This is a genomic window from Ignavibacteria bacterium (assembly GCA_016873775.1).
GTDB lineage: Bacteria > Bacteroidota > Ignavibacteria > UBA10030 > F1-140-MAGs086 > JAGXRH01.
In genome coordinates this window covers 1-57,671 of record VGWC01000007.1, presented here as the reverse complement: position 1 = coordinate 57,671, position 57,671 = coordinate 1, and the positions used below count along the sequence as shown (strand labels likewise).

General features: G+C 39.1%; 51 protein-coding genes, 3 tRNA genes and 1 other RNA gene (1 of these 55 running past the window's edge). 17 read left to right on the top strand and 38 right to left on the bottom strand.

Annotation, left to right across the window (positions count from 1 at the left end; genetic code table 11):
• The 3 genes from FJ218_02150 to FJ218_02140 form a co-directional block, all read left to right on the top strand.
• Positions 1-525 carry the 3' portion of a hypothetical protein gene (locus FJ218_02150; GenBank protein MBM4165714.1) on the top strand. It extends 804 nt beyond the left edge of the window, so the window shows 525 of its 1,329 coding nt (coding positions 805-1,329); the start codon falls outside the window, past its left edge; its stop codon occupies positions 523-525.
• 14 nt (positions 526-539) lie between these two features.
• Positions 540-2,213 (top strand): DUF814 domain-containing protein, encoded by a 1,674-nt coding sequence (locus tag FJ218_02145; GenBank protein MBM4165713.1) that lies wholly within the window; start codon positions 540-542, stop codon positions 2,211-2,213.
• 72 nt (positions 2,214-2,285) lie between these two features.
• Positions 2,286-4,997 (top strand): choice-of-anchor B family protein, encoded by a 2,712-nt coding sequence (locus tag FJ218_02140; protein MBM4165712.1) that lies wholly within the window; start codon positions 2,286-2,288, stop codon positions 4,995-4,997.
• A 63-nt stretch (positions 4,998-5,060) separates the two neighbouring features.
• Here the strand turns inward: FJ218_02140 and FJ218_02135 are convergent, their stop codons facing one another.
• Complete coding sequence (locus FJ218_02135) at positions 5,061-6,638, bottom strand: DUF4384 domain-containing protein (GenBank protein ID MBM4165711.1); 1,578 nt, start codon at positions 6,636-6,638, stop codon at positions 5,061-5,063.
• A gap of 172 nt (positions 6,639-6,810) precedes the next feature.
• Between FJ218_02135 and FJ218_02130 the strand changes: the two genes are divergently transcribed.
• The 5 genes from FJ218_02130 (at position 6,811) to FJ218_02110 (ending at position 10,279) form a co-directional block, all read left to right on the top strand.
• Positions 6,811-7,548: a hypothetical protein gene (locus FJ218_02130; protein ID MBM4165710.1), complete on the top strand. Its 738-nt coding sequence runs from the start codon at positions 6,811-6,813 to the stop codon at positions 7,546-7,548.
• Positions 7,532-8,737, top strand: a complete 1,206-nt coding sequence (locus FJ218_02125) for a hypothetical protein (GenBank protein ID MBM4165709.1) — start codon at positions 7,532-7,534, stop codon at positions 8,735-8,737. The genes FJ218_02130 and FJ218_02125 overlap by 17 nt, the downstream gene beginning before the upstream one ends.
• Positions 8,738-8,818: 81 nt before the next feature.
• Positions 8,819-8,890 (top strand) — tRNA-Gly (locus FJ218_02120).
• 38 nt (positions 8,891-8,928) lie between these two features.
• Positions 8,929-9,003, top strand: a tRNA-Val gene (locus FJ218_02115).
• Between the two features lie 109 nt (positions 9,004-9,112).
• Positions 9,113-10,279: a pyridoxal phosphate-dependent aminotransferase gene (locus FJ218_02110; protein ID MBM4165708.1), complete on the top strand. Its 1,167-nt coding sequence runs from the start codon at positions 9,113-9,115 to the stop codon at positions 10,277-10,279.
• A gap of 81 nt (positions 10,280-10,360) precedes the next feature.
• On the opposite strand, the gene FJ218_02105 is transcribed toward FJ218_02110, so the two are convergent.
• A complete protein-coding gene (locus FJ218_02105) occupies positions 10,361-12,205 on the bottom strand; it encodes a T9SS type A sorting domain-containing protein (protein MBM4165707.1) in 1,845 nt (614 codons plus the stop codon).
• Positions 12,206-12,403: 198 nt separating this feature from the next.
• The gene (locus FJ218_02100) at positions 12,404-12,628 is read right to left on the bottom strand and encodes a hypothetical protein (GenBank protein ID MBM4165706.1); all 225 of its coding nucleotides are present in this window, start codon (positions 12,626-12,628) and stop codon (positions 12,404-12,406) included.
• Positions 12,629-13,298: 670 nt separating this feature from the next.
• Here FJ218_02100 and FJ218_02095 point away from each other — a divergent pair.
• Positions 13,299-13,856 (top strand): T9SS type A sorting domain-containing protein, encoded by a 558-nt coding sequence (locus tag FJ218_02095; protein ID MBM4165705.1) that lies wholly within the window; start codon positions 13,299-13,301, stop codon positions 13,854-13,856.
• 82 nt (positions 13,857-13,938) lie between these two features.
• Here FJ218_02095 and FJ218_02090 read toward each other — a convergent pair whose 3' ends face one another.
• The 7 genes from FJ218_02090 to FJ218_02060 form a co-directional block, all read right to left on the bottom strand.
• Positions 13,939-14,556 carry a T9SS type A sorting domain-containing protein gene (locus tag FJ218_02090; GenBank protein ID MBM4165704.1) on the bottom strand — a complete coding sequence of 206 codons (618 nt, stop codon included), beginning with the start codon at positions 14,554-14,556 and terminating at the stop codon, positions 13,939-13,941.
• 6 nt (positions 14,557-14,562) lie between these two features.
• Entirely contained in the window at positions 14,563-14,907 is a 345-nt protein-coding gene (locus FJ218_02085) for a transposase (protein MBM4165703.1), read from the bottom strand.
• 197 nt (positions 14,908-15,104) lie between these two features.
• Positions 15,105-15,854, bottom strand: coding sequence for a YebC/PmpR family DNA-binding transcriptional regulator (locus FJ218_02080; protein ID MBM4165702.1), 750 nt, complete (start codon positions 15,852-15,854; stop codon positions 15,105-15,107).
• Between the two features lie 93 nt (positions 15,855-15,947).
• On the bottom strand, positions 15,948-17,636 hold the full coding sequence (gene recJ / locus FJ218_02075) for a single-stranded-DNA-specific exonuclease RecJ (GenBank protein ID MBM4165701.1): 1,689 nt from the start codon (positions 17,634-17,636) through the stop codon (positions 15,948-15,950).
• Between the two features lie 361 nt (positions 17,637-17,997).
• Positions 17,998-18,417: RNase P RNA component class A (gene rnpB / locus FJ218_02070), an RNA gene on the bottom strand.
• A gap of 24 nt (positions 18,418-18,441) precedes the next feature.
• Positions 18,442-19,191 carry a hypothetical protein gene (locus FJ218_02065; protein MBM4165700.1) on the bottom strand — a complete coding sequence of 250 codons (750 nt, stop codon included), beginning with the start codon at positions 19,189-19,191 and terminating at the stop codon, positions 18,442-18,444.
• Between the two features lie 27 nt (positions 19,192-19,218).
• Positions 19,219-20,328, bottom strand: coding sequence for a Nif3-like dinuclear metal center hexameric protein (locus FJ218_02060; GenBank protein ID MBM4165699.1), 1,110 nt, complete (start codon positions 20,326-20,328; stop codon positions 19,219-19,221).
• A gap of 750 nt (positions 20,329-21,078) precedes the next feature.
• Between FJ218_02060 and apbC the strand changes: the two genes are divergently transcribed.
• From apbC to FJ218_02045, 3 genes are read left to right on the top strand one after another with little or no spacing between them, the layout of a single operon-like run.
• Positions 21,079-22,194: an iron-sulfur cluster carrier protein ApbC gene (gene apbC / locus FJ218_02055; protein MBM4165698.1), complete on the top strand. Its 1,116-nt coding sequence runs from the start codon at positions 21,079-21,081 to the stop codon at positions 22,192-22,194.
• Positions 22,195-22,206: 12 nt separating this feature from the next.
• Positions 22,207-22,479: a NifU family protein gene (locus tag FJ218_02050; protein MBM4165697.1), complete on the top strand. Its 273-nt coding sequence runs from the start codon at positions 22,207-22,209 to the stop codon at positions 22,477-22,479.
• Positions 22,480-22,487: 8 nt separating this feature from the next.
• Positions 22,488-22,784 (top strand): hypothetical protein, encoded by a 297-nt coding sequence (locus FJ218_02045; protein MBM4165696.1) that lies wholly within the window; start codon positions 22,488-22,490, stop codon positions 22,782-22,784.
• A 15-nt stretch (positions 22,785-22,799) separates the two neighbouring features.
• Here the strand turns inward: FJ218_02045 and FJ218_02040 are convergent, their stop codons facing one another.
• From FJ218_02040 to FJ218_02000, 9 genes are all read right to left on the bottom strand, one after another.
• A complete protein-coding gene (locus FJ218_02040) occupies positions 22,800-23,789 on the bottom strand; it encodes an LD-carboxypeptidase (GenBank protein ID MBM4165695.1) in 990 nt (329 codons plus the stop codon).
• A 251-nt stretch (positions 23,790-24,040) separates the two neighbouring features.
• Positions 24,041-24,274, bottom strand: coding sequence for a hypothetical protein (locus FJ218_02035; protein ID MBM4165694.1), 234 nt, complete (start codon positions 24,272-24,274; stop codon positions 24,041-24,043).
• A gap of 31 nt (positions 24,275-24,305) precedes the next feature.
• Positions 24,306-24,572, bottom strand: a complete 267-nt coding sequence (locus FJ218_02030; protein MBM4165693.1) for a hypothetical protein — start codon at positions 24,570-24,572, stop codon at positions 24,306-24,308.
• Between the two features lie 272 nt (positions 24,573-24,844).
• Positions 24,845-25,345, bottom strand: coding sequence for a pantetheine-phosphate adenylyltransferase (gene coaD / locus FJ218_02025; GenBank protein MBM4165692.1), 501 nt, complete (start codon positions 25,343-25,345; stop codon positions 24,845-24,847).
• Positions 25,342-25,917: a 16S rRNA (guanine(966)-N(2))-methyltransferase RsmD gene (gene rsmD / locus FJ218_02020; protein ID MBM4165691.1), complete on the bottom strand. Its 576-nt coding sequence runs from the start codon at positions 25,915-25,917 to the stop codon at positions 25,342-25,344. The genes coaD and rsmD overlap by 4 nt, the downstream gene beginning before the upstream one ends.
• Before the next feature lie 126 nt (positions 25,918-26,043).
• Positions 26,044-27,630 (bottom strand): amidophosphoribosyltransferase, encoded by a 1,587-nt coding sequence (locus FJ218_02015; protein MBM4165690.1) that lies wholly within the window; start codon positions 27,628-27,630, stop codon positions 26,044-26,046.
• Positions 27,631-27,642: 12 nt separating this feature from the next.
• Complete coding sequence (locus FJ218_02010) at positions 27,643-28,356, bottom strand: hypothetical protein (GenBank protein ID MBM4165689.1); 714 nt, start codon at positions 28,354-28,356, stop codon at positions 27,643-27,645.
• A 75-nt stretch (positions 28,357-28,431) separates the two neighbouring features.
• Positions 28,432-29,061, bottom strand: a complete 630-nt coding sequence (locus tag FJ218_02005; GenBank protein ID MBM4165688.1) for an orotate phosphoribosyltransferase — start codon at positions 29,059-29,061, stop codon at positions 28,432-28,434.
• A 189-nt stretch (positions 29,062-29,250) separates the two neighbouring features.
• Positions 29,251-29,326, bottom strand: a tRNA-Ala gene (locus FJ218_02000).
• A 101-nt stretch (positions 29,327-29,427) separates the two neighbouring features.
• Between FJ218_02000 and rsmA the strand changes: the two genes are divergently transcribed.
• Genes rsmA through FJ218_01985 form a run of 3 tightly spaced genes read left to right on the top strand, consistent with a single transcriptional unit; the run spans position 29,428 to position 32,598 of the window.
• Positions 29,428-30,258 (top strand): ribosomal RNA small subunit methyltransferase A, encoded by an 831-nt coding sequence (rsmA, locus tag FJ218_01995; GenBank protein MBM4165687.1) that lies wholly within the window; start codon positions 29,428-29,430, stop codon positions 30,256-30,258.
• A gap of 6 nt (positions 30,259-30,264) precedes the next feature.
• Complete coding sequence (mgtE, locus tag FJ218_01990; protein ID MBM4165686.1) at positions 30,265-31,704, top strand: magnesium transporter; 1,440 nt, start codon at positions 30,265-30,267, stop codon at positions 31,702-31,704.
• 12 nt (positions 31,705-31,716) lie between these two features.
• Positions 31,717-32,598: a phosphatase PAP2 family protein gene (locus FJ218_01985; protein MBM4165685.1), complete on the top strand. Its 882-nt coding sequence runs from the start codon at positions 31,717-31,719 to the stop codon at positions 32,596-32,598.
• A 209-nt stretch (positions 32,599-32,807) separates the two neighbouring features.
• On the opposite strand, the gene FJ218_01980 is transcribed toward FJ218_01985, so the two are convergent.
• From FJ218_01980 to FJ218_01890, 19 genes are all read right to left on the bottom strand, one after another.
• Positions 32,808-35,372 (bottom strand): glycosyltransferase family 1 protein, encoded by a 2,565-nt coding sequence (locus tag FJ218_01980; GenBank protein ID MBM4165684.1) that lies wholly within the window; start codon positions 35,370-35,372, stop codon positions 32,808-32,810.
• 102 nt (positions 35,373-35,474) lie between these two features.
• Positions 35,475-37,520, bottom strand: coding sequence for a M1 family metallopeptidase (locus tag FJ218_01975; protein ID MBM4165683.1), 2,046 nt, complete (start codon positions 37,518-37,520; stop codon positions 35,475-35,477).
• Between the two features lie 86 nt (positions 37,521-37,606).
• A complete protein-coding gene (locus FJ218_01970) occupies positions 37,607-38,143 on the bottom strand; it encodes a hypothetical protein (protein ID MBM4165682.1) in 537 nt (178 codons plus the stop codon).
• Positions 38,124-38,663, bottom strand: coding sequence for a DUF2085 domain-containing protein (locus tag FJ218_01965; protein MBM4165681.1), 540 nt, complete (start codon positions 38,661-38,663; stop codon positions 38,124-38,126). Before FJ218_01965 ends, FJ218_01970 begins: the two co-directional genes overlap by 20 nt.
• The gene (locus FJ218_01960; GenBank protein ID MBM4165680.1) at positions 38,663-42,133 is read right to left on the bottom strand and encodes a hypothetical protein; all 3,471 of its coding nucleotides are present in this window, start codon (positions 42,131-42,133) and stop codon (positions 38,663-38,665) included. Before FJ218_01960 ends, FJ218_01965 begins: the two co-directional genes overlap by 1 nt.
• Before the next feature lie 13 nt (positions 42,134-42,146).
• The gene (locus tag FJ218_01955; protein MBM4165679.1) at positions 42,147-43,232 is read right to left on the bottom strand and encodes a T9SS type A sorting domain-containing protein; all 1,086 of its coding nucleotides are present in this window, start codon (positions 43,230-43,232) and stop codon (positions 42,147-42,149) included.
• Positions 43,233-43,304: 72 nt separating this feature from the next.
• A complete protein-coding gene (locus FJ218_01950; GenBank protein MBM4165678.1) occupies positions 43,305-43,496 on the bottom strand; it encodes a type II toxin-antitoxin system HicB family antitoxin in 192 nt (63 codons plus the stop codon).
• Between the two features lie 40 nt (positions 43,497-43,536).
• On the bottom strand, positions 43,537-44,988 hold the full coding sequence (locus FJ218_01945; protein MBM4165677.1) for a phosphoglucomutase/phosphomannomutase family protein: 1,452 nt from the start codon (positions 44,986-44,988) through the stop codon (positions 43,537-43,539).
• A 76-nt stretch (positions 44,989-45,064) separates the two neighbouring features.
• Positions 45,065-45,283 carry a DUF167 domain-containing protein gene (locus FJ218_01940; protein MBM4165676.1) on the bottom strand — a complete coding sequence of 73 codons (219 nt, stop codon included), beginning with the start codon at positions 45,281-45,283 and terminating at the stop codon, positions 45,065-45,067.
• Between the two features lie 77 nt (positions 45,284-45,360).
• On the bottom strand, positions 45,361-46,665 hold the full coding sequence (locus FJ218_01935) for a phosphopyruvate hydratase (protein MBM4165675.1): 1,305 nt from the start codon (positions 46,663-46,665) through the stop codon (positions 45,361-45,363).
• Between the two features lie 197 nt (positions 46,666-46,862).
• Positions 46,863-47,051 (bottom strand): hypothetical protein, encoded by a 189-nt coding sequence (locus tag FJ218_01930; GenBank protein ID MBM4165674.1) that lies wholly within the window; start codon positions 47,049-47,051, stop codon positions 46,863-46,865.
• 178 nt (positions 47,052-47,229) lie between these two features.
• Positions 47,230-47,868, bottom strand: coding sequence for an SCO family protein (locus tag FJ218_01925; GenBank protein MBM4165673.1), 639 nt, complete (start codon positions 47,866-47,868; stop codon positions 47,230-47,232).
• Positions 47,865-48,638, bottom strand: coding sequence for a multidrug ABC transporter permease (locus FJ218_01920; GenBank protein ID MBM4165672.1), 774 nt, complete (start codon positions 48,636-48,638; stop codon positions 47,865-47,867). Before FJ218_01920 ends, FJ218_01925 begins: the two co-directional genes overlap by 4 nt.
• A gap of 79 nt (positions 48,639-48,717) precedes the next feature.
• A complete protein-coding gene (locus tag FJ218_01915) occupies positions 48,718-49,668 on the bottom strand; it encodes an ATP-binding cassette domain-containing protein (GenBank protein ID MBM4165671.1) in 951 nt (316 codons plus the stop codon).
• Between the two features lie 319 nt (positions 49,669-49,987).
• Positions 49,988-51,913 carry a molecular chaperone DnaK gene (gene dnaK, locus FJ218_01910; GenBank protein MBM4165670.1) on the bottom strand — a complete coding sequence of 642 codons (1,926 nt, stop codon included), beginning with the start codon at positions 51,911-51,913 and terminating at the stop codon, positions 49,988-49,990.
• A gap of 369 nt (positions 51,914-52,282) precedes the next feature.
• Complete coding sequence (gene trxB, locus FJ218_01905; GenBank protein MBM4165669.1) at positions 52,283-53,221, bottom strand: thioredoxin-disulfide reductase; 939 nt, start codon at positions 53,219-53,221, stop codon at positions 52,283-52,285.
• 183 nt (positions 53,222-53,404) lie between these two features.
• A complete protein-coding gene (locus tag FJ218_01900) occupies positions 53,405-53,848 on the bottom strand; it encodes a nuclear transport factor 2 family protein (protein ID MBM4165668.1) in 444 nt (147 codons plus the stop codon).
• Positions 53,849-53,912: 64 nt separating this feature from the next.
• A complete protein-coding gene (locus tag FJ218_01895; protein ID MBM4165667.1) occupies positions 53,913-54,608 on the bottom strand; it encodes a nicotinate-nucleotide adenylyltransferase in 696 nt (231 codons plus the stop codon).
• Between the two features lie 5 nt (positions 54,609-54,613).
• Positions 54,614-55,930, bottom strand: a complete 1,317-nt coding sequence (locus FJ218_01890) for an HlyC/CorC family transporter (GenBank protein ID MBM4165666.1) — start codon at positions 55,928-55,930, stop codon at positions 54,614-54,616.
• Between the two features lie 405 nt (positions 55,931-56,335).
• Between FJ218_01890 and FJ218_01885 the strand changes: the two genes are divergently transcribed.
• Entirely contained in the window at positions 56,336-56,518 is a 183-nt protein-coding gene (locus FJ218_01885; GenBank protein ID MBM4165665.1) for a hypothetical protein, read from the top strand.
• Positions 56,519-56,649: 131 nt separating this feature from the next.
• The gene (locus FJ218_01880) at positions 56,650-57,423 is read left to right on the top strand and encodes a hypothetical protein (GenBank protein MBM4165664.1); all 774 of its coding nucleotides are present in this window, start codon (positions 56,650-56,652) and stop codon (positions 57,421-57,423) included.
• The last annotated feature ends 248 nt before the right edge of the window (positions 57,424-57,671 follow it).

Below are 57,671 nucleotides of genomic sequence, written 5' to 3'. Positions count from 1 at the left end.
GAATCAGAATTTCACGGACTTGGCATCTTCGATATTTTTGCAAAGATAGAACGCAGATTTCCCGGCGATAAATTTCTTCCGAATTATTTTGATTCGTTTTATGAAATTGACCGATTTGAACGAATTCATCGTCTTGATACATTGCATTCTCCAGGTCCGGGAATTTTCGGCGATATGATAATCGGGATATTAGGAACGCTGCAAATTCGCGGGGCATATCAACAGTTTGATGATATTCCGAAAAGCGGATTTTTGCATTTTGAAACTTCTTCCGGAGCGATTATTCCCGTTGTTATTGTTGACGCGGGATACGATAAAAAATTCGTGGAAAATTTCGAGGATATTTTTAATCTCGATGAACGTTCACTGTTGTATGCGTCATTTGGGTATAAACCGTACCCGTTTATGACGGTTGCGTTGGTGTACACGTGGACGTTTGCAAGAGACAAGAATGGAATGTATCAGCCGCAGAAGCGTGTCGAATCGCGCATTACGTTTTCGTATCCCATCAATCGCGGTTCGTAAAGGATTGAACTGATTTGTTGAATCATTATTTTACACTATTGCAACTTTCGAAGGAACTTGATGCAGAATGTACCGAATCCACTGTCGAGGAAATTTTTACGCAGCATAAAAACGAACTTGTTATTACGTTTTCTAAAAATACCATTGAGCGTTCACTTGTTGTAAATTGTTCAGCAAAGAACAATCATATCTATTCGAGAGGAAAATTTTTTCGCGCAAAAAAAAACACGGTTGACGTTTTTCCTGAAATACAAGGAGAACAGTTGAAACGATGTTTTCTGCATAAGGAAGATAGAATTTTTGTCATAACACTTTCATCGGGAAAACAACTATGGTGCGCAATGGTTGGCGCGAAAGCCAATGTGTTTCTTCTTGATGAAAACAGTTTTGTGTGCGATGTATTCTTCACAGAAGACGAACAAACAGGAAAACAATTTCTTTTGGAAAACAAACACCATGCACCAAGCATCATTTCTTTGGCAGAGTTTGAACTGCAATTGCAATCATACGATTCCGTTTCACTTTTTACTGTATTAAAAAAAACATTTTCTTCACTCGGTTCGTTGTTGGTGAGAGAACTCTGTTTTCGTTCGCGTCTTTCGGAAGAAATTTTTGTTCGTGATATTACACATGAAGAACGCCATATTCTCTACAACGCTTATATGGACGTTCTCAACGAATGTCAAAATCCACGTTCACGTATTTATTTTCAAAACAACAACATCAAAGATTTTTCCATCATTCCGTTAAATATCTATTCATCGTATGATGAAAAAAAATATCTTACTATCAGCGAAGGAATACACGCATACATTTCTTTGAAACGAATTGAAGCGCGTTTTTTAGAACTCCAACATTCGCTTCATTCTTCATTGAAAAGCAAAGAAGCAAAAATTTCCCGTTCATTGCTTGCGATACAAAAGCAACTTTCTGAAAATTCAAAAGTCAAAGAATATCAGTATCGTGCGGAATTATTGCTTGCAAATCTTTCCCTGCTTCACAGGGGAATGAAAGAGATAACGTTATCGGATTTTGAAAATTCAGGAATAACGATTGTTATTCCACTTGAAGAAAAATTATCACCGGTTGAAAACGCAGAACGATACTTTGAAAAAGTGAAACAAACAAAAAGAGCGTTCGAAGAAATGGGAAAAAGAAAATCTACGTTCGATATGCAAAAGAACGCAGTTGAAAAAATACTTGCTGCAATTACGGAAATACGTACTGTTGATGCGCTGAATGATTTTATGAAAACAAGAGAAAGCGAATTGAAAGATTTAGGAATTTCAAAACCATCGGAAAAGGAAGAGACAAGAATTCCATTTCGTGTTTTCACCGTGAGCGGTGGTTACGAAGTTTGGGCGGGAAAAAACAGCGCTAACAATGATGAACTTACGTTGCATCATTCGCAACCGAACGATCTATGGTTCCATGCGCGCGGCGGGGGAGGAAGTCACGTCGTTTTACGAGTGAAAAATAAAAATGTACAAATACCGAAAGAAACAATTCTTGAAACTGCAAGTATTGCTGCGTATTATAGCAAAATGCGAAAAGCAACCAATGTTCCCGTTGCGTATTGCGAACGAAAATATGTGCGCAAACCGAAAGGAGTAAAAGAAGGAACAGTCTATATCGAACGCGAAAAAGTAATTTTTGTCGAACCAAAATTACCGTACGAAGAAGAATAATCATCTAAACGTATCAACCACAGAAGTTTTTTTATTCAGTCATTTACACTACAAACGAAACACAATAGTTGTATGAAATATCTTCTTTCACTTTTATGCATTGTATTTTTAACAAATACAACGTTCGCGCAATACGAACCGGGAATCAATAACAACATTACATTGCTTTCCCACAAAGACGATTACAACGTCTATTCCAACATTTGGGGATGGACGTCTCCTAATGGAAAAGAGTATGTTCTTCTCGGACATAATCAAGGTACTTCCATCATTGATATCACGAATCCGCAGCAACCAACAGAAGTTGATATGATTCCTGGACCAACTGCAAGCGGAACTATATGGCGTGAAATAAAAACATATTCGCACTATGCTTATGTTGTCAGCGAACACACGCAGCCAAATTCACTCAGTGGATTACAAATTATTGACTTACAATACTTACCCGATTCGGCTCATTTAGTACAGAACTATCGGTGGCCCGGAGTTACCTCTTCCAATGCGCGCGCGCATACGGTTTCCATTGATACGACAACTCCATATTTATACATTCAGGGAGGAACTTCAACTGCAGGAACGATCGGAGAACAAGGCGGCATTCGCATTTTATCTTTAGGAAATCCTGAAAATCCAACTTCCGTTGCAACAATGGCACAGCGATATGCTCACGATACATACATTCGCAACGGATTATTATTTGCAAGTAACATATATCAAAGCGGACACGTTGACATTTGGAAAATTTCTGACCCCGCGCATCCCAGACTCCTTCGCGCAATAACTTATCCCAACGGATTTTCTCACAATGCTTCCGTTTCAATGGATAATAAATACCTCTACACAACAGATGAAATTACCGGAGCAACGATGAAAACTTGGAATATTGAAGTGTTGTACGATACGGATACAACGAACGATGAGTTCACGTTCCTAACTTCCGAATACATTGGCGACGTTACACAAATTGCTCATAACGTTCACGTTAACGGCACGTATGCGTATCTTTCTCATTATGCAGAAGGAGTAAAAGTGCTTGATATTTCCAATCCTGCTGAACCTGTTGAGGTCGGTTACTATGATACCTATCCGCAACCAGGCAATGAATTTGTTGGCGATTGGGGAGTGTATCCGCATTTTCCTTCGGGAAATTTTGTCGTGTCCGATATTCAAAGCGGATTATATGTGTTTTCCTTCGATACGGTTGCGTGGGGAGGAATTCTCGGAACGGTTGTTGACGAAACTTCGGGAGATACGCTTTCCGATGCGAGTGTGCATTTTGTTGAAGCGCATAAAACAACGTATTCGGTTGCCGGGAATTTTTTGTTGAAAACAAATGCTGGAGTTCATACGCTTATTGTTTCCCGACTTGGATATTTTACGGATACCATCGAAGTGCAAATTCCCGAACAGAGTTTTGTTCAAAAAACAATTCCGCTGCGTTCGGAAAATGCTTTTATTTCTGTTAATAGAGACAGCATCGTCGTGTTATTGGATGTGGATTCTCTTGCAACAGAGTTTTTGGATATTGCCAATACAGGAACTGGAAAACTGTATTTCACTATTGATGATGTGAATGGTGTTCCATCTTCCCGAAATACCAAACATACTGTTCTCAACAAGTTCGACAGAAATAATTTTGGAAAACAACTGAAAGAATCGTTGCAACGTTCTTTTTTTTCTCAACACCTACATCAATCAATGCAGAATACAAATGCTGTTCGTACCGATGAACTTGCTGAGGATTCGCTTGGTGATGTAATCGGTTTATCCATTCATCCGGATATTCGAGCAATCTACGGCGAACAAAACGATAATTCTATTTTCATGAGTATGAAATTCTATTACCCGATTGATGCGGATAGTTTAACTATTGCGTATGCGTTTGATACAGACCAAAATCCGGAAACAGGCACAGTTGGCATTGGAATTTATCAGGGAGATATCGGCGCAGAGTATGATGTGTTCGTCGTTATTCCGCCAATAACAAATTTCGGAATTCCCCCCAATTCTGTTATCGTTTTCGATAATATAGGCGGAGGAAATCCGGCAATCTTCCCCGGTGCGGCACAAGTTGAAAGCGACAGTTCTGTTTCGTTTTCTCTCAACCTTAATGTTTTAGGAAATGATGACGGCAATATGAATTTGGTCGGAAGCGCATATTATTGGGCAGATAGTTTGGGAGGAAATCCTCCTTCTTCTTTTGATATTATTCCGAACACGGGACACACCTCATTAGGATTTGACCCGTTTGGCGATGTTCCATGGCTTTCGCACAATATTGTGATTGATTCGATTGACGGACCAGGATTCAAACGTGTTACACTAACGTTCGATGCAACGGATTTGGAAGATGATGAAACATATCGGGGAGTATTAATTGTTCTTTCCAACGACGCAACGAATCCGGAAATACTTATCCCGTTGGTGTTGACAACGAACGATATTGTTAGCGTGAATGATGATAAAAATATTTCGAACAAATTTGGCTTGGAGCAAAACTATCCCAATCCGTTTAATCCGACGACAACGATTCGATTTGAAATTCCCGTAGGGGCAATTCATGAATTGCCCTTACAAACAACGTTGAAAATATATGATATGTTAGGAAGAGAGGTATCGGAGTTATTGAGTAACAAAGTAATGGAAGCAGGAATGCACGAAGTAGAGTTTGATGCACGTGAATTGCCCAGCGGCGTGTATTTCTATCGGATAAGCGTAACTCAACTCGCCGATGCGAGTAAGTTGCGATACACAGAAACGAAGAAACTCGTGCTGATGAAGTAGCACGGAAATTTTGTTTTCGTCAATAATAAAAGCCTTCAATGTATCCAAAACCTTGAAGGTTTTTTATTTCATCGTCATAATTTGAATTCGGGCTTCTGTTTGCATCAATGATGGTTTATTTTTTTTGAAACCGCGAGTTACTCCGATAAATTTTTTCAGGTCATCTTTCAAAATCTGATAGCCATCCATTGTTTCGGTTGCAATTTTTTCAAACGTTTCCGTTCGCGCAATAATTTGCAGAACTTCTACTCCAAACGGCGGCGCACAATAAAATGTATCGGGCATCGTTACTGTAAAATTTACTTTTGATTCGTCAATGTAATAATCGTTTTGCATTAATGCTCGTTGTCCGTTTGCCAAATGATAAATAAACCGAAGATAGCACGGCATATTGACTCGCACGTATAAATTCATTCGTTCGTTTTCCGTAAACAGCAAATTCTCATTTCCTTTGTTTGTCCAAAGTTCAACGGAAAGCCCGCCATCAATGATTTCATTGTTATCAAATATCTTTTGGTCGTTAAATGCGCTCTGAAAATTTTCTGGTTTCAAACGTACCTTTGTCGTATCCAAGATATTTTTTTCAACATCAACTTCTGCGCTGCCGACAATTTTACTATCAGAAATTTTCGTAAGCGAAAGAATTATTTTGATGTTCGATTGTTGTTCCCAATATGTTCCCGATACGATATACTCCGCTCCCGAGGCTTCTGAAAATTCTTTTGCAACGTTTTTTGTTTTCGGCTGATACTGTGCAACTTGTTGAACAACGTTCCATTTTGCAACTTCCACAATTTGGTGTTCGAATATAGTTTTAAAGTAACGGGAAAATGCGCTTCCCATTTTGGTATGTTGAAACGTTGGCGGCGCAACAACGGTTGTAATTTGTTTTTCTTCGTTGTTCATTTTCAGACAATACGCAAGATACCACGCAGCATCGTCGAGAGAAGTTATTGGCTTTTGCACGAGTTTATTGATTTCATTTCGAACATGCGAACTCGTGAGTTCATCGTTGGAAATTTCCTGCTCAATGATAGAAAATTCTGTTCCGCACACATTCAGTACGATTTGCCATTCTTCAATTTCACGAAACAACGGAAAACACAGAAGATATTCTTCGAGCGCTTTCGAGTATTGATGCGCGCTCACGTACGAATTCGCAGAAGTACGATGTTCACTCAATTGTTTTCGCGCATGAGAGATTTTTGAATTATACAATGCAGAGAGTTTTTCTTTCTTTGCAAATGCTAATGCATAGTATGTTTCTTCATTTTCATCGTTGAAGGTGAGAACATCGAGTTCTTGCAGTTCTAACGACGTTGTCGTTTGTGTTGCTGTGCTAAAAAACTGGACCAGTTTATTGTTCGATTCTTCTACAAGTGAAGAAACTTTACTACGGATGGAAACGCGGACTTTTTCCGTAAGAATGCGTTTCGCGTCTTCTTTGACTTTCGTGAACGCATCATTTTGCTCATCTGCATCGGCATATTTTTTTAAAGAAAAGCCGGTGAGATACAAGCGTTCCGGATATGTAACGCTTTTTCCATGCTTCGTAACCCATTCGGGCAATTCATCCGAATGAACAATGTTCGGCGCCCAAAAATACAAGACCAACAATGAAACGAAGTATGGAATTTTCATAAAAAATCTTTCTTGTTCAATAAAGTATAATGGTATAATAAAATGTGGAGAAAGATACATTTTAAAAGTTTCATTTTTTTCTGCAATTCTTTTTTCCATCAATATTTTTTTTTTTAAGTTACGCCCGAATTTTTAATAATACAAAAAAAATTTCTACTAACTTTTTGCTACGATGTACAATTTACAAGGAATCACAGGGTACAAAGAGTGCATATTGCTCACGTTGCTTGTTTCACTGTTTTTATGGAGTTGTAATAACCAAACGGAAACTACAGGTACGTTGCCTCAAAACCCAACAGAGGAAAGTTCAAAATCTGCATCGGCACTATTAAAATCAATGATCGTGCGTGAATACACGTATGTTTTTGGAAGAAGTGTCGGAACGGGAAAAGTTGTCAAATCATTTCAATACGATAAAAAAGGAAATACCCTTCCGGCAATTAAACCGCCAGAATCGCAGCAATACATCAGTTCCGATGTGAGAACAATGGCGGTTGTGTACGACAAAGGAGCGTCGTCTGGAACGCTTTGGAAAATCAAAAACTTTGGGAATAGAAATTATTCGACACAGCAATGGCACGGAGAAAAACCGGAATACATAACAAAAAATAAAAAAGAAATCGAATTCAGCGACCCGAAAGATTCGTTGGGAAACAAATGGATATTCAAATACGATGAACAGGGAAATGTCGTAGAACAAATCGAATATACATCTTCGGGAAAAATTCGCACGAAAATGTTGTATAAATATTTTGCCAATGGCAACAAAATGGAAGAGCAGGAATATACTATGAATGGAGCGCACATTACTCGATTCGACAAACAGGGAAACGAACTCAGTGAAGTATGGTACGATTTATTAGATGAACCAAAAAAGCAATGGGTATATTCGTATGAATATTTTAACTGAAAAATGTTTCTGCAGTAACCCCAAAATTTTCATTCTTTGTTTTCTCTTCATTAGTTTTCTTTTCATAGGATTTTCTTCACAACAGAAAACAAGAACTGCGCGCGGAACGGTACCCGAAACGAAGGATACATTGCATATCCAATCGCTGAATGTTTGGCAATATTCGTTAAAGTTTGGCGTGCAAGAAGAATATGGAAGGAAAATCGAAACATCACGTTTCGATTCATTAGGGAATGTGTTGGAACGCATTACGTACCTCGACAACGATGTTATTTCTTCCATCGAAATGTTCATGTTTGATAGCGCAACAATATTGCTTGAAAAAGTTCACTATACGGCATACTATGATAGCACAGATTCTGCTCAATTATTTCATCACGATAGTTTGAACTTTGTTGAAGAAGAAATACAAAAGGAGCAACCTTTTTTTCCCCGAATTATCACATCGCTTGATACAATTGTGCGCGAAGAACGAGTGCGCGATTTACCGTATGGCGGAGTGTATGCGAGAACAAGATTTTTTTACAACGAAAAAAGATTGAAGGTAGAAGAAAAAACAGAGCGCATAGACTATGATAGCATTTCTGTTTCAACGTTGAATATCGGCGACTCCATTGTTATTGATGACGAAGAAGGCATCAAACAGCGAATAGATTTTGTAAAAACATTTCGGTACAATTCGTCGAATAATAGAATAGCGATAAACGTACTCATTGCGGGGAACGAAGTGTATAATCTCGTTTTTCAATACAACAAATACGGAAAGCAAAGGGAGAAAGTTCAATATGATTTCACCGGCGCCTTACGCAAAAAAATTTCGTACCGGTATTCCGAACGCGGAGTATTAACAGATGATGTTTGGTATGATGCAGATGGAAAAGTGCTTGCAAAGTCTCTCTATAAATACGACGGCAGAGGAAATGAAATTGAATTTGGAAAATACACAACGGAACGAATGTTCAGCGAAGGAATACGACGTGTGTATGACAAAAAGGGAAGAAAAACCGAAGAAATTTTTTTAGAAAAAAATGGGAGAGTAGCGTGGAAAAATTCCTATTCGTATAACAAAGAAGGGTTTGTTGCAGAACAATTGTATTATAAAAAAAATTCGGCGATGCCATTTCTCGTGCGAAAATTTGAATACGAATATTTTCCGGTCAAGAAAGAAATTCCACAGAACAAAAACTAACAATCTGAATTGTTCACGACAAACTCATTTGTTATATTTTGCCCGCGTTTTTCAAGAAATAATGTTCGCACAACAAAACTTGCGGGAGTAATTCAGCGGTAGAATGTCAGCTTCCCAAGCTGGACGTCGCGAGTTCGATCCTCGTCTCCCGCTCGTATAATTTCATAGTGAAAGTGAACGCATATTTTTTGGGACGCTTAGCTCAGCTGGTTCAGAGCGCCGCCCTTACAAGGCGGAGGTCGCAGGTTCGATCCCCGCAGCGTCCACTTTTCTCAAATTAGAATAAACATGTTTTTTTATGACGGTCAATAGTTTTTTCGTTCAATATACTATTGACCGTTTTCTTGTATTTAAAAATTACATTCAAGGATATTTATGCATATAGCAAATCGTGTTTCACAACTTGGTACTGAAGGTGCGTTTGAAGTACTTGCTAAAGCGCGCGCTCTCGAAGCACAAGGAAAAAAAATTGTTCACCTCGAAATTGGTGAACCGGATTTTGATACGCCACAATTTATTAAAAATGCGGCGAAGAAAGCACTCGATGATGGTTTTACGCACTATCTTCCATCTGCCGGATTAGCGGATTTACGTCTTGCTATTGCCGAACACATTTCATCAACTAGAAACATTCCTGTTGACGCTGACGAAGTTGTTATTACTCCGGGAGCAAAACCGATATTTAATTTCGTTATCAACGCAAGTATCAACGAAGGCGACGAAGTTATTTATCCGAATCCTGCGTATCCCATTTACGAATCGCTTATCAATTTTGTCGGAGGAAAATCTGTTCCGTACGTATTGCGCGAAGAAAACGGTTTTCGTTTTGATTTGAAAGAAGTAGAATCGTTAGTTACAAAGAAAACGAAAATGATTATCATCAATACTCCGCAAAATCCAACGGGAGGAATTATGACTGAAGGCGATATTGAAGGCGTAGCCAATCTTGCAAAAAAGCACGACTTGATGGTGATGAGCGACGAAATTTACGACAGAATTATTTATGATGGATTTGTTCACAAAAGTATTGCGACGCTTCCGGGAATGAAAGAACGAACAATTCTTGTGAACGGATTCTCAAAAACATACGCTATGACCGGGTGGAGATTAGGATACGGAGTGATGCCCAAAGAGTATGCAAAACTTATTGCAAAAATGCAAATCAACTGCACATCACACGCAACGGCATTTGCGCAAGTTGCAGGCGCGCTTGCTTTACGAGGTCCGCAAGCTGAAGTTGATGCTATGGTGAAGGAATTTCATCGCCGCCGTGATACGATTGTTGACGGATTAAATTCAATTCCCGGTGTAAGTTGCCATAAACCGCTTGGTGCATTTTACGTTTTTCCGAATATCAAAAAAACAGGAAAAGATTCTAAAACGCTTGCTGATATTTTGATGAATGAAGCGGGAATTGCCTGTTTGCCGGGAACTGCATTTGGAAAAGCAGGAGAAGGTTATTTGCGGTTTTCGTATGCAACGTCGGTTGCTAATATCGAAGAAGCAATTAAACGATTTAATGCGACGGTGGAAAAATTGTAATCGCTTGAGTCTAAAAAAAAACTGTTTCGTCAATGAAACAGTTTTTTTTTGTTTTGTAGATATTTTATTTGAATTGATAAATTATTTCAGCAGTATCATTTTCTTCGTTTCCAAGAATGTTCCGGCGCGTAAGCTATAGAAATACAAGCCGCTTGTTAATCCACTTGCATCAAACTGAACTTCGTGTTCTCCTTCGTCCATCGTTTCATTATTCAAAAGCGTTGCAACTTCTTGACCGAGAACGTTGTAGATTTTCAACGTTGTTTGTAAGGGCAATTCATGAATTGCCCCTACGGGAATTTCAAATCGAATCGTTGTTGTCGGATTGAACGGATTGGGATAATTTTGACTTAATGAAAATTCTTTAGGAATATTTACTTCCCCCGCGGAGATGGTGGAGGTGGTATTATTATTCTTCAATACAGAAACTGTATTTGACCAGTAATTTGCAGTTACAATATCGCCACCACCATCGCCATCTATATCGCTCACATAAACTGAAATTGGACCAACTCCAGTTGTATAATCAATTTTCGTCGCGTACGTTCCATTCCCATTATTCTTCAACACAGAAACTGAATTTGAACCCCAATTTGCAACGGCAATATCGCCATCACCATCGCCATCTATATCGCTCACATAAACTGAATATGGATTACCTCCTGTTGCATAATCAAATTTCGCCGCATACATTCCATTCCCATTATTCTTCAAAACAGAAACTGTATTTGCATTAAAATTTGCTGTTACAATATCGCCATCACCATCGCCATCTATATCGCTCAGAGAAACTGAACGTGGCTCAGTTCCTGTCGCATAATCAACTTTAAACGCAAACGTTCCATCTCCATTATTCTTCAGAACAGAAACTGTATTTGCATCAAGATTTGCCGTTACAATATCGCCATCACCATCGCCATCTATATCGCTCAGAGAAACTGAACGTGGCTCAGTTCCTGTTGTATAATCAACTTTAGGCGCAAACGTTCCATCCCCATTATTCTTCAACACAGAAACCGTATATGAATAGTAATTTGCAGTTACAATATCGCCATCACCATCGCCATCTATATCGCTCACAAAAACTGAAGATGGATAACTTTCTGTTGCATAATCAACTTTCGCCATAAATGTTCCATTCCCATTATTCTTCAATACAGAAACTGTATTTGACCAGTAATTTGCAGTAACAATATCGCCATCACCATCGCCGTCTATATCGCTCAGAGAAACTGAATATGGATTATCTCCTGTTATATAATCAACTTTTGCCGCATACGTGCCATCACCATTATTCTTCAGGACAGAAACTGTATTTGAAATCCCATTTGCAATTACAATATCACCATCACCATCGCCATCTATATCGCTCACAGAAACTGAAGATGGTAAATTTCCTGTTGCATAATCAACGTTAGTCGAAAATGTTCCATCCGAAATATTTACAACAACTGTAAATTGCCACAGCAACGGTGTAATAGCAACATCGTTTGCATTTTTTATTTTGTTGGTTACATTTACCGTAATAATGTCGCCTTTTTTAAAAGGGGTATTGGGAGTAAATGTTACAATGTTGTTGAATATCTTTGTATAGTCATTCCCACGCAAGTGGGAATCCATTTTTCCCACATCGTTGTGGTTTCCCGCGTTCGCGGGAATGACAGTTTTTGAGAACGCAGATGAAAACGAAAAACTTCCGCGGTACCTTCCGCTTGTTTGTCCGTACACCAAAAACGAGGAAGTGTCGTTAAATGTTGTGGTATTCATCGCTTGCGCAAACGTAACCTGTATCGTAGCGTTTGGTTGCACGTTCAACGCATTTTGAGGCGGAGAAACGCTTATCACCTGTGCATTTAAAGCGGCGATTTCTAAAAACAAAAAGGAAAATATCAAACAAATAAATGTTGAGTATCTATTTTTTTTCATATAGTTTGCTTTCGTAATTGTGTAAAACAAGTTGGAAACTTGTTCTACGGTGTTAATAAAAAAACTTGTAAACTTTTTTTAGTTGTCAATTATCATCATATAATCATTTCACTACTATCGTCCCGCTTTTCAAAGCAAGTGAAATATCATACATCGTAAGAAAATCCATTCCGAGTAAAACATTGAGTGTGTAGTGTTTCACATTACTAATACGTTGTCTTCGGGAATTTCTCCAAAGTATTCAATTGCGATAAGAGAAGTAGTATTTCCCGTCAATTTTTTCCTTGGCTCATACAATTCCTCTTTCGTTTTCGCGGAAGCAATTACATTCGCATCAAGTATTTGAAAATCTTCGGTTGTTTTTGTGCATTCAAAGAGAACCCATTTGTTTTTGTATTTCTTTTCTATTTGGGCGTACTTCATATTTACGGAAAAAGTATAGTTCGCGCTGAAAGTGGCATGCGCAGGTGTGGCTCTCTGGTGGAGAGTAAGGTTCAGAGTGTGAGGCAACCGTTGTTCCCCGGTGAATCTCATTCTTCAGTAAGTCACATCGCGTTGCCCGTACGCGTTGTTCTTCATAAAAAAAATTCGTGTTCAATATAAAGTTTCCTTTTAAGTTTGTCAAGGAAAACTAAAAATATATTCCCTTCTCATTACTGTCTGCGGCTCTTCATTTTTCATTGCGCTTCTCTATTTGCATTTTGCAGTTCTGCATTTTTATTTTTCAACAGTGTTTCATTCATTTAGAGTAATAGAACACAGATGACACGGATTGAACTGATATTCACAGATAGATATTGTGAACATTTGCCAAATTCAAACAGATAGGTTAGGTTTTTTGTGTGTATTGCTTTCTACCAACAAGTTTTTTTCAAAGCAAAGTGAGTAACTGCCATTAAGTAACAAAAACACGAAAAATTCCATCTTTTTTCTACAAGTCTTTTTGCTCCTGCAGGTTTTGGTCTCCGTGGTAATAAAGACGAAAAATACTACACATAACAGTTTGGATTTTTACCCCACATAAAATTTCACTAAAGTCGCCGATTTTGCTTGCTTCGGATTTTTTGAGCGATGGGAAGATGCATTTTCTGCAATGAACACGTACGAAAATGCGTTAACGATGGAACTTGATACAGACACGAGAATATCAACTCTCCTTTCAAAACTTTTACTTGAAGTGTGTAGTTTAGAATATTTTGACATTGCAGAACAAACGTACAATTCTATGTTCATGCAATATCCCAATGATGAACGAACGCAAATCGCAGAGCAAATATTACGACTAATAACTGGAACCGAAACGTATGGCGGAACAGGGAAAAAAGCATTGAAGGTTGAAATGCGAACATTTCCGAAGAAAAATATCTCTGCGCAATCATTGCTTCCGAAAGAATTTTCGTTAAAGCAAAATTTTCCCAATCCTTTCAATCCGGTAACATTGATTAAATATGAATTACCTCACGATGAATTTGTTACTCTTAAAATTTACGATTTATTAGGGAGAGAAGTTTTCGTGTTGGTAAATGGATTTGAACAAGCGGGATATAAAATTGTGCGATTCGATGCTTCGCGCATAGCAAGCGGAGTGTATTTTTATAAAATGAAAGCGGGGAATTTTCAAGCGATGAAAAAATTATTACTCGTGAAATGACAAACTTAAAAACAGTAAAAGCGGTTTTCATAAGTTGAAAGCCGCTTTCTTAATTCATACTAAAAATATATAGATGACAATCCTACTTAACCACCACCATCTTCTTGACAAGATGAACGGGTAATCCTTCGTCATCAAGTGGAATAGCAGTGAGACGATAAAAATAAATTCCCGACGACAAACCCGCTGCGTCGAAATCAATGGAATATGTTCCTTCGGGATATTCTTCGTTGTTCATCAGCGTTGCTACTTCTTCACCGAGTAAATTGAACACTGTCATTGTTACTTGCGATTCATTTGCAAGTTTATACTGAATGGTTGTCGTTGGATTAAATGGATTTGGAAAATTTTGCAACAGGAAAAATGCTTGTGGAAAATCATATTCACTCTGCGGTTCGATATCCGGTTTGATCTTCAAACTTGGCTTCAGAAAATTGACAGAAAGTAATGGAACGGTGCCTTTTATTTGCAACGGATTGGTTCTGAGTGTATCAAGTTTTCCGGAAATGGTTTTGAGTTTCCTGCCTGACTTGCGTGCCTTCGCATACTGGTTCGGGTGATGACGAAAGCGTAACGCACGCGTAAGTTTTTTCACCGTGCGTGTGTATGTTTTATGCAACTCAATGCCTTCTTTCTCCGCAATCCCTTTGCATTTCTCAATAATTTTTCTGTGCAATTTACTGTCCGTGGGAAAGGTAATATTTTTCTATTGCACGTTCGTATTCGTTGTTCCTTCATCATCTTGAGCATCGTTACAATTGATGCGAATGCTCTCTTGAAAAATCAATTCGATTCCTTCTTCACCAATGCGTTTGCGAAACTCGAATAACTCTATCGGAACACACGGCGGTTGTTGTGCCACATAGTGTTCCCCGCAGAAAAATTGGTAATAAATATTTTCCACCCATTGTTCCACCACGCTCTCGTCGCTTAAGTTCCGCAAATGTTTTAAGATGAGCAATCCCACCATCCGCCGAATAGGTTTCGCTGGCTCACCCATCGTCTCGCTGTAATGTTTTCTGAACGCAACATCAAAGCGTTGCCATTCCACGCGATGGGATAAAATGTAGAGCGGATGCTGATGATTCAGTTGTTCTTCAAACGTCGTGAGAAGCCTATTTGTGGGTGTGTTTTTCTTTGGATAACATCGTTCTATTTATGAATGGCACACAAGGTTTTGGTGAAGTATGACTATTCTCCCTGCAACTTTAGATTCAATGCTTGTCGCTGTTTTTAAGGGACGACTACTTATCCGTTATACTCCGCCATTGTTTTCTCATCAATGTCAAAATTTGCGGAAATGTTCTGAACGTCTTCATGTTCTTCGAGTGATTCGATAAGACGAAGCACAGCATTTGCATCTTTTCCTTCAACTTTCACGGTATTTTCCGGTATGCGCGCCAGTTCCGCAGATTCCGTTTCGATTCCCTTTTTTGAGAGTGCGTTTTTTACCGTTTCAAAATTTTCAGGCGTGGTAATAACTTGATAAAACTCATCCTCCGTTTTCATATCATCGGCGCCAGCATCAAGAACAATAGCGAGCAAATCGTCTTCGCCACATATTGTTTTTGCAACATGCATCACGCCTTTTCGATGGAACAACCATTCGACGGCTCCCGATGTTGCAAGTTTTCCACCGTTCCGTTCAAGAAGATGCCGAATTTCTGAAACCGTTCTGTTTTTATTATCAGTAACACATTCAATGAGCAACGCAACACCTGCGGCTCCGTATGCTTCGTAGAGAACGTCTTCGTACGAAACGCCGGGCAATTCACCCGTTCCTTTCATAATACCGCGCTTGATATTATCTTGCGGCATATTAACGCTTTTCGCTTTGTCAATCGCAAGACGAAGCCGTGGATTTCCATCCGGATTTCCACCTCCGACGCGCGCAGCAATAGTTATTTCTTTTACTATCTGAGTAAAAACACGTCCACGTGCGGCATCAATAGCGGCTTTTTTGCGCTTAATTGTTGCCCATTTTGAATGACCTGACATAGTTACAAATAAATAGTTAACATAAAAATGTAAATAAATGAACTTCAAAAATCTCGTATCTTCCTATGGTTATCATCATATATTCTTCAGTTCTCACGCACTCAAACGAAAATCTTTTACACGAAGTTGTGGAATAAACTCACCACCGTTAGAATGGTAACTGCTTCCTTCATATTCATCAAGCGAAAAAACAATATCAATATTTGTATTGTGCGAAAGTTGTTCAATGCGGTCGCCCAGACCGAATCCAATTGCATCGAAATACAAACTGATTCCGTTTGAGGATTCTTTTAATTTTAAACGAAGATGACCTTTTCCGACAATACGCGGAGTTCCGTACACGGTAACATTTTTTGCAAGTAATGTTGGACGCATATTTTGAGGACCGTACGGAGAAAATTGGTCAAGAATACGGAAGAATTTCGGATTCAGTTCTGAAAGAGAAATCGTACGCTCGATTTTTATTCCCGGCGTTCTGTGTTCTTCGGTCATCAATTCATTCACGGTTTTTGATAGCGCTTCGCGGAAATCATCTATGCGGTGCGTTTCCAGTAAAACTCCCGCGGCGTACTTATGTCCTCCGAACGAAAGCAATCGGTCTTCGACTTGCGTCAGCGCAGTATATATATCAAAACCATCCACACTGCGCGCGGAACCTTTTACTTTTCCGTCAACGGACGTAAGCATAATTGTTGGTTTGTAATACTTTTCGACTATGCGCGAAGCAACAATTCCGATTACCCCCGGATGCCAATGCTCCTGATGAAGAACGAGAACTGCAGGGTTATTACTTTGCAAAAACGATTCTGCAACGGTTTGCGCTTCGAGAAAAGTTTCCTCATCAATTTTTCGCCGTGCAACATTTTCTTTTTCCAACACTGCGGCAAGTTCCGATGCTTGCTGTTCATCCTCGCAGGTGAGTAAATGAATAGCGCGATGTGCATCTCCCATTCGTCCAACAGCGTTGATACGAGGAGCAAGAACAAACACAATTTGTCCCACGGAAATTCTTCCGAGTTTCAAACCTGCGTTGGAGATTAGTGTGCGAATTCCAATGCGAGGAGAACGGTTAAATTGTTCAAGACCGATTTTAAGAAGCGTTCGGTTTTCACCGGTTATCGGAACAATATCCGCAGAGGTTGCAAGTACAACAAAATCGAGATACTCGCGAAGTGTAGATTCAACTTCGAACATATCCATAAGTTTTCGCTGCAATATTCCTTGCATAAATTTAAAGGCAACGCCGCATCCGCAAAGATATTTAAACGGATAATTGCACGTTGGCTTTAATGGGTCAAGTACTGCGTATGCATTGGGAAGAGTTTCTCCGGGTTCGTGATGGTCGCAAACAATGACATCAATGCCAAGAGAGTTTGTAAAATCAATCTGCTCGATGGCAGTAATTCCGCAATCAACAGAAATAAAGAGCGACGTTCCGAGTTCTTTGGCTTTTTGTATTCCTGCAATGGAAATTCCGTATCCATCGAGTACGCGGTTCGGAACAGAATACAGAACATTGGCACCAAGTTTTTTAAGGAACAGATACAGCATGGAAGTGGCGTTCGTTCCATCTACATCGTAATCGCCGAAGACGAAAATTATTTCTTTCTGTTCTAATGCAGTTAAAACACGCTGAACTGCGCGTTCCATTCCATCCATCAGAAACGGATTGTGTAAATCTGCAAACGATGGACGAAAATATTTTTTGGCTTCGTCGTATGTTGTAATTCCGCGATGATATAATAACGTTGCTATCGTATCGCTAATATGTATTTCATCCATCAATCTCTTGATAATGGCTGCATCGGGTTCAGAAGCAAGAACCCATCGGTATTCACGTTGCTGATTCAATGGTTTTGTTGTAAAGGTATGATTGGAAAAACGCAGTTGCGGATTTGTTTAGCATCCAAAAAAATTTCCCATGTCATAGGTTATCCTCGCATCTCTGTCAATTGCATTCGTGTGTATGTTGGAAATCGTTGTTCAAGAAATACGTATGTATTATACAATGTTCATAAAAGAATTTGTCATAACCGGATTGAAAACCTTCAAGTATTTTTTGAAAAGGGACACGATAAACTTTTAGTGTCGCAATTTTTTTTCAACAATGCAAACATTGGCGGTTTGAGAAATGTTTGTAAAAAAAAAATGCGCGTTGGTAAGCCGAATTCTGTATTCCCGAATTTCTTCGGTAAGCAATCATTTCTCTAATGCGATCTACCCGAGAAAATTTCCACAGTACAGGAGAACATCAGCGGGCAACTGATGAAAAAAAAACAAAAGAAAGATTCAAAGAATTTTTCCATTCGGTTTTTTTGATTTTCTCTTACGCGATCTTGCTTCAAGCAGGGTTTGTCAATTCCGAAAATTACTTCCCGAAATGGTGAGCACTTACCTCGCCTTTTCACCGTTATCCGCCAACGGCGGACTGTATATTTTCTGTTACACTTTCCACCGCCACAGCATTATCTGGAGCGTTCCCGAAAGCATCGGGATGCTTTGCCGTTCGAAGTTCGGACTTTCCTCCCCGAATGCATTCGGGGCGATTGCTTCAACGCGCATTCAATTCATTTTCAACAACTCTTCGTTATACCGCAGTTACTTCTTCCGGAACAAGAATTCTTGCGCAATGCTCACAGGTGTACATCCTATCAAGTTTTCGGATATCCGCCATTCGTTCTGGAGGAACCCGGTGATAGCAACCGCCGCATGTTGATTCGCGAACCTTTTTGGTTTTTCCTTCTTCACGAACTAATACCGGCACAACAGCACGTCTGTTTTTTGCTTTGCGGATTCTTTCGTAGATGATAACGTCGTCGTCATCCAACTCATCAAGCAAAACTTTTTTTCCAGATAGCAACGATTGCTCTTCTTCGCTGTTTTCTGCCGAAACTTCTTTGAGTTCTTTTTCGACTGCCTTAAATTCTTTTTGCAAGTCGGGAAGTTCCTTTGCCAACTTTTCACTGTCTATTTTCGCCATATTTGCTTTCGCTTCCAAGTCGGTAAATTCCTTTTCAAGTTTGGCAATGAGAAGTTGAGACGTTTCAATTTCTTTCGTCAACGCATCGTATTGTTTGTTCGTTTTCACTTGGATTTGTTGCGTGCGGTATTTTTCTACCTTTTCTTTTAATTCCGTAATTGCAACATCCGTATCATTTCGAAGTATCATATTATGTCTTACGGATGTCAGCATCTCTTCGATTTTATGTTCGCGCTGTAAAATTTCCGTGCGCAATCGCGCGGCTTCCTGAGGTAAATCGCCTTTTAATTCATGCAGTTCGTCAAGCCGCAAATCTATCTGCTGAACAGCGTATATATTTCGTAATTTATTTCTCATGCATTTTTCTTGTATTGTGAGTAAAACTTAGTATATCCAATGAATTGCGCTCGTTGTTGATTCGGTGATTAGAACTTCAACGCTCTGCGACATTCGTACCGATGAGCGCGATATCGTTTCCGCAATGCGCGAAAGAATGACTCGTTCTGTTTCATAATGCCCCGCATCTATCAGAAGAAGTTTCCCCTCCGCATCGTGAAACGGATGATAGGCGATATCTGCCGTAACGTATGCATCAGCGTTTTTCGCTATTGCCGACGAAAGAAACTCTGCGCCACTTCCTCCGCATACAGCAACGCGAAAAATTTTTCCTGTTTTCCCTTTCGAAAATTTTAATGCCGAACATTGCAGTTTTCTTTTTACGAAACGAAGAAAATCTTCTTCGGATACTTCCCGATGCAACATTCCTATCGCACCCATTCCGCACGTGGTTGCACCATTTTCCAACGGATACACATCGAAGGCAACTTCTTCGTACGGGTGCGCCTCTTTCATTGCATCGAGAACGGAAGAAAGTTTCCATTTCGGAACGACCATTTCCAATCGGACTTCATTGACCGTTTCATATTGTTCCGCAGTTCCGAAAAATGGTTTTGAATATTCATTCCCTCGGAATGTTCCCGTTCCTTCTCCACGAAACGAACACCATTCATAATTCCCTATTTGACCAGCGCCGGCATTTCCCATCGCCGTTGCAACGGCTTCTACATTTTCTTTCGGGACAAACACAACAATTTTTTTTTGCATCGGAGCAAGCGGAACGAGAAACTGAACGTTCTCGAGTTCCAGTTCTTCTGCAAGCGCAAAACTTACGCCGCGTGCTGTAAAATCCAAATTCGTATGCGCAGAATACACGGCAATATTTTTTTGAATCAACTGCCGAACAAGATTTCCGACTCGGTCATTCGATGTTACAGATTGTAACGGTCGAAAAAGTAGCGGATGATGCGAAACAATCAATTGAACATTGTTGTTTGCCGCTTCCGCAATGACGTGTTCTGTAACATCGAGCGCTACAAGAATTTTTTCGACGCTATCCATTGCATTTCCTACTTGCAAACCTACGTTATCTTTTTCCCACGCAAGTTCTTTCGGAGCCCACGCTTCAAGGATTTTCGCTATTGTTCCAACGTTCACCGAAGTTTTTCAAGGGAAAAAAAATGTCCCACTCCGCTATGGAAAACAGTGGGACATGATTAAACATTTGAGTTGTTGGTTCTTTCTTTACCGTGTTCTTGTGTTGTGTTTGGAAATAATCGGATTGTTTAAAAAAGAAGGACAACATCGTGAGAAAATTTTTCGGGCAAAATATAGAGAAAGATAAAGCGAAAACCAAAGAAATCAGAGAAACCTTCAAGGTTTTCAAAGCCACTAGTTTATTATTAACGATAGAAATTCACGAGACATGTGAATCCATTTTCATCGAATTGTATCTCATCCGCGAGCGCTTATACAAAACGCTTCTTCTTATTTGAATCCGATTGTTATCCTTTTAAAAAATTCATTTTCCCTTCAATTTTATGGTTCCTCATCGTTTGTACTATGGTACATTTGCTTGAACGAAAAAAGAATTATCAATGATTTTTCGTTCAAGCCCAATGTATTTGGATTTTTTTGCCGTTGCGGGCTCATTGATGATAGTGGAAAAAAATTCTCTTTTTAATTCTCTATTTTCCCTTTATCAACTCTTTTGAAACATTACCAGCATTTGCAACTGTGCAGACTGTATTTGCACAGTTCCGGATAGCATTTGCATTTATTACTGAGTCCCATTATGAATATAACATCCCCGAGAAGAATATTTCTGCATCCGTAATTTTCCATTTACTTTTTTCTCCATTCTCTTTTATGTAATTTTTCTCGCAATTTTTTTTCATCAACAATACAATGGGATTTTTTACAACAACAAATTCAATTTCAGAAGAACAGATTCTCCAGTCGCTTCGCTCCGTTCGCGACCCGGATTTACACAAAGATATTGTAACACTTGGCTTCGTTAAAAATATTCAGATTACCAATCGCGACGTATCGTTCACTATCGAGTTAACAACGCCCGCTTGTCCCGTTCGCGATGAACTGAAAATGCAAGCGGAAACGGAACTCCGCAAAACATTTCCATTGCTGGAAAAAATAGTAATAGAAATGACGGCGCAGGTTCGTACGAGTGTTCGTCCGCAATTACCGATATTGCAACAAGTAAAAAATACCATCGCGGTCGCAAGCGGAAAAGGAGGGGTTGGAAAATCTACGGTTGCCGCCAATCTTGCTGTTGCACTTGCAACCGAAGGCGCAAAAGTCGGTTTACTTGATGCGGATATTTATGGACCAAGTATTCCGCTGATGATGGGAATTTCGAATGGACGTCCGCAAATTTTTCAGCAGAAAATTTTTCCCGTCGAAAAATATAATGTAAAAATTATGTCCATCGGATTTCTTGTTGACCCGATGCAAGCAATTGTTTGGCGAGGACCTATGGCAAGCGGCGCGTTGAAACAATTCATCACTGATGTTGAATGGGGAGAACTTGATTATCTGATTTTCGACTTGCCGCCGGGAACAGGAGATATTCAACTGACACTTGCGCAAACATTACCGCTTACGGGTGCGGTGATTGTAACAACGCCGCAGGAAATTTCTCTTGCGGACGTTCGCAAAGGATTTGCAATGTTTGAAAAAGTGAACGTTCCTACGATTGGCATTGTGGAAAATATGAGTTACTATATTTGTTCGCATTGTGGAAACCGCGAAAATATTTTTGATTATGGCGGAGGAAATACTGCCAGCAAACAACTCGGCGTTCCATTTCTTGGAGAAATTCCCATCTCTACGGGAACACGCATTGGGGGGGATGAGGGAGTTCCTATTGTTTTGAAAGAACCCGAATCCGAACAGGCGCAAGCGTTCTTAACCGTTGCAAGAAATATGGCGGCACAAATCAGTATTCAACATCTTTCCAAAGATGATTCTGCTTCAACCGTCGATATTCAGTTGGAGAGCAATTAATTTTTCCGAACGATGAATGAAATTTCGTTGCGCATTGAAAGTGCGCTTTCCATTGTACGCCCATATTTACAAGTAGATAACGGTGATGTTGAAATTGTACAATACCACGAAGATGTCGGTGTGTTGGAAGTACGGCTCCTCGGGACGTGTGAAATATGTCCGCTTTCGCGAATGACGCTTCGTGCGGGAATTGAACGGATTCTTATGCACGAAGTTCCCGAGATTCAACGTGTGGAACAAGTGCATGAAAGAAATACGAATATCAATATTACCTGCACACAATAACAACAATTATGTATTTCATCATTTGGGAATTTTGCGTAGCACGAGGGAAAGAAAAAGAATTTAAGCGCAAGTATGATTCGAACGGAACGTGGGCGCATTTTTTTTCGCGAGAAAAGGGATACCAAAAAACGATGCTCCTCGCACAGAAGGAACATCATCGTTATTTTGTTACCGTTGATATTTGGGATTCCGAAGAAGCATATAAACAATTTCGCGAGAAACATCTGCACGAATACAGTGCAATTGACAAAGTTTGCGAAGAACTTACGGAATCGGAAAAACACATTATTTCTTTTTCTCTGTAACGTTGTTGCTAAAAACTACTGCACAACGCTTTCAACAAGTTGCAAGGTATTTTTCCTTGCATTGATTTGTGCAATAGTACCGAGAGGTATCGGTTTTATTTCTTGGATGTGTCCGTATTGCAAACCAGAAAATACACGTGCGCGTATATCTGTGAAAACATCGTGAACCACTTGTGCAATTGAAAGCGAATCCTTCTCGTTCTTTTCGCAGGAAGAGAAATCGCCCAACACGATTCCATTTGCACGGCGAAAGACGTTTGCAAGTTTTAAATGCTGCAACATTCTGTCAATGCGATACGGTGATTCGTCAACATCTTCCATAAAAAAAATACTGTTCGTAAATGATGGAAAAAATGTCGTCCCGCAAAGCGTAGAAAGCAAGGTTAGATTTCCTCCGAGCAATATTCCCCGAACATTTGTATTAACCCGTTGATATTTTTTGTTGTTTCCTTCGCATCGCACATCGTACCGTATTCCAGATACTTTTGTTGAAGTAAGCAATCTCCAAAATATATCTTCTGTCTTTCCTTTGAGTTTTTCTTCAAACTCGACAACAAGCGGCGCAGAAAGCGAAACGAGGTTGCATTTTTTCCACAATGCTAATTGCAATGCAGTAACATCGCTGAAACCAACAACAATTTTCGGATTACGTTTTATGTATGTATAATTTATTCTTGAAAGAATGCGATGCAAACCATAGCCGCCGCGAGCAATAAAAATGGCTTTGACAAACTTGTTTGCAAACATTGCGTTGAGTTCATTTGCCCGCGCATCATCCGTTCCCGCCAAATATCCGTAACGGGAAAATATATTTTTTGAAACTTCGATGCGATAACCAAGTTTTTCCAAATAGGAAATTCCTTTTTCTACCGCTTCTTGTGAACGAGGAGTGCTTGAAGTGGCAACAATACCTATGACGTCGCCGTGGTAGAGTTTTGGTGGTTTGCATGTATTCATAATAAAATCAGTTTTTCTTGTGGCAAATATAAAAAAAACGCCGTGCATATTTTGAATACACACGGCGTTGTAAAACAACTTTCAAAGTTGTTTCAAACTATTTAGAAAATTGTTTTACTTCATCAAAATCAATTTCTTCGTTTGAACATATTCGCCATTGTTCACATTCAACCGATAGAGATACACTCCGCTCATGAGTCTGCTTGCATCAAATTGTATTTCGTGTTCGCCTTCATCAAGTTGTTCGTTGTTCAAAAAAGTTACAACTTATCTTCCGAGAATATCAAACACTTTCAAACTCACAACATATTTTCTATTAACGAATAACGAATCACCGTTAACGGATTAAACGGATTGGGATAGTTTTGTTCGAGTGAAAATCTCTCTGCATATTGACGAATAAGATTCGGAGTTCCAACAAACGATTTCCATTTGTATAAATCGCTTGAAAACGTTTGCGCAAATCCGGGTTGCGGCATAAACTTTATGAGTGATGTCCCTTTACTGATAATGATATATCCTTTTACTTTCAAGATTTTTTATCAGTGATGGGAATTCCAACAATCATTCCCGGTTTTGCAAACAGTTTAAACGCCGCATCTCGAACATTCGCTTACAAAGGAACGGGAGTTGGCTTTCCTTTTTTTTTATCTTTACTGCAACAACGTTTAAACTTTCCTGATGAACCGTCGTGAAACGTGTCGTATCTCCGGATTTGTGTCCAACTTGACCAAAAGACCAGCGAGAAAAACTATTGACTCCTGAGAATAAAACAGTATTATTCAAAGGGTCAGAAATTCCTCCGACATTGATAAAGTTGATTCCATTCAAGCAGAAACATTGTCCAATTTTCAAAATTCACCCAATCGTCTGGAGTTTCAGCAATACTATCAAGGTCGCTGTATGCTGTTCCCGAAATAGAAAACGTAGAAGTATCTGTTGTTTGAGAAGTTATCTGCTAAGGACGAAAACTCGTGTGTGTTTTCGTCGGTATTGAAAAAACGATTGAATTACGGTGGTGAATGTAAAAAAAATATTCAGAGTTTCACAAGCAATATTCCCCAACATCCGAACTCCGAAAAAAGATATACACTCACTCTCAATCAGTACGTTCCGCTACGCTTACATTCAGAAATTTTTTCTTGAAGTCTTTTTTCCACGAACTCAGGAACAAAGTTAGAACAATTACCTCCCAACATTGCAATCTCCCGAACAAGTGTTGAATTTAAGTACGTATATTTTTCGTGCGGCATTAAAAAAACCGTGCTGATATTGTTTGTCAGTTTTCTGTTCATCAAAGCCATTTGAAATTCGTATTCGAAATCGGAAATAGCACGAAGTCCGCGAACAACCGCAACCGCACCTTTCGTCTGCGCATAATCCATTAACAATCCGTGGAAACTTTCTACTGCAACATTGAACGTTCCTTTTAATACTTCTCTAATCATTTCAATTCTCTCATCCAAAGTAAATAGCGGTCGCTTTCCCGATTGTGTCGAAACGGCTATGATGACGTTATCAAAGATTTCTACAGCGCGTTCGAGAACATCAATATGTCCAAACGTAATCGGGTCAAATGTGCCAGGATAAATTGCAAGTTTCATTGTTCAGTTTCTTTCTGTCTGTTTTGAAAAAATGTTACTATAGTATTACCGAATGATTTAGTAAGGATGATTTGAGATTTGTGATTTGAGTGTTGTGATTTCCAATCCGTAAGATGTTTTGAATGTTCAATGACGAGAAAACAATTTGTTTTCAATAAATTATTTTGGGAAACAAGAAACGGAATTTTGTTTGTTTGTTCAAACGCATACGGCGGGTCGGCAAAGATGAGATGAAAATTTTCTTTACAGCGTTCGAAATACTCCAATGCATCGCCACGAACGATATCGCATTTTCGTTCTACGCAAAGTTTAGCAACATTTTTTTGCAACACGTCGAGGGAATCAGAAGAATCATCCACAAATACAACGCGTTTTGCTCCTCTGCTCAATGCTTCGAATCCCAAACTTCCCGTACCGCAAAACGCATCGAGCACAATTGCATTTTTCAAATTCAATCGCGTTTGAAACACATCGAATATAACTTGCTTCACTCTATCCGTTACGGGACGAACATCAACGCCTTTTGCGGAAACAAGCGTTCGACCTTTTAATTCACCGGAAATTATTCTCATTTATTTATTTGAAAACATTGTGCGATTAATGAAACTTTACGAATAATTTGTCAGCGTACATCTGCGAAATTTGCGGGAAATGTTTCCCGCAGATTGCGCTGATTTTCGCAGAGATAAACATTTGAATTATAATTTGTTTTCAGAAAATATCAACTCGCTGCTTCGAAAATCTTTCCACGCTTCTTCAAATAATTTTTTTCCGCTTTCTGTTGGATATTTTCCGTTGATACAGGCAAAACACAATTCATTTTCTGAAAAACCAATACTACGCACGAGTCCATCAATCGTTTGATATACAAGTGAATCTGCACCTAAATCTTGAGTGATGCGATATAAAACTTCTTCGGAAATTTCTTCGTCGGTTGGTTTTCCTTCGTATTGTGGTACAAGCAATTCATTCACTGTCGGCATCGCAATTCCATAAAAACACGGACCACGCAACGGAGGAGCTGCAACACGCACATGAACTTCTTTTGCTCCACCTTCCGCTTTCAAATACTTTACAAGTTGTTTTGTTGTTGCGCCACGAACAATACTATCATCAACAAGCAGGACGATTTTATTTCTCAAAACTTCCGGCAGCGCTGTGTATTTATTGCGAATTCTTTCCTCTCGAATTGCGCCTTCAATAAACGTTCTTCCGACAAAACGATTTCTAAGCAATCCTTCTGTTGAGGGAATTTTCAATTCGTACGCCATTGCATCTGCGGTTGCTTTTGCAGTATCGGGAACAGGAACGACAATGACATCATCACGTAACGTTCCATTGTTATCTTTGTGAATCCATTCGCGCTTTGCAAGTTCTTTCCCCAAATTTGCTCGTGTAACGTATACGGATTTTTCATTGATGACAGAACTTGCATTCGCAAAATACACCCATTCAAAAAAACAGTGCGCTTTCTTTTTCGATTCTGCAAACGGAAGAATTTGATGTTCCCCATTTGCATTCACATAAATTAAATTTCCCGGCGGAAGATGTTTGTAATTCGTAACGCCGCAATTCACCAGCGCATTACTTTCCGATGCAACGAAGAACGCATCGTTATTTTCACCATACACAACGGGACGCATTCCGAGTGGGTCGCGCGCAATCACCATCTCTCCATGCGCATTAAGAAATGCAATATTGAAACATCCATCGAATTGCTGTGCAAGATTGGAAAATACAGTTTGCAAATTAGAAGTGTTACGCTCGCGTAATTCCAGCGAAAGAAAATGCAAAATTATTTCCGTATCGTTGTTGCGAATGAGATGATAATCGTGTTCGTTGAGCAATTGCGTTTTGAGTTCGCGATAGTTTGCAAGATTACCGTTCCAGCAAAACGAAAACCATTTCCATTTATTACCGTGCATTCGTTCAAATGGTTGTGCAAGGTTTTTATCTTCACTTCCCGATGTTGAATAACGCACGTGACCGATTCCTTTCGTCCCGACAAATCGCTCGTACAATTCTTTTACAAACTCTTTATTGCGCGATTGAAACACTTCATCAACGCTTCCGATGCCTTTGTACGTATCGAGCAGTTGTTTTTTTTCGGAATTGTAAATCGTAAATCCCGTACTTAACTGTCCGCGATTTTGTTGATTGAGCAGCAAGCGATAAATGTACGAAAGCGTTTTCGAAGAAGACGTTGCTTTGTGTTTCAACTGGACGGCAGCGATGCCGCAGTTGTGATATAACTCGTCATTTATGTCTTGTATTTCTAAATTCATAATTCCTAATTCCTAATTTTTAATTCCTAATTGCTTCACAATTTCTTCCGTCGCTTGTGCGATATCCTTTGCTTCATAAATCGCACGACCAACAATTGCGTGATAATATTCTCCCGCAGATTGTACTGCGTCGGAAACATTTCCTCCTTGCGTAATAAATCCCGGAGAATAAAATATCGGCTGCATAATTCCTCTCGATTGAATTAGAGTTTTGTAAAAAGAAATTCTCTCCGGTTTATTCCCGGGAACAACAAAATCGCAAACCCCTTCCTCTGCTGCAATGGAATAAATTTCATTCGGCGCATCGTAACGAATAAATCCATCATCATTTTCCAAAAAGTTTTTGTGCGTCATTTCACCACCGACGATCAATCCAAGTTTTTGTTTCTTCACTGCGCGAATCCATTCTCGTTCCGATGTTGGTCCTGTGAACGGAAATAAAATCACGGCTTCAATATCGCAACACACTTCTGCAAATCGTTTTCCCATTTCCGGAATATCATTCCCCGCTTTCTGATGGTCGTAAATAATCGGCAGCGAAGAATATTTGCGAATCACTTCAATCACTTTTGGAAAACCAAACCCAAGCGCAAGTTGAAACCCAATTTTGTACGCGCCGACACCTTTAATGTTCGTTGTTTCTTTCACCAATGTTTTCAGAGATGAAAGCGAACTCACATCGCAACTGGGAATAACTGATTTTTTGAGTTTGATTATTTTTTTCATTTGTTTACCTCATACCGAGGAACGAAGTGACGAAGAAATTTTCTAGAGTTTACTTCGCTTCGCTCGTGATGACAATTAGCATTTCCAACTTTCTGGATTTTCTCTCCATTTTAAAATAATTTCTTTTTCAGTTTCAGAAATATATTTCATCGTAACAGCAGTTTCTATCAGAGAAGAAAAATTGGTAAGCGTGTGAAGTTTACAATTCGCATTTGCAAAATTTGCTTTTGCTTTCGGAAGTCCGTAGGAAAAAATTGCAATACAATGTTCTACAATTCCACCCGCGTTTCGCACCGCATTAATTGCATTGATTGAACTTCCTCCTGTTGAAATCAAATCTTCGACAACGATATATTTTTTCTCTGTTTCAATTTTTCCCTCTATCAAATTTTCTTTGCCGTGATCTTTTGCAGAAGAACGAACAAAACACATCGGCTTGAAAAGTTTTTGCGCAAGAAATGATGCCCAGGGAATTCCCGCTGTCGCCGTTCCGGCAAAACCAAATACATCGCCAATTTCATTCTCAAGCATTTCTATAAACGCATCAACAATCGTTTTACGTTCGTTCGGAAAAGAAATGAGCAAACGGTTATCGGTATAAATCGGTGACTTGATTCCCGAAGCCCACGTGAACGGGGAATTAATGCGAAGCGAAACAACGTTCAACATCAATAACAGTTCAGCAATATTTTTTTCGTGTTGCATAAACAAAAAATCCCGTGTGAATTTCCACGGGATTTCAAATTTAATTTAAAGATAAAAATTGGAACTTATTTTTTCCGATTATATAAAATTCCAATTTGATATTTTGCATTTTTTATTTTGACATTGTATATATAGCAAAGAAGAGGTTTATTCGAAAGAATCTTGTTGATAAAACTCTCAACTTTTACTTTGTGGAGCCGAAGAGGATCGAACTCTCGACCTTCTGAATGCCATTCAGACGCTCTCCCAGCTGAGCTACGGCCCCCCAAAAAAATTTTACGCGAAAAGATATTGTAAAAAGATGAGTTAACAAAATGAAGTTTTTCCTTCCTTCCTTTCTTATATTATCACAAAAATTTTTCACCGTTGCCATTTGTTTCGCCCAAAAAATATTTAGGACAAAATTTTCTTCGCGATGAAAATATTGCAAGAAAAATTGTTGATGCTGTTGCGTCAACCAAAAACGATGTTCTGATTGAAATTGGTCCGGGACACGGAGTTCTGACTAAATATTTTTTCAACCGCGTGAAGCATTTTCTGGCGTATGAAATTGACGAACGCGTTATCGATGAATTGCGGGAAAAGTTTTCTTCAGCAGAAATTGTTCATCAGGATTTTCTCGAAAGCGATTTACAGAATATTTCTCGAACGTATTCTTCATCGCTTCGTATTGTTGGAAATATTCCATACAACATTACAAGTCCGATTTTGTTCAAACTTTTTGATGAACCAAACAGAAAAGAAATCATTCGCGACGCAACATTGATGCTCCAACGTGATGTTGCAAAACGACTCATAGCAAAGCCAAGAACGAAAGAATACGGGATTCTTTCTGTCTTGACTCAACATTATACTGAAGTTGAGTTGTTATTCGATGTTTCGCCGAATTGTTTTTATCCGAAACCGAACGTAACATCAGCAATTGTGCAATTACGTTTCAAAAAAATGCACAGTAAAGTTCTCGATGAAAAAATTTTTCGCGCAACGGTTCGCACGTCATTCGGAAAAAGAAGAAAAATTCTTCGCAACGCATTACAATATTTCCCAACAGATGAAACTCGTATCAACGAATATCTGTTGCAAACAAAATACAAACTCGACGTTCGTCCCGAAGAATTAACTATTGAAGATTTTATAGCGTTAAGCAACGACATTACTAATTTTTTTACAACACATTACCGCACATCATTGTCGTAAAGAACAATGGAAGAACAATTCAACGAGATAGAAAACAATCACGACATACCTGAGCAAGAAGACACGGAGAAGATTGAAATTCTTTCTCCGCCAATGTTGATTGAAGTGGATGAGGAACTGATTCAAGAATTCAGCGAGTTGATTCGATTGAAATCCGTTTCGGTTCTTGCAAATTTGTTGTACGATTTATATCCTGCAGATATTGCACATCTCATCAATCGCTTAAGCAGCGAAGAAGGAGAATATCTTTTCAACTTGCTCGATGCAGAAATCGGCGGCGAAGTCATCACGATGCTCGATGAAGCGCAGCGCGCTTCGTTGTATGAAATTCTTGGCAAACATCGCTTGTCAAGTATTATCAACAAACTCGATTCCGATGATGCAACGGATTTAGTTTCGGAGATGCCTGCGCAAATTGCAGAGCAAGTTCTGGAAAGTCTCGACAAACCGACGCAGAGTGAAGTTCAGGAGTTGTTGCAATATGAACCGACATCTGCAGGTGGTTTAATGGCAAAAGAATTTGTAGCAGTATTTGCAAACGACACTGTGAATCGAGCAATTGCGGCTGTTCGGAAAGCTTCGAAAACAATGAAAGAAATTTACAACGTCTTCATTGTTGATGAAACTGGAAAACTCGTCGGCGATTTACGGTTGAAAGATATTTTGTTGCACTCGCCGCAGAAAAAAGTTCGGAACGTTATGAACCGTGATGTTATTACGGCAAATGTTTTTCTTGACCAAGAGGAAGTTGCGCGTTTATTCAAGAAGTACGATTTAGTTATTCTACCGATTGTTGCCGGAGATGGAACGCTCGTTGGAACAATTTCGCATGATGACATTGTCGATGTTATGGAAGAGGAAGCGTCGGAAGATATGTACAAAATGGCGGGAAGCGACGCAGCGGAAATAGAAAAAAAATCTCCGCTCGAAATAGCAAAAATGCGCTTACCGTTTCTCCTTGCATCAATGGCTCTTTCTCTTTGTACGGGAATAGTTATTTCAATGTATAATCAAACATTGAGTCGTCTTATTATACTTGCAAGTTTTATGCCGGTAATTTCTGCAATTTCCGGAAACACAGGATTACAAGCCGCAGTCATCATGGTGCGCGGATTATCAACGGGACACATCGCAGTTGCAGATTGGAAAAAAAAATGGTGGCAAGAAATGCGCGCAGTGTGGACGATGGCGATTGTGTGCGGAGTTGTATTAGGGCTCGTTGCAGGAATTTGGTCGCAGCATTTGATGATTGGTGTTGTTGTTGGTTCTTCAATGTTTCTCTCGATGTCAACTGCAGCAACGATGGGAACGCTGATTCCTGTTCTTTCAAAAAAACTCGGCTTCGACCCTGCCGCAACAGCAGGACCATTTGAAACAACCTTTCAAGATATTATCGGCGTGTCAATTTTCTTAACGCTTTCAACATTACTTCTCAGATTAGTTTAAAGAAAAATTTTGATGCGTTCACTTTCCCCAACGGATTTCATTTCCGTTTGTTTTCTTTTTTTTCTCACACTTCTCAACTGTTTTTTCTTTCCTTCCATTCCGAACGCATTTCTTTTTATTCTTATCAATTGCGTTGCGTCATTCGGAATTATTGTTCTTTCAAAAAACGAATTAAAAATTCTTCGCTTCATTTATGCATGGTATCCTGTAATACTCGTTCCTCTTGTTTTTAAAGAAACATACGGAATGATTCATCCGTTGTGGCAATACGATTTTGATGATGTCCTCATTGCGTTGGACTGGTGGATGTTTGGAACAAACCCAACTCAATGGTTGCACACAATTTCCTCTCCTTTTCTAACGGAAATTTTACAACTCGCATACACGAGTTATTATTTTCTCTTTCTTCTTTTAGGAATGGAATTGTATCGAAGAGAACCGAAAGAAGAATTTCGCTTTGCGGTGTTTTGCATCGTGTATGGTTTTTTCCTTTCATACATCGGGTATTTTCTTGTCCCTGCAGTTGGTCCGCGATTTACATTGCACGATTTTTCGCAACTCGATATTGAACTTCCGGGAATGTTTCTCACCAATGTTTGCAGAGAAATTATCAACGCGGGAGAATCAATTCCAACGAACGTTTCTCATCCGATTGATTATGTACAACGCGATGTTTTTCCGAGCGGACATACTCAACTGACACTTATCGTAATGTTCCTTTCGAAAAAATTTCACATCAAAACACGATGGATTATTATGATTGCAGGAGCGTTACTTATTTTCAGTACCGTGTACTTGCGGTATCACTACGTGGTGGATGTTTTGGCGGGATTATTTTTTATGCTCTTTACACTTGCAACAGCCTCAAAAATTTACGCTATGAAACAGCGATAATGTTCATTCGCATTACGCTTCATATAACACGGAACGAACACATTCAAAATTGTATCAGAAGTATATGGTTTATGAATTAGTTATTGAAATTGAACAGGAAAAATTCCTATTCAAACTTTTTGTACTTTCATTAAAAACGAAAGCACCCAACACTTTTTCCACGGAATATTTTTAAGTAAAGGAATAAATCGTTTAACGATTTGTTTGCATTATGCTCCCTGTGGCCAAAATATTAATCCCGTTTCAAATTTTGAACTGGAATCATCGTGTTTCGGTAAAACGCGAACCTGAAATCCGTGCAAACCGCTTGTACGACACGGAATATTTCCTGCAAAAATATGGTGACCTTTTTTCTGTTCACTTTGATGAGCAAGTTGCAATATTTCCCACTCGACAATTTGTTGATTCTTATCTATCAAACCATATAACACTTCAACACTTACATCATCTGGACGAATCGAATCCAAAAACATTTCTACGACGATATTTAATTCAGAATGCACCAACAATTGGTCATGTCCGTTAGTCTTCAACGATTCAAGTTTAATTTTTCCCCAATGCTGCTTCACTGAATGTTTCCATTTTGCAAGCGATTTGCCGCGCGAGTAATTATTTTCCGACAGTGTAGTTTTATGCTGAATCATTGGCACATAATAGTTTCTTGCATAATCGCTTACCATTCGATGTGTATTGAATGCAGGACACAATTGTTTTAAATCTTGTTTCATCATTGCAATCCAACCGTGGGGAATAAAATCGCGCTTACGGTCATAGAAAAGTGGAACAATTTCTTTTTCCAACAAATCATAAATAGCATCGGATTCGACTTTGTTCTGCAACACTTCGGAATCGTACACTTCTTTTTTCCCAATTGCCCAACCATTACCTTGCACATACGCTTCATCCCACCAACCATCAAGAATAGAAAGATTGAGTACGCCATTAATTGCCGCTTTCATTCCGCTTGTTCCGCTTGCTTCTCGTGGACGCAAAGGAGTGTTCAGCCAAATATCTACCCCGCGAACAAGATAACGCGCAAGCGAGAAATCATAATCTTCAAGAAAGATTATTTTATCGTGTAAGCGTTCATCGCGAATTTTGTGAATGATTTCCCGAATAACATCTTTCCCCGGTTCATCTTTTGGATGCGCTTTTCCTGCATAAATAATCTGCACAGGATGCGCATTTTCCGAGAGAATTTTTACTAATCGTTCAATATCTCTGAAGAGTAAACTCCCGCGTTTATATGTTGCGAATCGCCGCGCAAATCCTATCGTAAGTGTTTCAGGATTCAGAACGGATGATGCCATTTCAATTTCATTCAATGCTTCTCCGCGTTTTTCTAATTGCTCTTTCATTCGTTTTCTTGCATAAGCAATTAGTCGTTCTCGACGCCGTTCGTGTGTACGCCAAAGTTCACCATCGGGAATAGTATCAATGCGTTTCCAAATTTCCGGGTCTGCAGGATTTTCTCTCCACCGTGTTCCGATGTAACGGTCAAATAATCCTGCCATATCTCGCGAAAGCCACGTATCTATATGCACACCGTTCGTAATATGCTGAATCGGAATTTCTTGCGTGGGAATATCGGGGTAAACATGCGTCCACATTTTTTGCGATACTTCCCCATGCAACTTACTCACTCCGTTACTATACACCGACAAACGCAACGCAAGCACAGCCATCGAAAACGTATCGCTTGTATCCCACGGTTTTTCCAATCCTATCGCGCGGAATTGTTCAAACGGAATTCCCAACTCGTCGCAATAATGTTTCAAATATTTTTGTAAAACATCACTTGGAAATTTATCTATACCAGCAGGAACGGGTGTATGTGTAGTAAATATATTGCCTGCGCGCACTATCTCTATTGATTCTTCAAGAGAAAGTCCTGTTTGAACATATTTTCGAATATGTTCCATCGTTAGAAATGCTGCGTGTCCTTCGTTCATATGATACACCGTTGGGTGAATTCCTAATGCTTCCAATGCATACATTCCGCCGATGCCAAGCATTACTTCCTGTTTAATACGCAATTCTTCCTGGTCGCCGCCGTACAATTTATCGCAAATATCCTGGTCCTGTTGAGCATTTTGCGGAATGTTTGTATCAAGCAATACCAATGGAACACGGCCTATTTGTGCAATCCAAACTTGGGCATATACTTTTCGCGCTGGATAATGCACGACAATAACTAACGGCTTCCCGTCAACTGTCCGTTGCAGCCGAATCGGCATATTGTAAAAATCATTCGTCCGATAATCTTCCAGTTGATAACCATCGTTATTCAATCGTTGATGAAAATATCCAAGTTGATACAACAGTCCAACGCCAACGAGAGGCAAACCTAAATCGGAAGCGGATTTCAAATGGTCACCAGCGAGAATTCCCAAACCACCGGAATAAATCGGAAGGCAATCAGTAATTCCGAACTCCATCGAGAAGTACGCAATTTTTTTATCAAGACAATCGGAATAATTTTTCTCGAACCACGTTTTTTTTGACATATACGCGTCAAATTGTTCCAGCACACGTTTCATTTGGGAAAGAAATCCATCGTCGTTTATTCGCTCAAATAACTTTTCCTGCTTGATTGAACCAAGCAATTTTATCGGATTGAAATTACTTTTTTCCCACAGTTCCGGGTCAAGACGCGAAAACAAATCAACTGCATCATGACTCCACGACCACCAAAGGTTGAAGGCAAGTTCATTGAGCCGTGCCAACTGTGAAGGAATGGATGGAACAACTGTGTATGTGCGAAGTGGAATCATAAAGTTCGTAACCTAATTAATTTTTCAAATCGTGGGAAAATGTAGTAAATTCTTTTTTAGATTTCAAACGTAAATCGAAAACTTTTGAATTTTTCTCGTTCGTTATTGTATTTTCACTGCATATTCTTCATCTTCAATTTCCCACGTTCCTTCAGCAACGCGTATGCCTTCTCTGAAAACAACATACGAATGAGGATACGGTAATAGTTGCATCTGAACATTGTTTCCAATCGGCGCAATCCAACAAACTAAACCGTTTGCAGAAAAAGAATTGTCTGCAATTTCCATAACTCCAAGTGTGTTTGTCGTATCGAACCAAATTGAATCCCGATACATAGCAGAATCGTTCACTATACGCAAGGGAAAATATTTTTCAAATTTCTCCGCGATGGAATTTTGTTTTTTCGTTCCATACAGAAAAACACGCGCGCGCTGTAAATCGGAAAGAGTAACTGCAGAATCCACTTTCATCGTAATCCACCATCCTCCTTTGTCCATTGTCGCTGAATCTCTTCGCGCGTACTTCCACAACGAATCCGTATTTGCTTTTGAGCCGATAATCATTATCCCATCTGCTGGTTCACGCAAATCGCTGAATCGCGGCGGCATCTTTTTAGAAAGCAAAATATCTCTGCGAGGGTTGAGAATAACTTCTCGCGGTTTCTCCTTCGTACGTATTTCGAATGAAACATCGTTTATATATTTTCCGTTTTCAAGTTTTCCTAAAAAAATTTTTTTCTCTACGGTATCCCGTTCACTCCGCGCTTCAACAAAAACCGGCGTTGTAAATTGTTTATAACCGACAACTCGCACGTTTCCTTTTGTTCGCCAGTGTTGTTCCGAAAAAAACGTTTTCACATTGTATAATTTCAAACGTGGAATGCCGGTGTTTTTTACCCATTGCTCAAAAAACCAATCGAGGTTTTTTTCAGAAAGAACTTCCGCAAGTGTTTGAAAATCATCAAGCGAAATTTTTTTCATCCAAAAATTTTTTGCAAATGCAGAAAGCAATTCTTCATATTTTTTTTCGCCGATGACAATGCGCAGCATCGTATGCACATAATACGCTTTCAAATACTGCGTCGGAATAGTGCGCAAATCCGCTTTCTTTTGCAACGGAACTTCGTTCTGTTGTTGTGCGCGCACTATCAACGAACGCAATAACGGATGATATTGCAAATCATCTCGCATACTGTTGTCGCCGTTTGTTTCGTGGAACAAACGCGCAGAGAATTCGCACAATCCTTCGGAAAGCACGGCGAGGTCTTCATCATTGACAAAAACAGAAAGTGGCCACCATTGATGCGCTATTTCATGTGGAAGAATTTCCATCGCAGAATTGAATGTATCTTGCGTCGCAAACGTTTGTTTCTTAACAAGAATACACGAAGGATATGCAGCGGCGGCAACGTTTTTCCCCGCAACAAAATCTTCGACTTCCACGATCGCAAGTTTCGGAAAGCGATAGGTGTTGAATTTTTCCTGAAATACCTTCAAAACATTTTTGGAAAGTGAATGTAATTTTTCCACAACCGCCGTATCCGAAAAAGATACATACGTCATTATCGGAATCGAATCAACATAGGTTGTAGCAACATAATATTTTCCCGCAACAAACCATCCTAACGAAGGAACGAGCGTTTCCGTTTTCCAGCAAAAAATTACCGAATCGTTTTCCGTTTTTTTTTCTATCAGTTTCCCAGAAGCAATTGCCTCCCAATCATTCGGAACCTGCAACGTTATTGTTGCAAAACGATAATCGTGAAAACCTTGCGGTAACACGTCTTCTTCGCGCAACACTGCAAACGAATCGGAACAATGTGTCATTTCGTTCGACGGCGTTCTTCCGTGATACTGAAGGACGATTGTATTGGTATCGGAAAGCACATCGCGAATCTGCAACAATGCTCCTTCGCGAAGTGGAATGGTTCTTCTTCCGTTGATTTCTGCAGCATCAATTTCAAACGTTTGGGAAAGCCGAAGCGGAATTTCGGAACCGGAAGTTACAACAACAAACGTATCAACAATGGAAAGCGATTGTTCGGAAGGGAATATTGTTATGTACGCAGAATGAGAAAGCACATTGTTCACGGAATTATTTTCCGATAGTATGTTCTCGACAGCAGCAAGAATTAACAACAGCAACATGGAAGTGGAATTTTTTGAAAAGATATTTTTCACGTTGCGAACATTATTTATCGAGCAGTATTTTTTTACCGTTGCTTTTGTTCATTTCACTGCGATGGCGATTGATTGGAAATTTGTTGATTTTGAACTTGCTGAACATACACAACTTTTGGCTTAAAAATTCCCCATCCGATAAATCCTCCGAACATTCCAAAAACAGGATATAGGAGAAGTGAAAAAATTAAATTCCAGAATGAATATCCCATTTCCATTTGACGCATTGCATTTTCCAGTTGATAAAACGCATCGGGAGGAAACAAATTGCGAGAGTCGCTAAACCAGCGTAATATCATTTCGCGCATCATTTCTCCGAATAATGCAGTGAAAAATCCGGAAAGGAGAAATGAAATACATGCACCGACAAGTCCCGAAAGCGCGCCAACTTGCAAACAATCGCCTGAAGTCATCAGCGGCATTTCCGGAATAAAATGTTGCTTGTAAAAAAATACTGCAATCACGCCGCCTCCAAGAATTCCGGCGCAACAACAACAATTGATAAAACTTAACAACGGAAATGACGAGATAACTCCCGTTAAAACACCTGCATACAGCACGGGCAACATTTTACTTGGTTTGGGATTCATAATCAATGTGAAGGTTAGGTTTGAAAAAAATAATTTCTTTTGTCGCGCTAATAAAAACAGATACAAACGCAACGCCGAATGAAAATCCAACAAGCGTTCCTGTAACGATTCTTCGTACGAGATGTGAAGTTTGGAAGAACGAATATTGTTCGCTGATTCCGGAAATATTCACCAGCACATCGAGTGCGAGAGGAAGAAGAACTATGAAAACGTTGGGAAACGAAAACAACGAAAGCGAGGATAATTTTTTCCAGAACAATATTCCGAAAAAAAAGGAAAAATACATTGCCGAACAGCGCGCGCACACTGCAAGCGGAATATCAACAATGGATATGCTTCGTTCGCTTATTTGATGACAAACGGGAGCGAACATTTTTTTTACTGCGAACGCGATTACTGAAAAATCTTGCGTTAAAAGAAACGGCGGTGAAAGAATTGCAATGCACCACAGCGTTGTTCCTCCCAATAAAATTCGATATGCAGTTTTTTCCGTCATTGATATAAACAAAACTTTTTCCATTACATTTTTGCTGCAACGACAACAACTGCTTTTGTTGAATACACATTTCCGCCGAATGAATCCAACGCTTCGAGAAAAACAATATACGTTCCGATGCGAACAGTTTTTCCATCATCATCTTTTCCGTCCCAAATAATTTCTCCCGTCGCACCGCTTGGTTCGTTGTGAGAAAGTTGGCGTAGCATTCTTCCTTTCACATCGAACATGCGAATGCGAATTGATGCAACGTTTGTCGGAATGTTGTAATTCACAATCGTAAAATCCTCAAAGCCATCGCCATCGGGAGAAAACGGATTGGGTGAAAATGAGAGCGAGGTTGCCGTTGGTTTTGATGAAGTAAAAATGCTGTTCGCCTTTCCCGGCGTTCCGTTGTTTGTCGAAGAACTCCAATTGCGTTTGTCATTTGCGGCAACATTCGGATTGATGCGTTCAAGCGAATGTCCTTGCGTAGAAAGCAATTCGGGATTGTGCCATTTGTATGAATAATGAACGCTATCAATTGCTGTGTTTGTTAAATCGAGAAGCACAACATCGTCTTCGTCGTTATTCAAATTCAAACTTGATTTGTTGACGATGAGAAGTTTTGCAAGCGCTGTATCGAAATTCGGGAATTGTGTTATGAACGATGAATCACTTACAAGAACAAAATAATGTTTCGGAAGAATGTTCAATGTTGTGTTCGATAATTTAAATTGCGTCGGTGAACTATTCGTATCTCGTGCGGAAGAAATATTCCAATTCATTATATCGAGAGTATCGTTGCTACGATTGTAAAGTTCAACGTATTCTGCTTTGTGTGAAAGCGGCTCGTACATTATTTCATTGACGACAATTGAATTTTCAGCATAAGGAAATGCGACTGAGGAAATGAGAGTATCATTACTTCTTCGTTCATCGTTAGTTATATCACAAATGCAAATTATATTTCTTCTTCCTGAAAATCTTGTGTTCCAATCAAACGAAACTTCTATTGAATCTTTGTAATTCAGGTTTGTATTTGAAATTGATTTTGTTCCGATTAACTCGTTTGATTGTGCAAGTGAATCATTATTTCCATCATCAAAAAATTTCACATCGAAATTATTTACTACATTCAATCCTATGTTTTCAACAATTGCAGAAATAGTAATTTGACTTTCATTTCGTGAAGAAAAAATTCCTTTCACTTTCACATCGTTATCTAACGGAGTAATGAAATTTCTTTCTCCCGGAGTTGAAGCAATTTCGCAACTTCCCCAATTTGTTGAATCGTTAGAAAGTGAATCGAAAAATATTCTTTCCAAAGATTTCCCTTCAATGTTTCCTCCCCAACTTGGTTTGTATTGCACAGAATCAATTGTTGAGCCACTTGCATCGTACACAACAACTTCATCGCCGGTATTATTGAACGATGGAAGTTGCGATACTTGAAGGAGAAGAGATGGAATAGTTGAGTGAATCGAATTAAACGCAACTGTATCTTTTGTCAGGACAACAAAACTATCGGGCGGAAGAATTGTTGTGAGCGAAGTGATGGGAACTTTTGTCTCAATATTGTTATCGGAAATTTTCCAAGTCTTTAAATCAAGAGAATCGCCTGTGTTATTGTACAGTTCAACCCATTCAGGTTCATCACCGTTCGGAGCGTACATAATTTCATTCACGACAACACTTTGTGGAAGAATAGAAGTTGTCACATTTGCATACGCGATATTGTTTTGTAAGTTTCCGTCGTTATTTATTTCTGCTTTTACGATAAAATATTTTTCTCCTGTTGTAATCGAATCGTACATTTTGGAAAAGGTAATTGAATCGAGATAATTCAGTGTTTGAGAAATAACATCAGAGAATATTTCTTCATTGATTTGCGAAATTGAATCTCTATTTGCATCACGGTAAAATCGAATGGTAAAACTTGTTAGAGTGTTCAATCCAATATTTTTTACAACAGTATTGAGTGAAACAGTAGAATTCGGTAATGGATTTATCGGAGAAATAAACATCCGCGCAAGAGCAATATCAAATTCTTTCGGTGTAAGCGAATTTATTTTCCCCGGCGTACTTCGCGCTGTATCAATACAACTTCCGAAATTCGATTGACTAAGAGAAGAACTATCAGCAAAGATTCGCTCAAGCGATTTGTAACTTCCTCCCCAACTTGATTTGTAATGTACGCTGTCCATCACGGCATTTCTATTATCGAACAGCACAACGTCATCGCTATCGTTATTCAAACTCGGAAACGATGACACGACAAATACTTTCGACAGAACAAACGGATGAATTTCAAAAAAACTTTCCGAATCTTTTACGACAACGACAAATGAATCTTTCTTCAACCAAAAATCTTTTGTTGTAATCGTGTGTTTCGTTGCAATGTTTTTATCAGAAATTTTCCATTGTTTCAGATTGATAGAATCGTTGGAAGCATTGACAATTTCGAGCCATTCCGGTTCGGGAGAAAGCGGTTTGTACATTATTTCATTCACGACAAGAGAATATTTCGGAACCCCAACTTCTATTTCAGCAATAAACTCGTCGTTTGAATTATCGTCGTCGTTTGCCAATTTCGATTGAACGATAAATCGCTGATTTCCAAATTGAGCGTTTGGAAATATTCCTTCAGCGAACGCAGAATCATTTGGAGTAATAATCGAAGAAATTATTTTCGTATCGAACAATTCATTTTGTTGAGCGGAAGAATCTTTGTTCGCATCGAAATAAAATTTCACTGTATCATTCTGAAACGAAAATAATCCGACATTTTTTATTGTCGCAATAACTCGAATCGAATCTCCGACAATCGGAAACATAGGAAGAAATGCAATGTTCGTAACGCTTGCATCAAACTGTGTTTTCGCAGTAATTGCAATGTCATCGAAGCGAACAAATCCTGCGCTCGTTCCGCTATCGCCAAGAACTCTCCAACGAAATTGAACTTGCGATTGATTATTTAAAACGTTTGGAAGAGAAAAAGCACGGCGTATATAACTATTTGCAACAACATTTCTGAGCGTATCAGAAATTGTAATCGGCGAAGTAGTATCGTTGTTCACAATTGCATCAACAATAATTCCTGAATGATGCGTAGTGTTTCTTCGTTCAAAAAATAGGAGCGAGTCCCCAATTTTTCCTGTAAAATTCAATTGAGGAGAAAATAAACTTTGCGCAATAATAGAATTTGAATCTATCACTGCGTTTGGAGAAGAACGTGGCGCGCTCGCAATTGTTTTGAAATCGCCGTTTGGTCTTCGGTTCGTCGTCGTTGTCCAATTATTCGGCAATACGGGAGGAGTAACAGAATCGAAATTTTGTTGGTAAGGAATGAAATATGTTTGCGAAAGAATTTGTTCAGAAACGAAAAGCAACATCATCACGCAAAGTCGCAGAGTTCTGAAAATAAATTCTTTGTTGTCTTTGCGGCTTCGCGAGAGAAAAATAAAAAAGTCAAGAGCGATTCTTGACTTTGAATTTTTTTTCGACATCTTCATAGCATAGCGAATGTTATTTCTGCAATATCATTTTCTTTGTTTCAGAAAAATTATTTGTCGTTAAGCGATAAAAATATATTCCCGACGATAGATTTGTCCCGTCAAATTGCGCTTCATGTTTTCCCGGTTCCCTTTCTTTGTTGTTCATCAACATCGCAACTTCGTTTCCCAAAATATCATACACCTTTATCGTTACGGTACTATTAACCGATAACGAATAACGAATAACTGTTTTCGGATTAAACGGATTTGGGAAATTTTGTTCGAGGGAAAAGTTTTGCGGTTTAGACAGACTATTTTCTTTTACACCAACTGGAACACCATTATACAACCGGAACGAAGCCGCTGTAGTAAAATTCGGGTTTGTTTCACCGTCAAAACTTGCAACTTCACAAATAATTCCAATATTATTGGAGAGATAGAGATAATTGATAGTTTGCAACGTATCACGATACAACACTAATCCAAAACGATATCCGGCAACAGTGAGCGTATCATCGTGTCGCAAACGCAAAACGTCAAACGAATCAATGCTCGCGCTTGTAACAAGTTTTCCCCAACTATCTGTTTGAAATTTTACTTTTGCATTGATAATAACTGAATCAAGATTTGTAGAATAGTAATACGGAGCGATTTTTATTTTTGAAGTAGAGTTCCACGATTGATTATACGAAAGCGGAAAATTAACGAGAGAAAATTCAGGATTATATTTTGCAACATTAAAATTCGATTGATATTTATCTACAAATCCTGTGTAGAGAAAATTAGAAGAAGTAAGATGATAAAATTCGTATGACGTGTCGTGTTGTTCAATGTTGATTACTTTCAAAGCGTAATTAGAATTTGAAAACGTATTTCCCCACGTTGTAGAATTTTTATTGATAACGTTTTGCGATTGTGTTCGTGTTAAATTCATTGAAGAAAAATCCCACACGTTATTTTCGCCGCTTGTTCCAAGATTCACCGCAACAGTATCTTGCAACTTAAACATTTGCGAATGTCCAATCACTGTATCAATATCAGAAGTATTGATTGTGATTTGAGAAAATAATGTTGTTGAAAAGAAAAATAATGTGATTGTAAGTAATAATTTATTCATAGGTATTTTGTAACATTTTGAATATATGCTTCACAAGATTTTCATTGATTTTCTTGAGTACATCTTTCTTCTTCACGCAAGTTCTAACTCAGCAACTTTACGAACAAATGGAATTGCTCCACTCGTTACATCTTTATAAATATCAAGAAGATTTTCCTTCAACTCCTCAAGCGTTTCTCCCTGTGTCATATAATCGGGATACTCTTCTAAATATCCGAGCCACATTGACTCATCTTGCCAGTAAACATATTTTGTAGTTTCCATAATTACACTTTCAATCTAAAATATAAAATGTAAAATAAATTCACTTTCCTCTAATTGCATCCAACGACTTCTCCACTCTCTCCATCGAATCGGCTTCTGCATAAAATCGAATCAGTGGTTCCGTTCCCGATGCGCGAACTAAAACCCAACCGTTTTTTACGTGGAATTTATATCCATCAACCGTTTCAATCATTTCCACTTTTTCATCGCCGAGGAATTTTGGTTTGCGTTCACATCGTTCGAGAATTGATTTCTTTTCTTCATCCGTAACATGCGCGTCAATGCGTTTGTAACAATGTTTTCCAAATTCGTTTTCCAATTCTTCGACAAGTTCGTGCAGTTTCTTTTGCCGCTTTACCATAATTTCAGCAAGAAGCAATCCGACATACACACCATCGCGCTCGGGCAAATGTCCCTTCACTGCAAGTCCGCCGCTTTCTTCGCCGCCAATCAACACATCACGCTCAGTCATCATTTTGCAAATGTGTTTGAAACCAACCGCAGTCGTGTTAAGTTTCAATTTATATTTTTCGCATTGCTTATCCACCATATTCGTAACGGAAAGCGATTTCACTACTTCACCGCTCCATTTTTTTTCTTCGACAAAATATTTCAGCAGAAGCGAAAATATTTTATGCGAGTCAACAAAATTTCCGTTCTCATCCATTGCGCCGACTCTATCCGCATCACCATCCGTTGCAATGCCGATGTGAAAATGTTCCTTCGCAATTTTTTTACTCAACTCGCTCAAATTATTTTCCGTCGGCTCGGGATGTGTTCCTCCAAACGATGGATTGAACGTCGCGTGAATTTCCGTTGCGGGAACAATTTTATTCAAGATGTGCATTCCCGCGCCGTACATTGCGTCGTGCAAAATGCGAATTCCCGAATCAGAAATTTTTCCCACATCGAGTTTTCGCGCAATGTCATCAATGTAAAGATGCGACATATCAATGTATTCGATAAGCCGCTCGTCCACAAGTTGTTTGAGAGATTTCGGATAAGTGATTGCAGATTTCGATGAAAGAATTTTTGCTAAATGTTTTTCCACTTCCGCAATCATTTCGGGATGAGCAGGTCCGCCAAATTCTCCTTTGATTTTGAAGCCGTTGTATTTCGCGGGATTATGACTTGCAGTAATAACAATTCCACCTGCAGCGCGAAAATATTTTGTCAGCAGCGAAACCATCGGCGTGGAAGAAATTTTATCCGCGAGTTTTACTTTGATGCCGGTATTTGCAATCACGAGCGCAGAACGTTCCGCAAATTCTTTGGAAAGAAATCGCGCGTCGTAACCAATCACGATTCCGTTATTGATTTTCGGATGCGAAGAAAAATATTCTGCCGTTGCTAACGCGACTTTTTCGATGTTTGCAAACGTAAAATCTTCTGCAATGACGCCGCGCCAACCATCTGTTCCAAATTTGATTGCTGGTTGTGTTGCTTTCTTGGTCGTTGTTGTTTTAGTTTTTGGTGTTGTTGATTTTGCCATTGTATGTATTGTTGTTTGCCACCAATTACACGAATTGCACGAAAAAAAATTTAGTGTCAATTTGTGAAATTCGTGGCTAAATAATTTCAATTATCTTTTTCCTACTCGTCATTCCGCTTACAATATTCACATTCCGTTTTGTTGCAGAAAAATGTTTTGCAAGAAGTTCAATCACTTTTTCGTTTGCTTTGCCATCATTCGGAGGAGCATTTACTTTTACAAGAAAACTTCCATCATCTTGCTGAAGTACTTCATTCGTTTTCGCGTTTGGTTTTACCGTGATGGAAATTTTCATTTTGTTTTATCTCACGCAAAGCCGCGAAGATGCAAAGAAGTTTTTCAGCGTCTTCGCGTCTTCGCGTGAGAAAAAAATTATTTCTTCTTCTTCGTTTTTGCTAATCGCGGAAACGTAGAAACGCCTGCAAATACTGCATTCGTATCCAACTCTTCTTCGATGCGGAGGAGTTGGTTGTATTTTGCAATTCTATCCGTTCGGCTTGCAGAACCGGTTTTGATTTGTCCCGCATTGGTCGCAACGGCAATATCGGCAATCGTTGCATCTTCCGTTTCTCCGCTTCGATGAGAAATGACGTTTGTATATCCCGCGCGTTTTGCCATTTCAATTGCATCGAGCGTTTCAGTCAGCGTTCCGATTTGATTGACTTTGATAAGAATCGAATTACCAACGCATTTTTCAATTCCCATTGCGAGACGTTCCGTATTCGTTACAAACAAATCGTCGCCGACAAGTTGAATTTTTCCGCCGAGTTCTTCCGTGAGCATTTTCCATCCGTCCCAATCATCTTCAGCCATTCCATCTTCAATCGAAACAATCGGATATTTTTTTACCCAACTCGCCCAATGCTTCACCATTTGCTCGCTCGTGTATTTTTCTTTCGATGATTTGTAGAATAAATATTTTCCTTTCTCAAACATTTCACTTGCTGCGGGGTCGAGCGCGATAAACACATCTTCACCTGGTTTGTAATTCGCTTTTGTAATCGCTTCCAATATTACTTCAATCGCATCTTCGTTCGATTTCAAACTTGGCGCGTAACCACCTTCATCACCGACTGCTGTGTTCAATCCTTTCGATTTTAAAACGCCTTTGAGGGAATGAAAAATTTCTGCTCCCATTCTCAGCGATTCAGCAAATGTCGGTGCATTCGCAGGAACGATCATAAACTCTTGAAAGTCCACGTTGTTGTCTGCGTGTTTTCCGCCGTTGATAACATTCATCATCGGCACAGGAAGAACTTTTGCATTCGTTCCGCCGATGTAACGATAGAGCGGAATTTCCAACGCATTCGCCGATGCCTTTGCGCACGCAAGAGAAACTGCGAGAATTGCATTCGCTCCTAAGTTCGCTTTGTTCGGCGTTCCATCCATTTGCAACATATAGGTATCAATGCCGACTTGGTCCAGCGCATCGAAACCAATGAGTTCTTCGGCGATTTTTGTATTTACATTTTCGACGGCTTTCATCGTTCCTTTTCCTGCGAAACGATTTTTTTCACCGTCGCGAAGTTCAACCGCTTCGTGTTCTCCCGTTGATGCGCCACTCGGAACAGCCGCTCGTCCGTGAACGCCACATTCCAAAACGACTTCTGCTTCTACTGTTGGAAATCCGCGCGAGTCGAGAATTTCTCTTGCCCAAATGTCAATAATTGTTGTCATAAAATTTTGCCTTTCAAAAAAAAGTGATTGAGGATTCGAGGAGTCAAGGATTCGTGTGGTTTTAAAACTCACATCGCAAATCTCACATCTCAAATTGTGAAAAAATTGTGGCACAAGTTAAAGCAAAATGGAGAAAAAAAAAAGGTCGAGAAAAGAAATTTTTCTCGACCTTGAATTTGTCAAACAAAATTTCGACGCTACTTATTGAGCATCATCTTCTTTACGGAAGTGAAATGATTTCTATCATCAATCGTCGTGCCTGTTACACGATAGAAATACACTCCGCTCGATAAGTTTGAAGCATTGAATTCAACTTCGTAGTTGCCTTCATCCATTTCACTGCTGTGAATCAACGTTACGACTCCTGTTCCCAAGAATTTTGTCAAACCACGCAATGAATGATAGGTGATGTACGATAGGAAAAACAGTATGGAAGTAAAAACGCAGAAAGCATCATTGTTTTACGCTGTGCTTTGTTTTCTTCTCGTATTTTTTCCCTTCCAAGAAACAAAAAAACTGAACTTGTGAAATTAAGAATAGCATTGAATGTGGGAAGCAAATCAATCATTGTTTGTTCTGCTGAAGTATGTTTCGAATCTTGAAATACAGTTCGCGCATTTTTTGTTCATCTTCCGAATCGAAATAACCAACAATTTCTGCGCGTTCATTTAATAATACAAAATGTTGACTATGAATAATTGTTTCTTCTTCCGTTCCGCCGGAATCGAGCAACGCAAGTTTAAAGTCATTTTTTACCAAACTTGTAATTTCTTTTTTTTCTCCTGTTAAAAAAATCCATTGTACAGAATCACGGATACCAAAATTTTTTGCATACTGTTTTAATACTTCCGGGGAATCTGTTTCCGGGTCAACGGAAAATGAAACGAAACGAATTTCTCTTTCGTATTTAAACATTGTTGAAAGTTCTATCATCTTTGTCGTCATAATTGGACATGCGCCCGCACAACTGGTGAAAATAAAATCAGCGACAACAATTTTTCCGAGTAAATCGTTGCGCGTTACTTTTTCTCCATAGTGATTCATCAGCGAAAAATCGGAAAGAGGAATTCGTAACGAAACACCATTTGCCTCATTTGTTTCTGTTTTCTTGTACGTTTTCCAAACCCAAAGGACAATAACACCGCAAATCACAAGCGATAATATTCCCCACAGCGCGCGTTCGAATAAAGAAAGTGGTTTCATTTTTTTTTCGCTAAAATTACACAAAGAATAAACATCGTTGCCGCAAAGATATGCGTAACAAGGAATGAAATTCCGAATGGATTCAAACTAATTTTCCTCATATCATTATTCCAGTATAAAATATGCCGCAACATATCCAGCATATACGATAGGGGATTGCATTGCATAATCAGCGCAATCCACGACGATGCGCCGCTTGTTGGAAATAATGAACCCGAAAGCATCCACATAGGAACAAATACAAGATTCATTATTGCGTGAAATCCTTGTGTCGAATCAAGCCGCCACGCAAATAAAAATCCCAACGCCGCAAGTCCAAACGAAATAAGAATAATAGTAAGAACTGTCGAAATAAATGTTCCGAAAGTAAGTGAGACACCCGCAAACGGTGCTAATAATATAAACATCGTTCCCTGGAGTGTTGCAAGAATTGTTATGCCGAGAATTTTTCCCAACACAATACTTGAACGTCGAGCGGGAGAAACAAGAACAGATTGCAAGAATCCTTCTCTTCGGTCTTCAATGGTAGAGATGGAAGCAAAGATTGATGTGAAAAGTACAACAAGCAACACTGTTCCTGGGAAAAAATATTCTAAATATCCTTCCGTTTCTTTTGCGCCGGGAATTTTAAATGTTGTTCCAATTCCTGAACCAATTAGCAACCAAAACAACAACGGTGAACCAACAACTCCGATGATTCTGCTCTTTTGTCGTAAGAATCGGATGAGTTCACGTTTGCTTAACGTATAAACAGGAAGAAAAAAAGTCATTGAGAATTTTGGATTTTAAATTTCTGAGTGGTGATTTCCGTTGTGTAAAACAAGAATTGCAAATATTTTCACACGCATTTTACAACACACTAACTGTTGATTGCGAATTGCTAAACTTCTTTCCCGTTTTATGAATAAACACGTCTTCAAGCGACGGTTTGGAAAGTGTGATAGATGTAATTTCGTTCGGAAATTCAGAAACAAGTTGCGGAATAAATTCGTGTGCGCGTTCTCGTTCAATATGAATAATAGAACCGATAAGCATTACATTATTACCGAAACGGTTTTGAATTTTTGAAAAAAGTTCACTCGCATTTTCCGCTCCAATGGAAACAACATCACCGCCGATTTCTCTTTTCAAATCAAAAGGAGTTCCAACAGCAACGAGATTTCCTTCGTCAAGAATTCCCAAGCAATCGCATTTTTCTGCTTCTTCCAAAAGATGTGTTGTCAATACAATAGTAATGCGTTCCTTTTCACGCAATTCGTAAAGCAATTCCCACATTGCAATGCGCGCGCCAGGGTCAAGCCCCGTACTTGGTTCGTCAAGTAACAACAACTTTGGAGAATGAAGCAACGCTTTTGCAATTTCCACTCGTCGTTGCAATCCGCCGGAAAGTTTTTCAACAAACGTATTCGCGCGTTCCGCAAGAGAAAAATGGGAAAGCAATTCTTCAATACGTTGCTTCAAATATGTTCCACGTAAACCGTACAAATGTCCCTGATGAATCATATTTTCTTCAACCGATAATTTCCCGTCGAGACTTGGCGATTGAAACACGACGCCGATATGTTTTCTGATTTCGTTTTCATTGTTTTGAATGTTGTTCCCAAATATCGAAACAATTCCATTGGAATGATGAAGAGTCGTTGAGAGAATTTTAAATATTGTACTTTTCCCGCCTCCATTGGGACCGAGCAAACCGAATATTTCCGCTTCATTCACGGAAAAAGAAATTCCGCGCAAAGCAATATGTTCTCCGTACGAAAAATGGAGATTTTCGCTCGAGATGATTTTTGTGTGATACATTTTTTGCGGAGAAAAATACGAAAAAAGTAGTTGGCAGAATCGAAATACGGTTTTGTGTGAATTAACAGTATTTCACTCTATCGCTACTCACGGATATAAAATAAAAAATGATAATGATTGCTGTAATGAGAACGCGAGAAAGATTTGTAAGAGAAGAAAAAACGAAAACGATTTTTTTTTAGGAAGTATTTCATATTCTATCGTTCTCATTTTGAAACGAAAAGATAGTAACGGCAGGAAAGAAAAGTGTATCATTGAGTGAAAATAAAGAAATAGGCATCTCAATTTCTCAAGATGCCTATGATATATTGAGTTCGAATTATTTCTTTTTCTCATCCACAACTTCAAATTCAGCGTTCTCCACTGCCTTGCCATCTTTCTTTCCGGAATCGGATGAAGAAGATTGCGAAGAAGTTTGTTGTTGCGCTTCAGCAGTTTTCGCCGCTTCGTACATTTTCGTCGAAGCATCGTTCCACAGATTATTCAGCGATTCCATTTTTGCTTTGATGTCGCTTTCCGTTCCGCTCTTCACGGCTTCTTCCAACGAATTCGCCGCAGATTCAAGTTTCGCTTTCGTATCAGCATCCAACTTGTCGCCGAAATCTTTTATTTGCTTTCGCGTATGGAACACGAGATTATCCGCTTGATTGCGCGTTTCGATCTCCTCTTTCTTCTTTTTGTCTTCTGCTGCATGTGCTTCAGCATCGCGTTTCATTTTTTCTACTTCTTCTTTCGATAATCCGCTCGATGATGTAATGCGAATGGATTGCTCTTTGTTCGTCGCTTTATCTTTTGCGAGAACGTGTAACATTCCGTTTGCATCAATATCGAACGTTACTTCAATTTGTGGAATACCGCGCGGTGCCGGTGGAATTCCATCGAGATGAAATTTTCCGAGCGTTCTGTTATCAATTGCCATCGGTCGCTCGCCTTGCAGAACGTGAATTTCCACTGATGGTTGACTATCCGCAGCAGTTGAAAATACTTCGCTCTTCTTTGTCGGAATTGTTGTATTCGCTTTTATCATCGGTGTCATCACGTTACCCATTGTTTCAATTCCAAGCGTCAGCGGAGTAACATCGAGCAAAAGAACATCGGTAACATCACCGGTGAGAACTCCGCCTTGAATTGCTGCGCCAACCGCAACAACTTCATCGGGATTCACGCCTCGGTGTCCTTCTTTACCGAAAATATCTTTTACGAGTTGTTGAACACGGGGAACGCGCGTCATTCCACCGACAAGAACTACTTCATCAATTTGTTGTGGAGAAAGTTTTGCATCGCGTAGTGCGTTTTCTACCGGAACAATACAACGTTTGAATAAATCATCGCAGAGTTGCTCGAATTTTGCGCGCGTTAAATTGATGTTCAAATGTTTTGGTCCATCGGCAGTTGCAGTGATAAACGGAAGATTGATTTCCGTTTGCATCAATTGCGAAAGTTCCATCTTCGCTTTTTCCGCCGCTTCACGCAAACGCTGCAACGACATCGGGTCTTTGCGCAAATCAACGCCTTCTTGTTTTTTAAATTCATCGGCAAGATGTTCAAGAATGCGCTGGTCGAAATTATCTCCGCCAAGATGCGTATCGCCGTTGGTGGATTTCACTTCAAACACACCATCGCCAAGTTCAAGTATGGAAATATCAAACGTTCCACCGCCCAAATCGAACACAGCAACTTTTGAATCTTTATGTTTCTTATCCAAACCGTACGCAAGCGCAGCCGCAGTTGGTTCGTTGATAATTCTTCGCACATTCAAACCGGCAATTTCTCCTGCTTCTTTTGTTGCTTGTCGCTGAGCATCGTTGAAATATGCGGGAACAGTAATCACCGCTTCGGAAATTTTTGTGCCGAGATAATCTTCCGCAGTTTGTTTCATCTTCGTGAGAATCATCGCGCTGATTTCCGGCGGCGAATATATTTTGTCGTCAATGGAAACGCGCGCAGTATTGTTTTCACCCTTCACGACTTTATACGGAACGAGTTTCATTTCCTCGTTCACTTCATCCATAAATCGTCCCATAAAACGTTTGATTGAAAAAATTGTGTTCTTGGAATTCGTAACTGCCTGACGTTTTGCCGATTGACCGACAAGACGCTCGCCGTTCTTCGCAAATCCGACGATAGATGGCGTAGTTCTTCCGCCTTCCGAATTCGCGATAACAACCGGCTCGTTTCCTTCCATCACGGAAACGCACGAGTTGGTTGTTCCTAAATCAATTCCTATAATTTTATTTGATGCCATAATGTTTTTTTCTTCTTAAAATTTGTGGTTGAAATCGGTTCTATTATTACAAGTATTATGCCAAATTACTCGTAAAGCCAAAAACGTATAATTCGTTGAAAATTCAAGTTTTTGACATTTTACATTGAAGATTGACAGATGTGCAATGTTGTCAAATTGTAAGAAGCGTTGGCATTTCAAATAATTCCGATGGGAAATTTTGTCATTCGAACATTCCTTTATTCGCTGTTAAAGAAATCTCGACTCTTCGGTTTTTACTGCGTCCTTCCTCATTGTTATTGGGTACCACCTTTTTTGCTTGAAGCGAAATAATATTTGACAAATTATTTATCAACAATCCAAAACTACCATTTTTTTTAAACACACGTTTTACAAATTTTCTAACCATCGTTCTGCATCAATAGCCGCCATACAACCGCTTCCCGCGGCTGAAACTGCTTGACGATACGTAGGGTCAGCAACATCTCCTGCGGCAAAGACCCCGGATATATTTGTTGCCGTAGATTTTCCTTTCGTTAGAATATATCCGTGCGAATCAAGTTCAATTTGTCCTTCAAATAATTTCGTGTTTGGATGATGACCAATAGCAATAAATAATCCTGCGCAGGTAAGTTTTGAAAATTCATTGGTAATGATATTTTTTAAACGAAGTCCGGTAACAGATTTTTTTCCATTGTTATCCATTCCCAGAACTTCGTCAACGACGGAATTCCAGATGAAATGAATTTTCGGATTTTTTTCTGCGCGTTCAATCATTACTTTGGAAGCGCGCAATGAGTCGCGGCGATGAATAACAGAAACCTTTGAAGCAAACCGCGTAAGATAATTTGCCTCTTCCAAAGCAGTATCTCCTCCGCCCACAACAGCAATTTCCTGATTCTTGAAAAAGAAACCGTCGCACGTTGCGCATGCAGAAACACCGTATCCCATAAATTCTTGTTCCGAAGGAAGATTCAGAAGTTTCGCGGATGCGCCGGTGGAAATGATAACCGCATCAGTTGAATACATTTCGTTGTCGCACCATATTTTAAATGGACGCACGGAGAAATCAACGTTTGTTACAATCTTAAATTCATTTTGCGAACCAAATCGCTGCGCTTGCTTTCGCATAATGTTCATTAATTCCGGTCCCATAATTCCGTGTTCGTAACCGGGATAATTTTCTACTTCAGTCGTAATAGTAAGCTGACCTCCAGGTTGCAATCCTTCGAATACGAGCGGAGAAAGATTTGCTCTTGCTGTGTATAAGGCGGCAGTTAATCCCGCAGGACCAGAGCCGATGATGATAACGTTTGAATAATTTTCCATTTTCGATTTCTGAATTTAGATTTGATGTTTTAGGTTTTGGTTTTAGATATTTTACAAACAATTACAATTATCCAGTGAATGAAGTGAGGAAAAAAAATATGTAAAAAAATACAAAACGTTCTTCAAGTAATTTTCTTTGCTCCAACTCTTCATCCGTTTTAGACAACATTTATTTTTATCGCTCTAATTGTTACTGGACGTATGGTCGTGAACAATTTTCCACTCTCCATCAAACTTTTTCATTACGAGTGTAAAAATTCCATGCGGTTCATCGTTTGCACGTTTCAGTTTCCACTTTCCTAACACCCACGCAACGTTTTCTTCGAGAACGGAAATTTCCAAATCAGAAAATTCGAGTGTTCCCATTTTATCTTTAGTATCGTAATTACGTTTGTATTTCGCTTTCGTCGAATCATATCCGCGCGTAACATTTCCTCCGCTTGTAAATACCAAACTATCTGATTTCCAATATCCTTCCATATAGCCATCAATATCGCCGTTATTCCATGCGGTTCTTTGTTGCATAAGTACGTTATGAATTTTTGTTTGCTCTTTTTCGATTGTTTGTGAAAAAGAAATTGCCGTTGCAATAAATAAAATTGAAATTGGGAATTTGAAATTATGCATAGTTTATAAGTGTAGCGATTGTCATTGATTGAAGATAAGTTGCTGCTTGTCATTGGTATTTCCTTCATTTATACAATTTATTTTTCACGATAAACTTCTCCACTTTTTCCGAGACCAGATACTTCACTGATTTTCCAAGCGCAATTTTCTTTCGGATTTCGCTCGATGATATTTCAATATTCGGAACGTTCACCAATTTTACGAGCGAAGAAAATTCATTTTTATTCATCACAACACCTTCTCTGTTCATTACCACAACGGATGCAAGAGAAAAAATTTCTTTCGGCGATTTCCATGTGTGGAGTTCTAAAAAATTATCTGCGCCGATGATGAAAGATAATTCTGTTTGTGGATACATTTGCTGAAACAGTTTGAGAGTATCAACGGTGTACGAAAAATCTTTTCGCAAAAATTCAACATCGCTGATGTCGAAAAATTTATTTCCTTTGATTGCGAGTTGCACCATTTGTAAACGCATTGCTCCGTCAATTAATTGTTCATTCGATTTGTGCGGTGGATTTCCTGTTGGAACAAAAATAATTTTATCAAGTTGCAATTTTTCTCGCACATTTTCTGCAACAATTAAATGTCCAACGTGAGGAGGATTAAATGCGCCGCCGAAGATTCCTAAACGAGTTGTGAGTTGCGAGTTGCGAGTTGCGAGTTGTGAGTTGCGAGTTGCAAGTTGCGAGTTGCGAGTTGCGAGTTGCGAGTTGTGAGTTACAAGTTGCGAGTTGTGAGTTGCGAGTTGTTTGTCCATAACGATTAACTCGAAACTTGTAACTCCGAACTTGCAATTTTCCTCGCTTGTATTTGCCGAATCTTTCTCTGGCTTTTTTTCACTACGGAAAACGTCCAGCTATCATAACGGATTTCTTCTTTCACTTCGGGAATTTTTCCGGCAAGTTTTTGAATAAATCCGCTAATCGTATCGTACTCCCCTTCTTCGGGAATGGAACTTCCGAAACGCTCATTAAAATCTCCGATGGAAACTTTTCCGTTCACTAAAAACGAACCATCGGCAGTTGTTTCAATTTCTTTCAATTCGTCATCGTACTCGTCGTGAATTTCGCCAACGATTTCTTCGATAATATCTTCCATCGTTACAATTCCCGCAGTGCCGCCATATTCATCGTTCACGATAGCAATATGTAATTTTCGCTGTTGCATTTCGCGCAAGAGTTCGCTGATTTTTTTTGTTTGCGGAACAAAATACGCCGGACGAATGATATCATGCAGCACAATGACTTTATGCTCGGCGAGAGAAATCAAATCTTTTGCATAAACAATGCCGAGAATATTATCGAGGTTTTCCTGAAATACAGGAAGCCGCGAATATCCTTCGTCAGAAACGAGACGGAGCAATTTTTCTTTTTCGGAAGTAATTTCGATTGCGATGACATCTGTGCGCGGAACAAGAATTTCTTTTGCCGTAGTATCGGTAAATTCAAAAATGCTCGAAATAAGTTCGTGTTCGGTTTTATCAATGATACCGCTCTTTGTTCCTTCGTCGAGCATAATGCGAAATTCTTCTTCGGAAATTTTCGATTCGGAAAATGTTGTTTGGTCGTGAAATGGTTTCAAAAAAAGATTACTTGTTCCAACTAATACTTTTACCGCAGGAGAAAAAATTTTTGAAAGGAGGAGTATGAAAGGTGCAATGAGTAATGAAAATTTTTCCGAGTATCGAAGTGCAAGCGATTTCGGAATCAATTCTCCAATTGTTAATGATAGGTACGTAATGAGAGTAACGACCATAACTATTGCAATAAACTCACTATGTTCTGAGATAAACGGAATCTGCAGTTGTCGCAGAGGTTCTTTTAAGTATTGAATTGCGGCTGTACCTCCCAAAGCGGAAGCGAACGAACCGACAACAGTAATTCCGATTTGCACAGTTGCAAGAAACGTATCGGGGTTACTTTGCAATTTCTCGACTATTTTTGCGCGAGTTTTCCCTTTTTCGATTAAATCTTTAATCCGTGTGCGTCGAGTAGAAACAATAGCAATTTCTGATGCTGCAAAGAAACCATTCAGCAAGATCAAAACGAAAATGATAAGAAACTCAGACCAAAAACCCATTGTCAAGAAATAATTGTGTGTAAAATTTGTAATGCAAAATACATCATTTTGCAAAAATAATGCTCAATGTTGAAAGTTGAAAGATTGACTCGCGCGCGAAGCAGTAGAGTTTGTGGAATTTCACCGCTCATATTTGCGGGGAAAAAGTACGAGTTTCGATGGAGAATAGCAAAAAAAAACAAAAGGCAATATCGAACGACATCGCCTTTTTATTGTAAATGCTGGATTGAAGATTGTTATTTCAAAAGAACGAACTTCTTTGTTTCATTGTATCGTACAATGTCGTTTTGTGTTACGCTTAAGCGATAGAAAACGTCATACACTTTCAACGATACAACACTATTCACGAATAACGAATAACGAATAACGAATTACGGTTGCCGGATTAAACGGATTCGGATAATTTTGCAGCAGAGAAAATTCGTTCGGAATTTCAACAACATCGGAAGTTTGAATGAGTTATCAATTTTACTTCCAGTGTTGCGTTTCAACATCGAAGTTGAGTTGAATATTTTTTTGCACGGCAATCAAAAATCACCGAATAGCGCAGGCGGTTCAACAGACTTCCGAGCGTATAAAGGACTATGAACAATCGTTTCACAATACAAGAAATTTTGCACTACCTTAAAAAAAAACTGAAGAAAAAAAAGCAAGTTGTTGCTCTGTATTCTTTTTTCTAATTTTGAACCGTTTTTTTTTTATGTTCAAACATTACTTTTATGAAATACCGATTTTTTTTCTTCACAATAATATTTTCATTACTCTTGACAATTCTTTCCGTTGCGCAAAATGATTCGATAACCACGGATGATAATTTTTTTGATGTTCGTGATAAACCGTCGCATCGTTTTAAATTAGGCGGCGCAGGTGGTTTTACTCCTCGTTATTTATTCTTGAATACAAAAGACTTGAACATATTTCTTGCAAAAGGAAAAGCAGGGCAACTCTCTAACAAAGGAATATTGATGTACGGTGGCGAAGGATACGGATATATTATGTTTCTCAAGAATATTCGTATGGGAGGAATGGGTGCAAGCGGAACAGTAACAACAGAAAATCTTCTGAGGGAATTTCAACTTGATATTAGTTACGGTGGTTTTTTCGTTGGATATGTTCAACCGATAGCGCCACGATTCGACATTGCGCTTGATGTTACACTTGGAGGCGGTGAAATGAATTTACGATTGTGGAGAACGAATAATTCGAAAGTAGTATGGGATGATATTTGGACGCATTTTGGAGATTCATTGTACAGCGAAAACAAATATTCGCAACAAATAGACGGTGAATTTTATACGTATCAAATTTCACTGAACATTGAATACGCAATATTAGAATGGTTGGGAATGCGCGTAGGTGCGGGATATGTAGGAATGACTTCGCCCGAATGGAAACTTGATGCAAAAAATAAAATTGTCGGATTTCCCAGTTCGATTTCCGGAAAAGGAATTTCGTTAAACTTCGGAATTTTTGCCGGATTCTTTGGCGATTGAACGTTTAGTTCTGTTGAATTCCGAGAAATGCGAAATGAAATTGTTCTTTGAGAATTTTTTCCCCGCATTTTTTCCAACTTTTTTAACGTGGCAATAAATTGTGAACTGTGTACACCAGTACAGTTTTCTCTCTCATTATAATTCTCTTTTTTTTTCTCAAAAGTTTTTTTCTTTTACAACGAACGAAGTTCAGTTTGATGCAAGCACGCTTTCGAGCGGAATGTATTTCTATCGTCTCACTGCGCAAA

Coding starts and splice junctions, on each gene's coding strand:
- FJ218_02140 (MBM4165712.1), top strand. CDS start 2,286: ATGAAATATCTTCTTTCACTTTTATGCATTGTATTTTTAACAAATACA.
- FJ218_02135 (MBM4165711.1), bottom strand. CDS start 6,638: ATGAAAATTCCATACTTCGTTTCATTGTTGGTCTTGTATTTTTGGGCG.
- FJ218_02130 (MBM4165710.1), top strand. CDS start 6,811: ATGTACAATTTACAAGGAATCACAGGGTACAAAGAGTGCATATTGCTC.
- FJ218_02125 (MBM4165709.1), top strand. CDS start 7,532: ATGAATATTTTAACTGAAAAATGTTTCTGCAGTAACCCCAAAATTTTC.
- FJ218_02110 (MBM4165708.1), top strand. CDS start 9,113: ATGCATATAGCAAATCGTGTTTCACAACTTGGTACTGAAGGTGCGTTT.
- FJ218_02105 (MBM4165707.1), bottom strand. CDS start 12,205: ATGAAAAAAAATAGATACTCAACATTTATTTGTTTGATATTTTCCTTT.
- FJ218_02100 (MBM4165706.1), bottom strand. CDS start 12,628: ATGAAGTACGCCCAAATAGAAAAGAAATACAAAAACAAATGGGTTCTC.
- FJ218_02095 (MBM4165705.1), top strand. CDS start 13,299: ATGAACACGTACGAAAATGCGTTAACGATGGAACTTGATACAGACACG.
- FJ218_02080 (MBM4165702.1), bottom strand. CDS start 15,854: ATGTCAGGTCATTCAAAATGGGCAACAATTAAGCGCAAAAAAGCCGCT.
- recJ (MBM4165701.1), bottom strand. CDS start 17,636: ATGGATGAAATACATATTAGCGATACGATAGCAACGTTATTATATCAT.
- FJ218_02065 (MBM4165700.1), bottom strand. CDS start 19,191: ATGAGAAATAAATTACGAAATATATACGCTGTTCAGCAGATAGATTTG.
- apbC (MBM4165698.1), top strand. CDS start 21,079: ATGGGATTTTTTACAACAACAAATTCAATTTCAGAAGAACAGATTCTC.
- FJ218_02050 (MBM4165697.1), top strand. CDS start 22,207: ATGAATGAAATTTCGTTGCGCATTGAAAGTGCGCTTTCCATTGTACGC.
- FJ218_02045 (MBM4165696.1), top strand. CDS start 22,488: ATGTATTTCATCATTTGGGAATTTTGCGTAGCACGAGGGAAAGAAAAA.
- FJ218_02040 (MBM4165695.1), bottom strand. CDS start 23,789: ATGCACGGCGTTTTTTTTATATTTGCCACAAGAAAAACTGATTTTATT.
- coaD (MBM4165692.1), bottom strand. CDS start 25,345: ATGAAACTTGCAATTTATCCTGGCACATTTGACCCGATTACGTTTGGA.
- rsmD (MBM4165691.1), bottom strand. CDS start 25,917: ATGAGAATAATTTCCGGTGAATTAAAAGGTCGAACGCTTGTTTCCGCA.
- FJ218_02015 (MBM4165690.1), bottom strand. CDS start 27,630: ATGAATTTAGAAATACAAGACATAAATGACGAGTTATATCACAACTGC.
- FJ218_02010 (MBM4165689.1), bottom strand. CDS start 28,356: ATGAAAAAAATAATCAAACTCAAAAAATCAGTTATTCCCAGTTGCGAT.
- FJ218_02005 (MBM4165688.1), bottom strand. CDS start 29,061: ATGCAACACGAAAAAAATATTGCTGAACTGTTATTGATGTTGAACGTT.
- mgtE (MBM4165686.1), top strand. CDS start 30,265: ATGGAAGAACAATTCAACGAGATAGAAAACAATCACGACATACCTGAG.
- FJ218_01985 (MBM4165685.1), top strand. CDS start 31,717: ATGCGTTCACTTTCCCCAACGGATTTCATTTCCGTTTGTTTTCTTTTT.
- FJ218_01980 (MBM4165684.1), bottom strand. CDS start 35,372: ATGATTCCACTTCGCACATACACAGTTGTTCCATCCATTCCTTCACAG.
- FJ218_01975 (MBM4165683.1), bottom strand. CDS start 37,520: ATGTTGCTGTTGTTAATTCTTGCTGCTGTCGAGAACATACTATCGGAA.
- FJ218_01970 (MBM4165682.1), bottom strand. CDS start 38,143: ATGAATCCCAAACCAAGTAAAATGTTGCCCGTGCTGTATGCAGGTGTT.
- FJ218_01965 (MBM4165681.1), bottom strand. CDS start 38,663: ATGGAAAAAGTTTTGTTTATATCAATGACGGAAAAAACTGCATATCGA.
- FJ218_01960 (MBM4165680.1), bottom strand. CDS start 42,133: ATGAAGATGTCGAAAAAAAATTCAAAGTCAAGAATCGCTCTTGACTTT.
- FJ218_01955 (MBM4165679.1), bottom strand. CDS start 43,232: ATGAATAAATTATTACTTACAATCACATTATTTTTCTTTTCAACAACA.
- FJ218_01950 (MBM4165678.1), bottom strand. CDS start 43,496: ATGGAAACTACAAAATATGTTTACTGGCAAGATGAGTCAATGTGGCTC.
- FJ218_01945 (MBM4165677.1), bottom strand. CDS start 44,988: ATGGCAAAATCAACAACACCAAAAACTAAAACAACAACGACCAAGAAA.
- FJ218_01940 (MBM4165676.1), bottom strand. CDS start 45,283: ATGAAAATTTCCATCACGGTAAAACCAAACGCGAAAACGAATGAAGTA.
- FJ218_01935 (MBM4165675.1), bottom strand. CDS start 46,665: ATGACAACAATTATTGACATTTGGGCAAGAGAAATTCTCGACTCGCGC.
- FJ218_01925 (MBM4165673.1), bottom strand. CDS start 47,868: ATGAAACCACTTTCTTTATTCGAACGCGCGCTGTGGGGAATATTATCG.
- FJ218_01920 (MBM4165672.1), bottom strand. CDS start 48,638: ATGACTTTTTTTCTTCCTGTTTATACGTTAAGCAAACGTGAACTCATC.
- FJ218_01915 (MBM4165671.1), bottom strand. CDS start 49,668: ATGTATCACACAAAAATCATCTCGAGCGAAAATCTCCATTTTTCGTAC.
- dnaK (MBM4165670.1), bottom strand. CDS start 51,913: ATGGCATCAAATAAAATTATAGGAATTGATTTAGGAACAACCAACTCG.
- trxB (MBM4165669.1), bottom strand. CDS start 53,221: ATGGAAAATTATTCAAACGTTATCATCATCGGCTCTGGTCCTGCGGGA.
- FJ218_01900 (MBM4165668.1), bottom strand. CDS start 53,848: ATGCATAATTTCAAATTCCCAATTTCAATTTTATTTATTGCAACGGCA.
- FJ218_01895 (MBM4165667.1), bottom strand. CDS start 54,608: ATGGACAAACAACTCGCAACTCACAACTCGCAACTTGTAACTCACAAC.
- FJ218_01890 (MBM4165666.1), bottom strand. CDS start 55,930: ATGGGTTTTTGGTCTGAGTTTCTTATCATTTTCGTTTTGATCTTGCTG.
- FJ218_01880 (MBM4165664.1), top strand. CDS start 56,650: ATGAAATACCGATTTTTTTTCTTCACAATAATATTTTCATTACTCTTG.